Consider the following 44498-nt stretch of genomic DNA (forward strand, 5'->3'; position numbering starts at 1 on the left):
CAATATCTCATTCATCGCCTGCGCCGCCTGAAACGACTGACCGATGCGCCAGGCCTTTTCCCGCAGCGCCTCGGCGCGCGGCGCGTCGAATACCTCTGCCGTCGTTTCCGCCCACAGGTCCAGCCAGCGGTCAAAATGCTGACGTTTCAGCGGTAAGGCCAGATGCTTCGGCAGGGGCCGGCCCTTGAAGACCGGCATGTCCGGTCGCGGGCCGTTCATCACCATACTCCAGAAGGCGGTCAGCATGTCGAAATGCGCGGGCCAGTCATCAACGGCGGCTTCAAACACCGGCCCCAGCAGGGCATCGGCACGCGCCCGTTCATAGAATTGTTCGACCAGACGGCGAAGCTCTGCGGGGGAATAGGTCGGATCGCTCATGCTTATCTATTAACAGGCCTTAACCGCACTCCGTCACCAATTGCTAAGCCCTGCGCGCTAGTGTCGTGAATTTGAAGTTCGCTTCAGTCTGATATCGAAAGCCGGGCGAACTTCAAATTCAAAAACGATATGAGATACAATAAGTTGCTAATGTCCTGATGAATCGGAAATTCGCCAGTGAGCGGTATCAAGCGCATGCGAATTTCAGATTCAGGACACCAGGGTCGAGGGTCAGCGCGTTTCCCGTAAAGGTTCGAGCCCCTTCGCGCCATGTGACAAATTCGCCCGCGTACAGTTTGCCTCAGAGGAACCGGTATGGCCAAGGCTGTTTTTCATCGTCATCAACGCGTCTATGTCGAACCCGTTGGCACCTGGGCGACGATCGAACAGGTAAAGCCGGTGTGGGTCGCGGGGTTCGAGGAACCGATCCGGGTCACCTATGACTGCGGGTTGGGCCGGGACTTTCGCGCCGAAGAACTGACCGCGGAAACCGAGATCGAGGCGGCACCCGGCGACGCGCCGGGCCACACGCCGTGGCGGCTGATGCGGGCGCGCAACCGCGTGCAACCGGTCGAAGACTGCGCCCACCATCCTTATCCGGGCACCTATCCAGTCATCGTCACCGATCCTAATGACTGGGGCGGGTGGCGCGTGCCGGGGGCGGAATATGACCGCGATCCGGCCCTGATCGAGATGCAGGCGCGCCTGATCACCGCCGCGCCGCGCTTTTTCCGTCTGGCGCGCGAACTGAGCGACTATGTCAAGAGCGAAGGCACCACCCTGCCGGAGCCGCTGGTGCGTCTGGCCCGCCGTTTCGAGCAACTGCGCCGCGTGATCGAAACCCCGCCGCCCGAAGCGCAAGCCCGCCCGGCAGAGGCGCAGGCCGAGCCGGAGGTCGGGGCCGCTGCGGCAGAATAGGAAACGCATGGGCGGCATACCCAATTTTAGGTACGTCGGCATTGGCTTTTTGCAAGACTATGCAAAGATGGACGGCTAAGCTGCTGTCACCTTTGTTCCTGTTTTGCGAGACGCCGCGCGCATGTACCGTACCGATATCGCCCGTCCCATCCGTCTGACCGATTATCGCGCACCTGATTTCGTTATCCCCGAAACGCGGCTGGCGTTTGATCTTCACCCGACGCAGACACAGGTCAAAGCCACCTATCGCATAGAACGGCGCGGGGCGGCGGATGCACCGCTGGTCCTGCTGGGCGAACGGCTGATCCTCAAGACGCTGCGGCTCGATGGGGTCGAGGTGGCGCCGGAGGCCTATGCGCTCACGCCGGAATGTCTGACCCTCAGCGGGGTGCCCGATCGCTTCACGCTTGAGATAGATGTCGAGATCAATCCTCAGGACAACAAGATGCTGGAAGGGCTATACATGTCCTCCGGCCGTTACTGCACGCAGTGCGAGGCCGAGGGCTTTCGCAAGATCGTCTATTTCCCCGACCGGCCGGACGTGCTGTCAAAATATACAGTGCGGCTGCGGGCACCGAAGGCCGGTTTCCCGCGCCTTCTGTCCAACGGCAATCTGATCGACAGTGGCGAGGAGGGTACGTTTCACTACGCCGTCTGGGAAGACCCCTTCCCCAAGCCGGCCTATCTGTTCGCCTTGGTTGCCGGCGAACTGGACGTTCTCGAAGACCGCTTCGTTACGATGTCGGGCCGCACGGTGGACCTCAAGATATTCGTCGATCCGGGCATGAGTGCGCGCGCCGCCTATGCCATGGACGCGCTGAAGCGCTCGATGCGGTGGGACGAAGAGACCTACGGCCGCGAATACGATCTCCACCTGTTTATGATCGTGGCCGTGCGCGATTTCAATTTCGGGGCGATGGAGAACAAGGGGCTCAATATCTTTAACGCCTCGCTGCTGCTGGCCGATGCGCAAACGGCGACCGATCTCGATTATGAGCGGATCGAAAGCGTCGTGGCCCACGAATATTTCCACAACTGGTCAGGCAACCGTGTCACCTGCCGCGACTGGTTCCAGTTGTGCCTGAAGGAAGGCCTCACCGTTTTCCGCGATCAGAGCTTCTCCGGCGATCAGCGCGGCCACGCCGTGCAGCGCATCAAGGACGTCAAGATGCTGCGCGCACGGCAGTTCCCGGAAGATGCCGGGCCACTGGCCCACCCGGTGCGTCCGGCCGCCTATCTGAAAATCGACAACTTCTATACCGCCACCATCTATGAGAAGGGGGCGGAAATCGTCGGCATGTTGAAGACGGTCGTCGGCGCGGAGACCTACCGCCGCGCGCTCGACCACTATTTCGAAACGCATGACGGAACGGCGGCGACGCTGGAAGACTTCCTGAGCAGCTTCGAAGCGGTGACGGGGCAGGACTTTTCGCCGTGGCTGAAATGGTATGTCCAGGCCGGCACACCCGTGCTCAGCCTTTCCGCGACCTATGATGGCGACACGCAACGCCTTACGCTGACGGTGAGCCAGATGACGCCGCCCACTCCGGCGCAGGCGCATAAGGCGCCGGTGCCGATCCCGGTGCGGCTGGGCCTGTTGTCCGGGGCCGGGGCCCCGCTGTCTTTCCGCTTCGCGGGCGAAACGGTGCCGGAGGCCCTCTTTGTGCTTACAGAGGCCCGGGCGCAATGGGTGCTCGAAGACGTGACCGAAGCGCCGGTTATTTCGGCCCTGCGGGGCTTCTCTGCCCCGGTCAAGCTCACACTGACCGAGCCCGAAGCGCACCGGTTTGCGCGCTTCCGCGGCGACCCCGACCCGTTCAACCGCTGGGAGGCGGCGCAAAGCCTGGCCAAGGCCCTGATCCTTGATCCGCACGGGGCCGCCGCCGACTATGCCGAGGCGCTGCGCGCCACCCTGACGGACCCGACGCTCGATGCGGCGTTCAAGGCGCTGATGACCGGCCTGCCGACCGAGATGGACCTCGCCCAGAGCCTGACGCCGGTCGATCCGGCCTTCATCCATACCCGGCGTAAGGCGTTCAAGGCGGAACTGGCGGCGGCGCTGAAAACCGATGCCGAAGCCCTCTATGCGGCCCTGCCCGCCGAAACGACCTTCAGCCCGGATGCCGCCTCGGCGGGCCGCCGCGCCCTGCGCAACGCCCTGCTTGACCTGATCGTTGCCGCTCCGGACAGTGACGCGGATAGGAGCGAAGCGACTAGCGACCAAGCGGGAGCGCAGGCTGTACGCCGCCCGGAGGGCGAAGCCCCTCTCGAACGAGATGCGGCGAAGCCCCTGAGCGCAAAACAAAAAATCGCCAAAGCGCACTACCACGACGCCCGCAATATGACCGACATGATGGCTGGTCTGTCGGCCCTGTCGCAGATCCACGGCGCCGCGTATCAGGACGCGCTGGAGGACTTCTATGCGCGCTTTAAGTCCGAACCGCTGGTGCTCGACAAATGGTTCGCCGTGCAGGCCGCCTGCCCTCACCCCGAAACCCTTTCGCGGGTGCGTCGCCTGATCACGCATCCGGATTTCGACCGCAAGGTGCCCAATCGCTGGCGCGCCGTGGCGCAGGCCTTCGCCGCCAATAATCCGGCCATTTTCCACGACGCCTCCGGCGAAGGCTATGCCTTTATCGCCGAGGAAATCCTCAGCGTCGATCGCTTTAATCCGATGACCGCAGCCCGCCTGATCGAAGCCTTTGGCGGTTTCAAACGCTATGCCGAGCCCCACAGGGGGCTGATGCAGGCGGTACTGGAACGGATTTTAGGCACCGAAGGCCTGTCGAAAAATGTCGCTGAACTGGCCGGGAAGGCGCTGGCCGGTTAGCGCAAACATTCGCTTAACCTATTGACAAACTTTGACGATTAAAACCGTCCACAGGGGCCGCCCGCAACGGCCTCCGATCCGGTATGTGCGTAAGGGAGGCGAGAGTGGCGGGACTTGAGCGCGTCAGGTTCATGGTGGTGGATGACAACACGCACATGATCCACATTGTGAAAACGATTCTGCGCGGGTTCGGGGCCACCCATGTGTTCGAAGCGCGCGATGCGGGCGATGCCTTTCAGCGCCTGCGCAATGACGCCATCGACATCGTTATCGTGGACTTCATGATGGAAGTGCTCGACGGGGTCGAATTCGTCCATATGGTGCGCAACTCCTCCGACAGCCCCAACCGCTACGTCCCCATCATCATGCTGACGGCGCACTCAGAGCGCTCGCGGGTCATGGCGGCGCGCGATGCCGGGGTCAATGAATTCTGCGCCAAGCCGGTGACGGCACTGGAACTGTACCGCAAGGTGGCCGCCGTCATCGACAAGCCGCGCCCCTTTATCAAGACCGCCAACTATTTCGGACCCGACCGCCGCCGTCGTCAGGACGCCAAGTATCAGGGACCGGAACGCCGCGAAGGGTGGAGCGAGGACCACAAGCCCCCGGCGAAGGAGGCCGCGCCGCCGGCGGAAGAAAAAGCTGCCGGTTAGAGCGGTATGACGTCTGTGGGCCTCATTGCGCGCACGCCGCCACTGAGGCGGCTGCAAAAAGCGGCGTTTTTTGCCCACAGCGCAATCGCAGTCCTGCCGCTTTCCGTCCCGCAAGACTCTCGACAAAGGGTTAACGCCCCGTTTACCTTTTCAGTTGTACCCGAATCAAATCCGGTCTTCGCCCCTTCCACCCCTCACGCAGCCCCTACCCGGATCGCCCGACGCGCATGAAGCTTTTTTCGTCACAGTCCGACAGCGGTGGGGCCCAAACCGGCCTCCGCTTCCGGCTGGGCGCTGGAAATGAGCGGTCGCTGAAGTCGAGCCTGCTGACGCAGGTCAGCCCGCGTATGCCCTTGTGGATGCGCGTGGGCGGCCTCAGCCTCGCCCTGGGGCTGATGCTGTTTGCCGGTGTCTCTTCGGCGCGCCTGCAAAACGATTTTTCGTCCGGACGCGCGGCGCGCGATGCTGCCGCCTACGCGCAGGCCCGCCTGAACGCGCTTCGGGCTGACAAGACCGTGTCGGTGGCGCGCGCGGCCATGGAGGGGGCCCTGTCCACCTATGATGCCCGCCCCGAAGCGGCCGAGGCCGCCGTGCAGCGCGGGCTTGAGGCGTCGGGCGGTGCCGTAGCCTCGCTGGCCCTCATTGATGCCGAAGGCCGCATTATCGCCCGCGCCGGTCAGGACGAGGCCAGCCTGCTGACCGAGGCGGCACGCTCTGAAAACAAGGGCTTTGTCGCCCTGGCCCTCGGGTCGCGCCTGACGCGCACGGCGCGCTCCTATCTGGTGCGGACCCCGGCCCCCGGACGCGTCCGGGCCGTGGCGCGCCTCAACAACCCCCTGCGGGCGGCTGAGAATACGCGCGACAATCAGGTGCTGCTGATCAACGCCGCCGGTGACATCATCGGGGCTTCGGACGACAGCCTGACCGGGAAAAACATCCGCATCGCCCTGACCGTGACGCCGGAACAGATCCGCGACAATGCCAATGATGCGCGCCTGACCGAAGGCACGCTGGAGGAAAAGGGCTTTGTGCGTATTGCGGCGGCGCGCGAAGGTGAAAACGGCCTGACCACCCTCTACCTTGTGCCCTCCGATGGGGCGGCCAGTTTTAACTGGCTGGCGACGGCGACGCTGTTTATCGGGCCACTGATCATCGGCGCGCTGTTCGGTCTGCTGCTGATCGTGCAGAGCCGGCGCAATTCCGAAGCGGCCCGTCAGTATGAGGCCAAGGAGACCCGCTACCGGCTGGCCGTCGAAGCGGCACGCTGCGGCATCTGGGAATGGGATCTCGAAAGCGATCAGGTCTTTATGTCCGAAGTCACGGGCGTCATGTTCGGCTGGGGCGGCAGCGGCGTGGCCAGCACCAGCGAAGTCCTGCTGCGCATCGCGCCCGAACACCGCGACACGGTGCGCAAGGCGCTGGTCAATGCGCAGGGGCACGGTGCGCTCGACGTCTCTTTCCGTGTGCCTGGCGAGAACGGACGCGCCATCTGGGTCGATGCGCGGGGTCAGGCGACCGGACCGCGCGGCCTGACCGGCTTTACCCGCCTGTCCGGCGTGGCGCTGGACGTTTCCGAAGAACGCGCCGCCCAGTCGCGGGCCCAGCGCGCCGAAGCGCGCCTGACCGGGGCGATCAACTCGGTCTCCGACGCCTTTGTGCTGTGGGACCGTCGCGGTAAGCTGGTCATCTGGAACGCCGTCTTCGGCAAGACCTTCAATATCGACCCGCGTTTCCTCAAGGTTGGTACGTCGCGCGAACTGATCGAAAAGGTCATGGCCATCGCCATCCGCCGTCAGGAAGCCATGGCCGACGGGCGTGACGGCGTGATCGAGGCCGAGCTGAATGACGGGCGCTGGATTCAGATTTCCGAGAGCCGCACCCTTGAAGGCGGCACGGTCGTTACCGGGGCCGACATCACCGCCATCAAGATTCAGGAGGAGATGAGCCGGCGCAACGAGGAACAGCTTCAGGCCATGGTGGACAAGCTGGAGCAGAGCCGCCGCATCCAGACCGATCTCGCCAAAAAGTACGAAATGGCCAAGATCCGCGCCGAACAGGCCAATCACGCCAAGTCGGAATTCCTGGCCAATATGAGCCACGAACTGCGCACGCCGCTCAACGCCATCAATGGCTTCTCGGAGATCATGGCGGGAGAGATGTTCGGACCGCTGGGTCATGCGCGGTATAAGGAATATGCCGCCGACATCCACAGCTCAGGCCAGCACCTTCTGGCCCTGATCAACGACATTCTCGACATGTCGAAGATCGAAGCGGGCAAGATGACGCTGAAGTTTGAACCGGTTTCGGTCGAAGAGGTGGTGGACGATACGCTGCGCCTTGTGCGGCAGCGCGCGGAAAAGGCGGGCCTCAAAATGCGCGTACACCTGCCGCAACTGCCCGACATTCAGGCCGATTATCGCGCCCTGAAACAGGTTCTGCTCAACATCCTGACCAATGCCATCAAGTTTACGCCGTCGGGCGGCACCATCACCGTGTCCGCTGTTCCGACCGAAAGTTTCATGCACCTCTATGTCGCCGATACCGGCATCGGCATCGCCGAAAAGGATATGGAGCGCCTTGCCCGTCCGTTCGAACAGATCGAAAACCAGTTCTCGCGCACCAAGGAAGGCACCGGCCTCGGCCTTGCCCTCACCAAGTCGCTGATCGAAATGCACTCGGGACGTCTGGAGGTCGATTCCACCGTCGGTCAGGGTACCACGGTCAGCATCATCCTGCCCCTGACCCAGACCACCTCCGGGGCCAGCGCCGACGACACGCCGGACAGCCCCGATACGGCCGGCCGCATTGCGGCGGCGTGAGATGACTGAACCCCGCACCCGAAGCCTGAGACTGTGAGCGACCGGCGCACCCTGTGGGGCGTGGGCTGCGGCGTGATCGCCGGGGCTCTATGGGGCCTTGTGTTTCTGACCCCCGAACTGGCGGCGGGCTTCACGCCGCTGCAACTGTCCGCCGGACGCTACCTCGCCTATGGCCTGATCGCCGCCGTCCTGATCGCTCCGCGCTGGAACCGCGTGCGCACGCTGATCGACATGAAGGGCTGGCGCGCCCTGATCCGCCTCAGCCTGCTCGGCAATATCCTCTACTATATCTGTCTGGCGCAGGCCGTGCAGTCGGGCGGCGTGGCCATGACCACCCTGATCATCGGCCTCCTGCCCGTCAGCGTCGCCGTGCTGGGCCGTCACGACCACGGCTCGGTGCCCTTGCGGCGGCTGGCCCTGCCGCTGGCACTCGGTGTGGCCGGCATTGCCTGCACCGTCTGGGGCAGTATCGGCGGCACCTCCGGCTCGTTGTTTGGCATTGTCTGCGCCTTCGGCGCGCTGATCGCCTGGACGCTCTACGCCGTGGACAACAGCCGCTGGCTGAGTCGTCTCGACACGATCTCATCGCAGGACTGGAGCCTGCTGACCGGCCTTGTCACCGGGGCACTGGCGCTCGTTCTGGCCATGCCCGCCTTTCTCCTGTCGCCGGGCATACATTCGGGCGTTCAGTGGTGGGGCTTTGCCGGGCTGATGGCTGCGGTGGCGCTCCTGTGTTCGGTGATCGGCAATGCCTTCTGGAACCGCGCCAGCCGCCTGCTGCCCATGACACTGGTGGGGCAGATGATCCTGTTCGAGACGCTGTTTGCCCTGCTCTATGGCTTCCTGTGGGAAGGCCGCTGGCCCTACCTCAGCGAAGTCGTCGCCATGGGGCTTCTGTGCGCCAGCGTGCTGACCTGCGCCGCCGCTCACCGACCACGCACGCCACAAGCGTCAGCGTGAGGCCGAAGCCGCCGCCGCCTTCGCCTTTTCTTCCGCCTTACGCACATCCGACAAGGCCTTGGACCGCGCGCGGAACGGCGTCTTGATCAGCGGTTCCGCGACCTTGGCGCGTTCCTCGGGCGGCAACTGGATCAGCAGCGAGATGATCGCCGTTTCGATCTTGTCCTTGGCCGAGGCCTCGGCGCGGCGCGCCTTGGTGATTTCCGCCTGAATGGCGACCGGGTCGGGCTTCGGTTGCAGCATCAGCTCTGCTGCCGATTTGCGGAAGGCGCGGCTCTGGTCCATATCGCTCTCGCCGGCCAGCGCCGCATCGGTCAGGATCTGACGCGCGACTTCCTGGTTGGCGGGGCTCAACCCTTCGATCATGTGCAGCAGGGCCGGTGCCGACCGATCCGGCTTCGGCCGCAAATGCTTGGACGCAATAACGCCGACGCCGATCAGCGAGCCCAGCAAAAACACATTGAAGGCGATCGACACGGCCAGCCAGCTGCGGGCCGATATCCGCTTTTTCGGCGGGACAGGCAGGGCAGCTTCCGGCATTACCAGTTATCCACCTCGGCTAAGCTGGCGGAGGCCAGCACGGCCTCGGCCCGCGCTTCGGACAGGGTCATCAGGCCGATATTGAGACCGAACACGATCCCGGCGGCACAGGCTGCCGCTAAGCCAATACCTCCGGCCAGCCAGCGCCGGCGCGGGCGCACAATGGCCGGTGCCGGACGCGTCGCCACCCCCGCCGGCATCATGCGCGCCAGAACCTCCCATTGCAGCGCGACGGAGGGCTCAACCTCATCCGCCGAAGACAGCCAGTTATCGAGCGTGCGCGCTTCGGCCAGCACGCGGCGGGCGATTTCGGGGTGTTGCTGCCTGAACAGCAGGGCGGCGGCGCGCTCGTCCGTCGGCCAGCGTTGGGGGTCGGCCCCATAGGCCTCGACGATCGCTTCGAAGCGTTCGGATGTAATCTGACTGTGCATCATAACGCTCCTTTCCTAAATCTTGTTGCCTTGAATGACTTTTAACACCGGCCGGCCGCTGGCTGCTGATCCGCCGATCAGGTCGCCGCGCGCCTCGCTCAGCTTCGCCTTGAGCTGCCGCCGACCGCGCGACAGCAGGCTTTCCAGCGCCTCGACCGACACCTCCATCAGGGCCGCCGCTTCGATATTGGACAGTTCCTGATAGTAGCAGAGGACGATGGCCACCCGCTGCCGTTCGGGCAGGGTCGCCAGGGCGGCTTCGACCGTCTGGCTCATCTGCTGCTGATCCAGCCGCCGCGTCGGGTTGGCCGAAGGGTCGGCCAGCTCGATCTCGGTATGATCGACCGTATCTCGCCGCCGCCGTAACCGGTCATAGCACAGATTGACCGCCACCTTGTGCAGCCAGGTATCGACGCGCGCCCGACCCGGCACCCACAGCGGCGCCTGCTTCCACAGGCGCAGCAGGGCCTCCTGCGCCACGTCCTCGGCCTCGGCGGCGTCATTGAGCAGACGCCGCGCCAGAGACAGGATGCGCGGCAGTTTGCGCGCCACGAGGGATTGTGTGGCGGCAGCGTCTCCGCGCGCCACGGCCTCAATCTGCGCCTCATCCGGGTCTAGGCCTGTGGTCATGGCCTGTCCTGTCCCCTGTTCTTTCGGGCGACGATAGTCCGCCTCAGGCGTCACATTACTCATAAGCGGGGCCTTTACGCAACAAGGGTTTGGGCAACCGTTTGCGGCCATCTGACCGATCCGTTTGTCACAGGCTTTTACGCGGTGAGACCGACAATCCGTCGTTAGCGTTCGTCGCGCGGCGCGACCACGGTTTCAAACGCATTGCGGGCGCGTTTGCGCAGGTCTTTCAGCTTCTTTTCCAGCGTATCGAGACGGCGCGTATGCACCGCACGCGCCAGCTTGCGCTGAAACGCTTCCGGTTCTTTCGACGGGTCATCATTGGCGTCGAGCGAAACGCGCATCACCTGCGCCAGACTTTGCTGCACGCGCCAGGCGGCACTCAGCGCTTCGATGTCTTCGGCCTTCGCCAGACCGGCGCGCTGCATGGCCTGAAGCGCGGCAATCGTGCCGACGCGCAGCGGCCCGCCATTGGCGGCGTGCACCAGTTGCAGATACTGCGCGGCGAATTCGCAATCGACCTGCCCCCCGACGGCCAGCTTGAAATCCCAGAAATTTTTGGCCGGGCGTTCCTTCTCCATCAGGGCGCGCATATTGAGCACGTCCAGCGCCGTTCGCGCCTCAGACCGCGTGGCGCGCAGGATGGTTTCAAGCTTCAGCCGCACAAGGTCGGCAAAATCCTCGGACGTCGCCCACACCACGCGGGCACGCGTCAGGGCCTGAAACTCCCAGGTATCGGCGTCCTTGGTGTAGTAGTTTTCAAACGCCGCCAGCGACACCGCCACCGGCCCCTTGGCCCCGGTGGGGCGCAGCTTCATGTCGATTTCGTACAGCGTACCTTCGTGGGTCGGGGCCGACAGGGCGGCGATCAGGCGCTGCGTGAAGCGGCCAAAGAAGGTTTCTGCCCCCCAGCCCTTGATCGAGGACATTTCCGACGGATCGTCCGGCAGATAGACCGTCATCAGGTCGAGATCGGAGCGCGCCGTCATCTCCTGCCCGCCCAGCTTGCCCAGCGCCAGTATGGCCACCTGACCCGACAGATGGCCGCCCAGCCGCCGCACCTCCTCCAGCGCCAGCGGCGACAGATGGGTGATGCAGGCATCGGCCAGACGCGCATAGGCCGCGCCCGCCGCCTCGGTCGTCAGGCGGCCGTTGAGAATCTGCATCCCGATGCGGAACTGCTGCTCGCGGCAGATGCGGCGCAGGGCGTTCATCACGTTTTCCAGCGCGTTTTCCGGGTCGGGCGGCACGCGTTCGACCTCTGCCTGAATCAGACGATCCAGTTCCTCGCCCAGCGGGTCGAAGAAGCCGGCGTCCAGCATGGCGTCGAAAATGGTCGGGTGCCGCGACAGGAACTGCGCCAGACGCGGGCTGAAGCCCATGATTTCAACAATCGCCTTGAACAGCTTGGGGTTGGCGAGGAACAGCGACTGAATCTGCACCCCGGCACTGAGGCCCGAAAAGAAGACGGCAAAGCGCGTGAAGGCGATGTCCGGCGCGCCGGTTTCGTTCAGCGCTTCCAGCAGGCGCGGCACCAGTCGGGTAAACAGTTCGCGGCCGCGTGGCGTGCGCGTCGCCGGGATGCGCCCGTGGTGCCAGCCGCGGATGGTGGCCGAAATCTGCTCCGGGTGCTCAAAGCCCATGCGGGCCAGCGTCTTCAGCGTTTCCGGATCGTCCTCGACCCCGGTGAAGACCAGACTGCCGAACGACGAGGACAGGTCCTCGGAATCGGAGAACAGCTCGCCATAGTGGCCATTGACCAGCCGCAGGGTGCGCGACACCGCCAGATCGAAGCGGCTGAGGTTGGAAAAGCCGCACATTGCGGCGACGCGCATCCGCTCGTCCTCGGCTTCGGGCAGGGTGTGGGTCTGCTCGTCGGCGATCATCTGCACACGGTGTTCCCAGTCGCGCAGGCGCACATAGGCCTGTTTCAGTTCCTTGGCCACTGCCGGGGCCAGATGCCCGGCACGACGCAGGGCATCGAGCGCGTCCAGCGTGCGGCGTGAGCGCAGCGACGGGTCGCGCCCGCCGAGGATCAGTTGCTGCGTCTGAACGAAAAACTCGATTTCGCGGATACCGCCGACGCCCAGCTTGAGATTGGCCCCGGCGGGGTCGAGGCGTTCATCGACCTTATAGGTGTGTATCTGGCGCTTGATCGACTGAATATCGGCAATGGCCGGATAGTCGAGGCTGCGCCGCCAGATGAAGGGCGACAGGGCCTGCATGAAGGCCTTGGCCTCGATCATGTCCCCGGCAATGGGCCGCGCCTTGATGAAGGCCGCGCGTTCCCAGTTCTGGCCCACCGTCTCGTAATAGTTCAGCGCGAAGGGCACGCTGACCACGGTCGGCGTCGAGGACGGGTCCGGGCGCAGACGCAGATCGACGCGGAAGACGTAGCCGTCGCCGGTGCGCTCACTGAGGATGTTCGACACGCGGCGCGCCAGCCGATCGACAAAGACCTGAGCCTCCACGCCCTCTTTCAACGGCAGCGCGTCCAGTTCGGCAAAGAAGGTGATGTCGATATCCGACGAATAGTTCAGTTCGCCCGCCCCGTGCTTGCCCATGGCCAGCACGAACAGGCCCGGCATGATGCCGCGCTCACCCTTGATGTCATAGTCGATCAGACGGCCGCGGTCGCGTTCTTCGCGCACGGCCAGCGCGATCCCGGCATGGGTCACAGCGTCGGCAAAGCGCGTCAGGGCGGCGGTGACGTGATCGAGCTTCCACACATCGCCCAGATCGGCCAGCGCCGTCAGCAGGTGGGTATCGGCCTTCAGGTGGCGCAGCACGCGCTTGGCGGCCTCGACGTCGAGGGTTTCGACGGTATCGGCCTGATCGGCCAGGGCTTCGGTAGCCAGCAGGATGGCCTTCAGCCGCGCTTCGGGTGGCGACATCAGGGTTTCGCGCAGACGTTGCGGTTCGCGCCGCATCAGCCCGGCCAGATAGGGCGAGGCCCCAAGCACCGGCATCAGGGCCGGACCGGCGCGTTGCAGCAGGTCGGGCCAGCCTTCGGCCTCGGCCACTTCGGCAATCGCCTCATAGGCGTACAGCGCCGCGCCGTCGTTCAGCACCGGCCCGCAGGGATGCAGTCGATCCACCAGCGAGGAAAAGAGAATATCCGCCATATGTCTGTGTTAGGTGAATCGCATCGCAGACACAAGGGTGGCCTTGGGTTTCCCGCTTTACGACTGGGCTTGTCTTAGGGTGCGCGGGCCACCCCTGCGCGCCGGGCTGCGTCTTTTACTGTGAACGCCTTTGTTTCACGAAAGAAGGAAAGGTTAAAAAATAAGAAATCAAGTCAAATACAGTCGCGGTTTTTGAATTAACCCGTTATAAAGCCAGAGCCGTTATTACCGCCTTATCTGCAACCGCCGGAAGTATCGCGTCCATGTCCTTTGCTCAATCGCTTCTGATGCCGAAGAAAATCCTCATCGCCGGATGGGTGATGATCTGCACGCTATGGCTGGCCATTGCCGTCGAGCGGTTCACGGAGATTGAGACCCTGCCCTTCGTCAAGACGGTCTTCGTCTATCTGTTGCTCGACTATATGTGGGCGACCTTCTACCGTCAGTGGCGCGGCGGAAAGGCCTGAGGCCTGATCCTGGAGCGCTTTGCGAAACATGTGCGAGGGTTTTGGCTTCGCCGAACGCCGCTTCGGAATCAAATGCGCGACAAAACAACCCGGTAAAGCGGAACTTCGATTCAAGCCGAACGAAATCCGCTCTAGGGTCCAAACCCAATCAGGTTTCGGACGTGACGCGACGTGACTTTTGTGTCCGGACAGGAGATTGGCGCGCCGTGGAGTGACCTCCACAAGCGACAACCGACGCCTCCGGGCGCAAAAATCACCGCGCCCCGAAGGGGTATGGCGCAGATCGCCCCGTTTGACGTCGCAAAATCTTGAAAGGGGTCACCCTTCCTGCGATTTGGCTCCTGAAACGGAACCATCTGCGCTCATATCACGCCGCAAATCCTCATTGGGTTTGGACCCTAAGGTTTCAGACCGTCGATAAAGGCCGCAAGATTGGCGGCGTGTCCGCGACCTTCAAACACGGACCACGGCGTGTCCGGCACGATCCCCCGGCCTTCGGGCACCTCGCCCTGCGGGTTGGTATAAAGTTCGCCCGACAGGGAAAACCGCCACCCTTCGCCCAGCGGCTTTTCGATCTGGTCCGACAGCGCGCCGCGCGTGGTACTCCCCACAAGCCGTACCTGAGGCAGGGCCCGCATGGCCAGGGCGAAGATTTCCCCGGCACTGACCGTAATGTCGCTCGTCACCACATAGACCGGACCGGTATAGCGCACCCGTGACGACGGCTGGATCACCACCGAGGTGGAGGTCGTTGTCTGCCCCTCACGCCAGGGGCGTTTCTGATAGGCAAGACGCGGCTGATCGTAAAAGCGCGCAGCAATGGTCCGGCTGACGGAATCGTAGCCGCCGCGATTATTGGACACATCGACCACGACGGCCCGCGTCCCCTGAAAAGCCGTCAGGGCTTCGTCCAGAATAGCCTCAAGCGCCTGTGTGTCGGACGGATCGGCCTTGGCATCAAACGCCCCCATGGTGACAATATTCAGATAGCCGACGCCATCGCGCACGCCCCAGAAAAGGCGGTTATTTCCCACATGATGCCCCTGCCCGCGCAACAAACCGGACAGTATCCCGTCGCGATAGGCGGCCAGCCACGTCTTTTGCGCGGCCGCGTCACCTACAGCCGTCAGAGTGGGGGCCTCACCCGCCGCCAGTTCGATTTCCACGCCCCCGATCACGCCGTGCAGTTCGCTATGCGGGTCATTGAGCCTGATGAAGATGCGGCTGAGTGCGCCCCACAGCGCGTCATCCGTGTCGATGACCGGATAGGCCTGCCGCACCTCGGCCAGCAGGGCCTCAGGGTCGATGTGCCGCGCCGCGAAACCCGCATAGTGCTGACGCAGGGTCGCAACCGCGAAATCAAACCGTTGGGCGGGCGTCAGCTTTTGATGGCACGCCGCAGGCACACCGGACGCTCCCTCGAACAGATAGGGTGTACCGCCCGGCACCTCGGCAAACACCGCCTCGGCCACGGGCCCTTCGACGGGCGACCACACAGCAAAGCCCTCGGCCTGTGCTTCGGCGTCGCGGGCGTCGGGCAGGCACAGCCCCCCGGCCTCGTGATAGAGGCTGAGCCCGTCGCGACGAATCTCGGCCAGCAGGCCATAGTCGGGGGATCGCCACACGCCGGTGACATCGGCGAGATAGCCGGCGGCGTCGCGCGTCGGACGCTCCTGCGCCTCAGCAATGACCGGCACCCAGATCAGACAGGCCAGACCCAGAGCTACGCGCATATTCCCTCTCCCCTAACCCACTGGCGGCAGGACCAGCGCCGTGCGCAGACCCGGCCCCTGATCGCCATAGACACCGGGGCCCTCGTCGATGCTCAGGCGGCCCTTGTGCGCCACAGCCACGGCCTCGACCATCGACAGACCGAGCCCCACACCCGGCAGCGAGCGCGAATTTTCCAGACGCACGAAACGCTGGGTGATGCGCGCGCGGTCGGCTTCGGGCACGCCCTGCCCCGTATCGGTGACGGAAAACTCGATCTCACGCCGCGAATTGTGCCGCAGCCGCAGGGTGATGCCGCCCGTCTGGGTATATTTGATGGCGTTATCGAGCAGGTTGGCCATGGCCTGCGCCAGAAAATCGCGATTGCCATAGGCCTTCACGCCCGGCTCAATTTCGGCGGTAAATTCCAGCCCCTTATCCTCCGCCAGAATTTCAAACAACTCACGCATGTCCTCGGCGAGCGCCGACGCGTCAAACAGCTTCTGATCGGGGGCCTGACCCGCGGCCTGAAGGCGCGAGATGGAAAACACCGTCTGGAAGGTGCGCAATAGCTGATCGGTTTCGGCCAGCGCCCGCTCGATCACCTCCGGGGCTTGCGACGGGTCCTTCTCGACATCGTAAAGCGACACTTCGAGCTTGGAACGCAGGCGCGACAAGGGGGTTCTCAGATCGTGGGCAATGGCGTCGCCGGCGTATTTGAGATTGCCCATGGTCTTTTCCATGCGGTCCAGCGTCTCATTGACCCGCTCGGCCAGGGCGTCAAATTCATCCCCCGAATTGCGCAGTTTCGCCCGCGCCTTGAGGTCGCCTTCCTTGACCAGATCGAAAACCTGCATCAGGCCCTGCACCGACCGCGACACCTCGTTATTGATGATCATACCGGCAAACAGACCCAGCACGATCACCAGCACCCCGCCGCCCCACAGGGCCTTGAAGCCCATGTCGAAGCCCTTTTCCGACCACGAGGTGTCCATGCCGACATAGAGGTACAGGCCGGGTTTCAGGGTCAGCACCTGACCGCGATAGGCATAGGATTTGCGCTTGCCCGACGGATCGGTGAGGCGGTAATTGATCTGAAACGGCCGTTCGTTTGCGCCGACAATCCGGGCTTTTTCCCGGATGTGGTCGAAAACCTGCGGCGACACCTCGGTGGTGGCGCGCCGGTTTTCAGCCAGGATATCACCGTCACCGCGATAGGCGATCTTGACGAAAAACCATTCGGTAATGTCCTCCTCACTGAGCGTCTCCAGCACCGCCGCCTCGCCCTGCTCGCGGTACACCTCCGCCAGATAGTCGATGCGCGACTTGACCTGCGCATCGGACACCGCCTTGGTCTCGGCCGAAGACGCGATGTAGATATAGGCGAAGATCAGCACCGCCACGAAGGAATAGACGGTAATGAACATCAGGGTCAGACGGAACGGCGTCTGCCTGAACATGGTGGCTTTCAGCGAAAAGCGCGTAAGATTGGGGAGCGCGAACACGACCTGATTTTACGGCTTGAGCTGATAACCTTCGCCGCGCACCGTATGCAGCATCGGGCGGTCGAAGCCCTTGTCCAGCTTGGCGCGCAGGCGGGAAATATGCACGTCGATGACATTGGTCTGCGGGTCGAAATGATAGGCCCACACCTTTTCCAGCAACATGGTGCGCGTCACGCTCTGCCCCACGTGGCGCATCAGGAACTCCAGAAGCTGAAACTCGCGCGGTTGCAGGTCAATCTCGGACGTGCCGCGCTTAACCACGCGGGTGATCAGGTTCATTTCGAGGTCGCCGACGCGCAGAGTGGTTTCCACGGCACCCGTGTCCTTGCGCCGCAGAAGCGCCTCAAGCCGCGCCACCAGTTCAACCAGCGCATAGGGCTTGACCAGATAGTCATCGGCCCCGGCCTTCAGGCCATAGACGCGGTCTTCGAGTTCGCCCAGCGCGCTCAGGAACAGCACCGGCACGTCGATCCCTTCGGAGCGTGCGATTTCCAGCATCGACACCCCGTCAAGACCTGGCATCATGCGGTCGAGCACCACCACGTCGAACTCACCGTCGCGCAGCGCCTTCAGTCCCGCCTCACCGTCGTGCGTAACCACAGAGTCGAAGCCCTGTTCGGACAGGCCCTTCTGCATGGTCAGGGCCGCTTCGACATCGTCCTCGACTATCAATACCTTGGTCATGTGCTGAATGCCCCGCGCAACCGTGTGATTGTCCCTGTTTTACCCCCTCGCCGGGCGGTGGCTGCGCCACCTTGGCCGCCGCCTCGATGGCGGCTTGAGCGGAATGATTACAGAAATCATTTCTCTTTAGTAAAGCGCGCCGCTGGTCCTGTGAAGGGGCCGCGGTGTTAAAAAGCTGTCATGTAGGGGCGGCACAGGGAGGCCCAATTTCCGACTTTATTGCAGCGCACAAATCGGATAAATACCTCTGGCAAGGTCATGGCAAACGCGCTTATTATCAGACAAAAGCGCCCGAGCTTTGGCCCACGCCCACACAAGAACAGAACGCGGATTTCGCTTCAGTCTGAACGGAGCCGGCGCTCTACACAGGGGAGACCGACCGATGACCAAACCCCATTCACCCTTTGAGCAGGGCCTGAAGATGATGGGCACGCAGCAGCAACTGGCGGCGCGCAGTCTGGTCAATCTCATCGGCATGATTTCGGCCTCCTCCCACCGTTATGCGCAGGAAACCACGGCGTTTACGCGCGATGCCCTGTCGCTGATGCAGCAGGCCGCCCAGACCCGCGATCCGGCCGAACTGCGCGAGCTTCAGAGCCAGTGGGCGAAAACCTGCGTCAAATACGGGCAGAACCAGACCCGCGCCACCATGAATTTTGTCGAACAATGCGGCCTTCAGGCGCTCAACGCCTCGGTGCCGCCGACAGACGACCTCCCCCCCGCAGAGTCCCAACCCGAATAGGAGTTTCCCATGCTGACAGGCAAAACCGCGCTCGTAACCGGCTCCACGTCGGGCATCGGACTGGCCATCGCGCGCAAGCTGGCCTCAAAGGGGGCGAAGGTGATGCTGAACGGTATGGGTGACCCGACCGAAATCGAAAACCTGCGCGCCGGTATGGCGTCGGAATTCGGCGTTGAGGTGGCTTTTAACGGGGCTGACCTGACAAAGGTCGAGGCCATCGAGGCGCTTATTGCGGACACGACGCAAAAGCTGGGTGCGCTCGATATTCTGGTCAACAATGCCGGTATTCAGCACGTGTCGCCCATCGAAGACTTTCCGGTCGATAAGTGGAACATGATCATCGCGCTCAACCTGTCGGCGGCGTTCCACACCACGCGCCTCAGCTTCAAGGGCATGAAGGATCGCGGCTGGGGGCGGATCATCAATATCGCCTCGGCGCACGCCCTTGTCGCCTCGCCGTTCAAGGCGGCCTATGTGGCGGCCAAGCATGGCATTGCCGGCCTGACCAAGACGATCGCCCTCGAAGGGGCCGAACACGGCATCACCTGCAACGCCATCTGCCCCGGCTATGTGCTGACGCCGCTGGTCGAAAAGCAGATCCCGGACACCGCCAAGGCGCGCGGCCTGACCGAGGAACAGGTGATCAAGGACGTGCTGCTGGCGGCCCAGCCGACCAAAAAATTCGTCGAAACCGACGACATCGCCGAACTGGTCCTCTTCCTGTCTTCGGACGCCGCCAGGTCGATCACCGGCGCGCTGCAATCCATCGACGGCGGCTGGACGGCGGCCTGAAAGCGCCCTCCCTCCCGGCACTTTTACCGGGAGGGAGGGTTGTGGTGGTGGACTGAACTTGCCCCTTGCCCTTGAGCGTGTGGCAAGTGCTAGCAAATGTCAAAATCAGATCACTAGGCCAGTGTAGCGTCCAGCGTGATCGGCACTGCGGCCAGCGCTTTTGAGATCGGGCAATTGGCCTTGGCGCCAGCGGCCAGTTCCTGAAACTGCTCGGCCGACACACCCGGCACCTGAGCCTTCAGTTTCAGTGTGATGGCGGTGATGGAAAAGCCCGCTTCGGAGGGCGTAACCTCAACCACGGCTTCGGTTTCCAGCAACTCCGCCGTGAACCCGGCCTTGGCCAGGGCGAAGGACAGGGCCATGGTAAAACACCCCGAATGGGCTGCCGCGATCAGCTCTTCCGGATTGGTCCCGGCCTTACCCTCTTCGTCGCCGAAGCGGGTCTTGAAGCTGTAGGGCTGGGCCGTAAAGGCACCGCTCTGGGTGGTGAGCGTGCCGGTGCCGGTCATACCGTCGCCGCGCCACTGGGCTGTCGCCGTGCGTTTCATCCGAAGTCTCCATCGAGAGCCTCATGCCGAAAAGTGTGAAGGGGTTTTCGGAAACACATGAGGCGTTGCAAAAATAAGGCGGCCCCAACGCGGCCAGTACGGGAACGATTGGTAAACCGGGATGTGTAAACGGGCAATCCTGTTGCGTATCTCTTCTTACCCAACGCGATAGAAAGCCTCGTTTGCCGGTCGGGGTGCGCGCCTGTTACAGGTGAGACGAGGTTTATATCCGGGTATTGAGACATGTGCGAACTTCTGGGCATGAGCGCCAATGTGCCCACCGACATCCGCTTTTCCTTTACGGCCCTGGCCAAACGCGGCGGGGCCACCGGCCCGCACGCCGATGGCTGGGGCATCAGCTTCTATGAGCAGAAGGGCTGCCGCAATTTTCACGACCCGAACCCGTCGGCGACGTCCGAGCTGGCGGCGCTGGTGCGTGACTACCCTATCAAGTCCAAGACGGTCATCGCCCACGTGCGCAAGGCCAATCGCGGCCGCGTGGCGCTGGAAAACACCCATCCCTTTACCCGCGAACTGTGGGGCCGGGCGTGGACCTTTGCCCACAATGGACAGCTCAAAGGCGTCAAAGCCCTGCCGCTGAGCTTTTTCCGTCCGATCGGCACCACCGATTCCGAGCACGCCTTTTGCTGGATTCTGGATCAGTTGGTGCGCAAATATATGGACTATCCGCCGGCCCGCGTTCTGGACAAAGAAGTCAAGCGACTGTTTGCCGAGTTGCGCAAGATGGGCGTTTTCAACGCTTTACTGACCGACGGGCGGTCGCTTTACGCCAGTTGCACGAAAAAGCTGACCTATATCCAGCGCCGCGCCCCCTTCGGTCGTGCGACCCTGATCGACGCCGAAATGCAGGTCGATTTCGCGCAGGAAACCACACCCGATGACAAGGTCATCATCATCGCCACCCAGCCCCTCACCCACGATGAGGTATGGACGACGGTCGAACCGGGATCATCGCTGATTTTCCGCGCGGGCGAGGTGGTTTAATCTCCTCCCTGCGCCTTGGCGTGGGGAGGTGGATTTTGGAGCGTAGCGACAAAAGACGGAGGGGGAGAAGCCTCGGAGTCATCCCCCTCCGTCATCGCCATAAATGGCGCTGACACCTCCCTATTGCTGCGCAACAGGGAGGAGGAAAGAAACGATTATGACCACAGCCATTCAAGTACATCAGACCGGCGGGCCGGAGGTTCTCAGCGTAGAACAGATCGAGGTCGGCGATCCGGGGCCCGGTGAGGCGCGGGTGCGTCACACCGCCATCGGCGTCAACTTCATCGACACCTATTTCCGCTCCGGTCTGTACAAGACCGCCCTGCCCTTTGTGCCGGGCAATGAAGGGGCGGGCATTGTCGAAGCCGTGGGCGAAGGCGTCGATTTCGTGAAACCCGGTAACCGGGTGGTCTATTCGGCGACCCCCGGCGGCTATGCGCAGACGCGCCTGATCGCTGCCGACAAGCTGATCCCGGTTCCCGACGGCATTAGCGATGAGGTTGCGGCGGCGGCCTTTCTCAAAGGCCTGACGGCGCAATATCTGCTGCGGCGGACCTTCCGCGTCGGGCCGGAGCATACGGTCCTTATCCATGCCGCGGCCGGGGGCGTCGGGCTGATCGCCGGGCAGTGGGCCAAAGCCCTGGGCGCTACGGTCATCGGCACGGCCGGTTCTGAGTCGAAGATCGAACTGGCGCGGCAGAACGGTTATGATCATTTAATCAATTATCGCGCGGAGGACTTTGTTGCCCGCGTTCTGGAAATCACCGACGGCCGCAAGGTCGATGTGGTGTACGACTCGGTGGGCAAGGACACGTTTGACGGATCGCTGGAGGTGCTGAAACCGCTGGGCCTCATGGTGTCGTTCGGCCAGTCGTCAGGCGCGGTGCCGCCCGTCGATATTTCGGTGCTGAATGCCAAGGGTTCGCTGTTTCTCACCCGGCCCTCGGTTTTTGGCTATAACCGTGATCGGGCAACGCTTCTGGAATCGGCGCAGGACCTGTTCGACGTCATCCTGAGTGGTAAGGTCCGTATACGGATTGATCAACGATTTGCCCTCACCGAGGCACGCGCGGCTCATGAAGCTCTGGAGAGCCGCGCCACCACCGGCAGCACGCTTTTAATCCCGTGACTGCCTTTTTTGTTTGGTCTCTCTATGGGCCTTTGCCACCTTGGCCGTCGCCTCAACAGGGTTAGAGCGGATCACGCGGGGCGACGGACGCCGGGACTTTTTCGCGCAGCGGTTCGCTGGCTGAGCGCGGGCCGTCGCCGCGCGAGGCGGAACGCGCCTCCGGAAAATCCGGAATGTCGAGATCGGCCTGACCGTGGTCGCCCGGGTCGGCGCGTTCACCGGTAACCAGAGCCTGAAGGAAGGCGATACCGGCGGCAACCAGACCGGGACTGTCCCAGAATTCCGCGTCGCTCGCTTCGAAACGCAGCAGGCGCAGATTGGGATCGTCCTTGCCATCGGGGAACCACGCCTTGTCTGCGGCCGACCACAGTTCCTCAATGATCGCCGGGTCGCGGCTGATCGTGACCGTGCCATTCATAGCGACATAGTTGTGGCCCTTCGAATCGGAAAAAGTCAGAAGCGCTGCCGGATTGGCTTCGATTTCAGCCATCTTGCCTGTATCGGCCCCGGTGAAGAACCACAGCACGCCGTCAAAAGCCTTGTCTTCCGGGTGGCGGATTTGCGGCATCATGGGCCGCGCGTGCAGCAGGCCCGTCGCTGTGTGAGTCGCCAGCATGGCCACCCTGGTGTCTTTGATCAGGGACCAGATGCGTTCGCGGGCCTCAGGGCCATACAGGGTCGTCATGCGTTTACCTCTTGGGTTGGCTAGAGCCTCATGCCGAAAAGTGAACACCGCTTTTCGGAAAGACATGAGGCGCTACAAAAATTAGAGCAACACGGCAGCTCAACTGATCCGACGAATGCTCTAGCACCCCGCCGCCTCTGTCTATTTGCGGTGTCGCTGCGTAAAATAGCCATAGGAAGGGCGCCCCGGCGGATATAGTGTTGCCGCAAAGGAGACCCTCCATGGCCCATGCGCGCGCTCATATTGGTACCACTGACTTTCTCACCACCATCGACACCGGCGGACGCCGCCTGAACGCCGATGAGCCCGAAGCGCTGGGGGGCGGCAATGCCGGGTTTGCCCCCTACGATTTGCTGCTGGCGTCGCTGGCGGCCTGCACCTGCATCACGCTGCGTATGTATGCGGCGCGCAAGGGCTGGCCGCTGGAGGCGATTGACGTCGAATTGCACCACACAAAGGACGACAAGCGCTCGAAGATTACGCGCGTTTTAACGCTGACGGGCGCGCTGGATGACGCTCAGAGGGCGCGACTGGCCGAGGTGGTCGAACGCACACCGGTCACCCTGACGCTCAAGGAAGGGGCGGACATAGCCACCACCTTTAATTAAATGGCCAGCGATAATTGCTGCGGCTCGGCCTGCGCCTCCGAGCCACCCAGCGACGACAGGGTGACGCCCAGAAGACGGATACCCTTGGCGATCGGGAAGACGCTTTCGAGCAGGCTACCCGACAGGCGCGCCAATTCGTCCTTGTTGAGGACGGTGGCGGCCGCCGTATAGCTGCGGGTGATCTGCTGGAAGTCGGTATATTTGACCTTCAGCGTCACGGTACGCCCGCGCGTGCCGTGCTGATCGCAGTAGCGCCACACCTTGTCCACGATGGGGGAAAGCGCCGCACGCGCCGCCTCCAGCGAGAAGATATCCTGAAAGAAGGTGTTTTCCGCCCCCACCGACTTGCGCACCCGGTCGGGCTGCACGCGGCGATGGTCGATGCCGCGCGCGATATTGTAGTAATAGTCGCCTGACACGCCGAAATGCTTTTGCAGAAAGGCCAGGTCCTGCGCCTTGAGATCGGCCCCGGTCAGGATGCCCAGACGGTTCATCTTCTCTTCGGTCGCCGGGCCGATGCCGTGAAAACGCCCCACCATCAGGGTTTCGACAAACTCAGGCCCCATGCGCGGCGTGATGACGTAGAGCCCGTCCGGCTTGCGATAGTCCGAGGCCATCTTGGCCAGAAACTTGTTATAGGACACGCCTGCGGAGGCCGTCAGCCCGGTCGCCAGCTTGATCCGCGCCCGGATTTCCTGCGCGATAAGGGTCGCCGAGGCGATGGCCTTATGATTGTGTGTGACATCGAGATAGGCCTCATCGAGCGACAGCGGTTCCACCAGTTCCGTATAGTCCTCGAAAATCTCGCGGATCTGTTTCGATACGGCCTTATAGGCGTCGAAGCGCGGCTTGACGAAGATCAGGTCCGGGCATTTGCGCCGCGCCGTCACCGACGGCATGGCCGAACGGATGCCGTATTTGCGCGCCTCGTAAGAGGCCGCCGCCACGACGCCGCGTTCCAGACCGCCCACGGCCACCGGCTTACCGCGCAGTTCGGGATTATCGCGTTGTTCCACTGAGGCGTAAAAGGCATCCATATCCACATGGATGATCTTGCGCAGGGGTTCGATGTTCTCGTTTTCCATGGTGCGGTTCCGCAGCGAATTTTTGTTCTGTCGCGCAATTTTTCCGAAAAGTGGTTTCCACTTTATCGGATTGCGCTTTAGAACGTAATGCGAACATAGCACAAAAAGAGAACAAATCAAGCGGCTCTAAATTTAGCGTTCCGCGTCTAAAAGCGCCGCCTTGCGCTCCACGCCCCAGCGATAACCCGACAGGCTGCCGTCGGTACGCACTACGCGGTGACAGGGGATGGCCACAGCGATCTTGTTGGCGGCACAGGCCGAGGCCACGGCGCGCACGGCGGCGGGCAGGCCCACCCGCTCAGCCAGATCGCTGTAAGAGACGCGCGTGCCGGCGGGCAGGGCCTGAAGCGCGGCCCATACCTTCTGCTGGAACAGGGTGCCGCGAATATCGAGCGGCAGGTCGAGCGCGGTTTGCGGTGCTTCGATCAGCCCGGCGACACGCGCCATGGTCTCTTCAAACGCCGCGTCGCCACCGACCAGTTCAGCCTTGGGGAAGGTGTCCTGAAGATCGCGCACCAGCCCTTCCGGCTCGTCGCCCAGAAATACAGCACAGACCCCCTTTTCACTGCGCGCCACCAGCAGCGCCCCCAGACGCGACTGCCCCACGGCGAAGCGGATCACCTCGGCCACGCCGCCTTTACGGAAAGTGCGTGGTGACATGCCCAACGCATGGGCTGTATCGGCGTAGAAGCGGCTGGGGGCATTGAAACCGGCCTCATAGATCGCCTCGGTCACGCTGCCGCTGGCTTTTAGCGCGGCGCGCATCCGGCCGCTACGATGGGCGCGGGCATAGGCCTTGGGCGTCAGACCCGTGGCGGCCTTGAACATCCGGTGAAAATGAAAGGGGCTTAAGCCAGCGCGCTGCGCCAGTGCGTCCAGCGTCGGCTCGACCTCGGCGGTTTCGATCTCGCGGCAGGCCTCGGCCACCCACTGCGCCTGACGCGCGCGCGGGCTGACCTCATCCGGTGTGCAGCGCTTGCAGGGGCGAAACCCGGCGGCTTGCGCCTCGGCCCCGCTGGTGAAAAAGCGCACATTCTCCGGCTTCGGTCGGCGCGACGGGCAGGTGCAGCGGCAATAGACGCCCGTGGTCTTCACCGCATAGACAAAATCGCCGTCTTGCGTCGCATCGCGGGTGGTCAGGGCCCGCCAGCGCGGGTCTTCGGTCAGGGCAAAGGCAGCGGTCATGGATGGTTCCTCACTCACCGGATACCTCCATTGTGACGCCAACGGCCCGTCGGCGCTTCCCGCGCCTTGCGGTTAAATTCGGGCGGTGACGATCAGTTATCACCCGAAAGGACGTAGGAGGCGACGGTGACGTATTTGCGGCCCGCCTCCTGCGCGTGCTGCACGCAATCGGACAGGGCTTCCAGCTTGCGCAGGGTCGCCAGCTTGATCAGCATGGGCAGATTGAGCCCGGCAATCACCTCGGCCTTGGTCTGTTCCATGACGGAGATGGCTAGGTTCGACGGGGTACCGCCGAACATGTCGGTCAGCAGAATCACACCGTCGCCGCTGTCATTGGCAAAGGTCGCCTTGAGGATATCCTGACGGCGCTGAGCCACGTCGTCTTCGGGCCCGATACAGATGGCCGTCACCTGATCCTGCGGTCCCACAACGTGTTCCATGGCGGATACGAACTCTTCCGCCAGACCGCCGTGGGTCACGATCACCAGTCCGATCATATAGACGTCATCCCTACACGTGACCGCCCGATTGTCCCGGAAGGGGAGTCCGGGGAGCGGCACAAGAGCCCGATTATAGACCCAATTCACTGCACTGCAAAAAGGTCTTTCGATTTAGGACGAAAATGCGACGGTGCCAAGGCCGATCCGCGGGATCACGACAGAAGACGCAGCCGGGTGAGCAGTTTGGCCACAGTGGAAGCTTCCCTTGGGTTGAGCCTCAGCGTGGGTAATTCATGACCCAATAGGGGGGTCAGCTCGGCTTCGGGCAGGCGCTCCGGCGGCGATAATTGACAGTGTACACAAAGACTTACGCGCGTGAGGGTGCGGCGGGGCTGGGGCGTGATGCCGATGCCGCGCACCTCCATGCGTCCGGCAATCGTGTCCGGGGCGCTGGCGAAAATGTGATCGCCCGAGGCCCACAGGACGGAGTAGTCATCGCTGACCAGTTGAAAACCGGCCTCAAGGGCGCGCAGGGCCAGATCGCTCTTGCCGATGCCCGATGGCCCCATCAGCAGCACGCCCCGCCACTGTCGGCGGACAGGCACGGTCAGCGACGTGGCGTGAAGGATGATTCGGGACAACTACGGGCTCCGGATAATCATCCCTCCCCAGTTTACTAGGGAGGGATAGGTATGGGTTACTGATACACGTTCGGCAGGGTGATGGTAAAGCGGGCACCGGCGACGCTGCCGTCGCTGTTCAGACGGTTCTCGGCCCAGATAAGGCCGCCCTGCGCCTCGATAATCTGACGCGAGATCGACAGGCCCAGACCCGAATTACGCCCGAAGTCCGTCCCCTTGGGCCGCGAGGTGTAGAAGCGCTGGAAGATGGTCTCCAGATTTTCCGCCGGGATACCGGGGCCGTCGTCTTCGATAACAATCTGCAACGGCCGCTTCGGGTCGGCATCGGAATAGGCGACGCAGACGCGCACCGTGCCGCCGGCGGGAGAGAAGGAGCGCGCATTGTCGATGACATTGCGGAAGACCTGCCCCAACGGCCCTTCGCGGCCCATCACCTTTGAGGCCGCCGGGGTCAGTTGCCGGTCAAGGCTAACTGCTGCCCCGTCGGGCATGTGCTGATAGAGCGAGACAATGTCTTCGAGCAGCGCCCCCACATCGACGGGTTTGGGCACATCCCTTGCCAGTTCGGCATCAAGCCGTGAGGCATTGGAGATATCGGTAATCAGCCGGTCGGCACGGCGCACATCCTGCTGGATGACCGCCATCAGGCGCGCCTTGGCCGCATCGTCCTTGACGAGGCTGAGGGTCTCCAACGCGCTGCGGATCGAGGTCAGCGGGTTCTTGATTTCGTGCGACACGTCGGCGGCGAAGCGGTCGATGTCGTCCATGCGCTTTTGCAGCGCCTCGGTCATGGATTGCAGCGAACGGGCCAGACTGCCCACCTCGTCGTGACGCGATTCGAGGTCCGGCAGGGAGAAGGTGCGTGCCTTTTGCATCCGGACCGCATCGGCCGCATCCGACAGACGATGGATCGGCCGGCTGACCAGCCAGTGCAGCAGCAGAGACGAGAAAAGGCTGACGCCCAGCGCCACAAGAATAAAGGGCAACATGGCCCAGCGCTGCGCGGCCACGATCTTGTCCACATCCCCGGCCTCAATGGTCAGAACGCCCAGTATGGCCTTGACCCGCTTGAGCGGCACGGAGACGGAAACGACCTTTTCGCCCTTTTCGTTATAGCGCACGGAGGCGACGGCTTCACCGCTCAGGGCCTGTCTGACCTCGGCCTCCAGTGCCTCGTGCGCCAGTTCCTGCTTGCGGTTACGGGCCTTGCGCCGCTCCGGGTCCGGGCCAGAGGTCTCGATCGGCGGCAGATTACGCACATCCACCTGTTCAGACACCGAATAGGAGTCGGTGATCAGGTGCCCTTTGGCGTCAAACAGACGCGCGCGTTGTTCGGCCGGGACAAAGCGCCCCAGAACCAGGACGGCGTATTGCGGCTCCAGATAAGGCTCGGGATCGCCGGCGGTGGCGACTTCGGCAATAATTTCGCCCATCGTCTCCGCTTGCGCCATCAGCGACTCCTTGCGGTTGTCGATGAGGCCCTGACGGAACTCGTTGAGCACCAGCGCACCGACGACCAGAATCAGCAGCCCGGCCAGATTCAGCAGCAGGATCAGCCGCCCCAAACGCGCCCGGAAAAAGCCGATGCGTGCGAAGAGGGGCAGAAAAAGGCGAGTTTGAGGTTCGGTGCCGGGCATCAGGCGCGTCCCTCTCCACCGCATCCGGCGCGATTCACGTCGAGCGGTATGCCTCCCCAGCCAACCGGGGAGGTCTGAGGGAGGCGGCCAGACACCATGATTTACACTTCGCGGTAGCGATAGCCTACGCCATAAAGGGTTTCGATGGAGTCAAACTCCGGATCGACCAAACGGAACTTCTTGCGCATCCGCTTGATATGGCTGTCGATGGTGCGGTCATCGACATAGACCTGATCGTCATAAGCCGCATCCATCAGGTTGTCGCGGCTTTTGACAAAACCCGGACGTTGCGCCAGAGCGTGCAGCAGCAGAAACTCGGTCACGGTCAGGCGGACCGGCTTGCTATCCCAGGTGCACTCGTGACGTGCGGCGTCCATGACCAGCTTGCCGCGCTTTAGCGATTTGGCATTCAGAGCTTCCTGCGTTTCGGGCGGCTCGCCCTGATCGACAACGCCGGCGCGGCGCAGGACGGCCTTGACCCGCTCAAGCAGCAGGCGCTGCGAGAAGGGCTTGTGCATATAGTCGTCGGCACCGAGGTTGAAACCCAGCACCTCGTCGATTTCATCGTCCTTCGAGGTCAGGATGATGACCGGCAGGTTGGAATTCATACGCAGGCGGCGCAGAACCTCCATACCATCCATGCGCGGCATTTTGACGTCGAGAATGGCGAGATCGGGCGGATCCTTTTCAAGCGCAGCCAGACCGGCCGCACCGTCATGATAGGCCTGCACCGTGTGTCCCCCGCTTTCCAGCGCCAGCGAAACGCTGGTGACAATGTTTTCGTCATCATCGACAAGGGTAATTCTGGCCATGAGCCCTCCGGTTCTCTGTCGTCTGGCGTAAACCTATAACGCCATTTACGCCAAACACTCAATTATTGACCAAATATAGGCCGCTCCGGGGTCATAATCAGGCCCCACAGCGCCTTCAACGTTAATTTAACAGGATTCGTCCACAATTCGACGCGAATGGCAGCATTTGTGACAAGCGGGTCATAAAGAGCCAATATTGACGAAACGTGTCGGGGCTTCATGGCCGGTCAAATTCACTACGAAGTTTTCTCGCGCAAAACGCCGCAATCGGGCTGGGTATTGCAGAACGCGCTCAATGACCGCGACTCCGCCATCGCTCAGGCGCGTGAGCTTCTGACCGCCCGCCGGGCCGCCGCCATTAAGGTTACCAAGGAAGTCTTTTCTGACGATACCGGCGAATTCCGCTCCTACACCTTGCTGACTGAGGGTCTGCCCGAGACTAAGAGCAAGCCCAAGGTGGTCAGCCCTACCGAACCAGTCTGCACCTCGCCGCAGGACCTTTACAGCCGCCACGCCCGCGAAACCATTGCCCGCGTGCTCGAAGACTGGTTGCGTCGTCAGGGTGCGACCGTGTTTGAGCTTCTGCACAGCCCAGTCCTGTGCGAACGGCTCGACGTTTCGACCAACGACCTGACCCACGCCATCCAGAAGATCGCCATTCCAGAGTCCGAAGAGACCGGGGCGTCGATCCATGAGATCATGCGCCGCTGGAACAACCTGTCGGACAAGGCTATCAACCGTGTCATCGGTGACGGACGCAAAAAGGTCTTCGGCGAGATCGACCTCACGGGCGACATCGCGGCTCAGGTGGCGCGCCTCGGGCAATCCCCGGAACGCGGCTATGCCTTTGGCGGCGCTGTGGCCCGACTGACGATCACAGATCGCAATGCCGGTCGCAAGCTGATGCCGCTGACGCGCATCGCAACGGCTATCGCTGGCAAGCCAGAGTTGAAATGGGCGCTCGACGTCATTGAGACGCCTCTGGTCGAACTTTTTGCACGCAAGGGCGGGCTGGCCGAAATTCTGGGGAGCGACATTACGCTCGGCCAGGGTCTGGCCTTTCTGACCCACATGGTCAGTGGCGAAGCCATTGAACGTCTGAGCGCGGTGGATAGCGCCATTGGACGCGCCCTGCCCGCTCCGCCGGCGCACCTCGAAGAGTTTGCCCGCCTGATCCGGCAGGGCCATTTCCGCGATCTGCGGCTTCAGGCCTTCCGCAATGTGCTGAGTGAACTGCGCGGCGTGAAGCGGCTGATGCCTGAAAACCCGGTCGGCGAAATCGACCTCCTGCGCGCCATGGCGCTGGCGCTCACTGCGGGCAGCCAGCAGCAGGTCGAGCGCGAGGATATTTCCGACGCTTTCATCGAACGCTCCAAGATGCTGGTGTCCAGCGCCTTTGTCGAAGGCCTGACCCGCGGGGCGCCCCACTGCCTCGAAGAGATTGAGCGCATCCTGTGGCTGTGTGAGAACGTCGTCGGCGCGGCCAACAAGAAGCAGGCGGCGCGCTGGCTGATGTCGTCGCTTACGGCGCACCGTTTCGAAACCGATCTGCGCGACCCCAAGCGGCCGGCGGGGCAACGGCTTCAGCTTCTTGCCCTGCTGCAACGACGCGTTAGCAAGGCCAGCCTTGGCGAAACCGATACCGAAGCCGCCCATGCGCGGCTGGGGCAGATCGGGGCGCAGATCGCCGGCGATATTCAGCTTATTCCCCATATCCTCAAAGGCTCCAAAACCCCGATCCAGCGCATTACCGCCCTGCTCAGCTTCGCCACCGGTCAGGCCGGGCCGCAGGGCGCGCTCAGCGAACTGGCCAAGGCCGAGGTGATGAAGCAGTTGCGCGCCCCGGATGTGCGCGCCAGCCTGATGGGGGATCCCGCTGCCCTGGGGCAGTTGAAGCCCATGCTGGTGCAGGCGGGACTGGCGGCCTGATAGCGGCGGCCCGCGGCGCTGAACACGTTTGGCCCTGGCCATGAACCCGCTCTTGCGACCATAAAGGCCCGGCGCGACAAAGAAAAAGCCCGGCGACACCGCCGGGCTCTTCCATTTGAGGGTTGAACCGCCTTACGCCGCGCGCACCTGCGTCAGGAAGCTGTTGACCTGCGCCCGCAGTTTCTCCGCCTGTTGCGCCAGTTCGGAGGAGGCATTGAGCACCTGAGACGCGCCCATGCCGGTTTCTTCGGCCATGCGGGCCACGCCGGTGATGTTTTGCGTGACTTCGCTGGTACCGATGGAGGCCTGATTGACGGCCTGCACGATTTCGCTTGTCGCCGCCCCCTGCTGTTCCACCGCCGCCGCGATGGTCGCCGAGGAGTCGTTGATGATGCGGATGGTTTGCGAGATATTTTCGATGGCACGCACCGCCTGCTCGGTGGTCGCCTGAATACCGGCGATCTGCTGGTTGATCTCGGTTGTGGCGCGCGCCGTCTGGGTGGCCAGAGTCTTCACCTCAGCAGCGACGACCGCGAAGCCCTTGCCCGCTTCACCGGCGCGTGCCGATTCGATAGTGGCGTTGAGCGCCAGCAGATTGGTCTGCGAGGCGATGCCGGAGATCATATCCACAATGCCGGTGATGCGGCCGGCAGCTTCGGACAGTTCGTTGACGATGGCAGATGTGGCCTCGGCTTCACCCACCGCCTCGCGCGCCTTGACGAGCGAATGCTGAACCTGACGGCTGATTTCAGACACCGAAGCGCCCAGCTCCTCGGCCGAACCGGCGACCGAGGTGACGTTTGTGCCGGCTTCTTCGGCCGCGGCCGATACCGATTGCGCCTGCGCTGAGGATTCCTGCGCTGACGCGGTCAGTTGTGCCGCCGTGGCCTGCATTTCCGTGGCGGCCGAAGAGACCATATCGACCACGCCGCCGATTGCCCCTTCAAAATCCGCCGCCAGCTCACGCATGGCCTGCTTGCGCTGATATTCGGAGTCTTCGCGCGCCTTCACGGCCTCGGCCTCAAGCGCCAGATTGCGGATCATGCCGTGGCGGAAGACCTCAACGGCGGAGGCCATCTGACCGATTTCGTTGCGTTCCCCCAGATTGGGCACCTTCACATCGGTCTGACCGCCGGACAGGGCGCGCATAACATCCGACATATGGGCAATGGGCACCGAGACGCTGCGGATCATCAGGAAGCCGATAATGGAAGCGAAGATGGCCGTGCCCGCCAGTGCGATCAGGATCAGCGTCGCGGCCGACTTGCCCGTGGCGATCCCCTGAGCGGCGGCCTTGTTACCTTCCTCGACCTGATAGGCGCGGTCCGCACGGATGGCGTCGCGCAGGGTGCGGGCCTGGGTCTGCATATCGTTCATGAAGAAGGTTTGCGCCGCCACCATATCGCCCGCAGCCACCAGGTCCATATAGCGCTGGCTGTTGGTGCGATAGCCGTCCATCGTGCCATAGATCTTGTCGGCAAGCGCCTGCTCGTCGCTATTGGCTACCATGGCCTTGTAGCGTTCGAGCGTCGCGTCCATCTCCTTCGACGCCTTGGCAATATTCTCGATGATTTCCGGGCGCCCGGCCTCATCGACAATGAGCAGTTGCGACTGGCGCAGCCGCATCAGTTCAAAGGTTTGCGAGGCGTCCCCCAGCGTATTGGCCGTCGGCAGCCAGTTGGACCCCAGATCGTCCACAGACCGATTGACGGCGTTTAACTGGTTGATGCTGAAAAGACCCAGCCCGACCGTTCCGAACAGGATGAGCGCGAACGCGGCGATGATACGCGCACGAATGGTAAAATTTTTAAACATTGAGCACACGGAAATAGGGGAGGAACATCAAGAGCGGATGCTTCCCAATTTTCCGCATTAATGCTGAACAGAGCGTTAACTATAGTACAAATGCGGGTTTAAAAACGAAACTTCAAAATCCGTTTCGTAAATATTGAAACGCTCTACTGACGAAAGTTCAGCTCAAGCAGAACATTATTGGGATCGGTGACAAATATCTGTCGCAAACAAATACGCGGAATATCATTGGTGGCGTAGTAAAGACCCTTGTCTTTCAGTTTTTGAATCGTCTCTTCATAGCCGTCGCATTCAAAGGCGATATGATGGATCGCCCCGGTCGGATGACCGGGAACCACCTCGCGCGGTATGGTGTTATCGGTGCCAAAACGGTTGAGGTGAATTACGGCGCGGTCACCGGAGTCGTAAAGCCAAATGCGGTCCGCCGGATCGCGCTCTGGCGCCGCGCGCGCCTCCAGATTCAGCAGTTCAGCATAGAAGGCGATGGTGCCCGCCATGTCCTGGGTTTGAATATTGAAATGATCGAGGCGTTTTACAATGGTCATGGCCCCAGCTTATCCAGCTAAGCGCAGAGGGGCAAATGCCGATTGCACATCATCAGGGGGCGGACCTATAAAAGGCCTTTGGTCACGGAGAGCCCCTCATGAAACGCACGCTGGTCGGTCTCGGCCTGATGGCCGGCTTCGCCGCTAGTGGCGCTGTGGCACAGGTTTCCGGGGGTTTAGACGGTGCGCGGATTTCGCAGGATGTGCAGGTCTTGGCCTCCGATGCCTTTGAAGGGCGCGCCCCCGGAACGGCTGGCGAAGCCAAAACCATCGCCTGGCTGAGCGAGCGCTTCAAAGCGCTGGGCCTTGAGCCTGGCGGTGAAAACGACACCTATCTTCAGACCGTGCCACTGACCCATACGCGCCTGTCGCCACCTTCGCTGCTGAGCCTGCGCACGGCGGCAGGTGTGCAGCCCCTCATCCACGAACAGGACATCTATCTGGCCACAGCCCGCCCGGTCGAGCGCCTGTCGGTCAAGGACCGGCCTCTGGTCTTTGTCGGCTATGGCGTGAAGGCCCCGGAGCGTCAGCGCGACGATTTCAAGGGCGTGGACCTCAAAGGCAAGATCGCCGTCTTCCTGATCAATGATCCGGATTTCGAAGCCGCCGCCGGTGAGCCGGTGGCCGGGCGTTTCGGTGGCCGGGCCATGACCTGGTACGGGCGCTGGGTCTATAAGTATGAGATTGCCGCGCGTCTGGGGGCCGCCGGTGCCCTGATCATCCACGAAACGCCGGGCGCGGGCTATGGCTGGAGCACGGTCACCGCCCCGCATTCCGAAGTCTTCGACGTGGTGCGCCAACCCGATGCGCTTCAGGCCGTGCCGTTTCAGGGTTGGCTGAGCGGCGCGGCGGCCGAGGACCTGTTCCGCAAGGCCGGGCTGGACCTCAAGGCGCTGCGCGTGGCGGCGCGTCGGGATGATTTCAAGCCGGTCGCCATCGGGGATGCGCGCCTGTCGATCGAGGCCGCGGTCAAGAGCGATCAGGTGCAGAGCCACAACGTCATCGCCCGCCTGCCCGGCAAGACCCGTCCGGACGAGTCGATCCTGTACGGCGCGCACTGGGACGCCTATGGCATAGGTCCGGCGGACGCGCAGGGCCGCACCATCCGCCCCGGTGCCAATGATGACGGCTTAGGGACCGCTGCCGTGCTGGAAATCGCCCGTCAGTTTGTGCAGGGACCAAGGCCTGACCGCAGCGTCGTCTTTGCGCTATGGACCGCCGAAGAACGCGGGCTGCTGGGCTCGGAAACCTATGCCAATCGCCCGACCTATCCGCTGGAAACCACGGTGGCCAATATCACGCTGGACGTGCTGCAAACGGCGGGCAAGGCAAAGGATATGGTGCTGATCGGCATGGGGCAGAACGATCTGGAAGACCGTCTGGCGACGCTGGCGGCGGCTCAGGGGCGCACCCTGACGCCCGATTCCGCCCCCGAACGCGGCCTGTTCTATCGCGCCGACCACTTTTCGGTGGCCAAGCGGGGTGTGCCGACCCTGCTGATCATGGGTCTGGGCGGCGGGGCTGATCTGATCGAAGGTGGACGCCCCGCCGGAGAGCGCTGGGTCGCCGACTATACGGCCAACTGCTATCACAAGACCTGCGATGCGTGGAGCGCCGACTGGGACCTCAGCGGCGCGGTCGAAGATATCGACCTCGCCTACCGGCTGGGGCGTGATCTGGCCCATACCCGCGACTGGCCGCAATGGAAGGCCGGTTCGGAATTCCGCCCCGTGCGCGACAAGAGCGCCGGGGTGCGGAAGTAGTTAGCCGGATAAGGCGTCAGTGCGCCTCGTCCCAGTTGTCCGCTGCCTTGGCCTCGACCTCCAGCGGCACGGAGATATCGAGCGCCGGGAGGGCTGCGTGTTTCATCACCCTGACGATCACCGCTTTGGCGGCCTCGACCTCGGCTTCGGGGGCTTCGAAGATCAGTTCGTCGTGCACCTGAAGCAGCATGGTGGTGGTCAGGCCCGCCGCTTCGAGCGCGCCCGGCATACGGATCATGGCGCGGCGGATGATGTCGGCGGCGGTGCCCTGAATAGGCGCATTGATCGCCGCGCGTTCGGCAAAGGCACGCTGGCCCGCTGACTTGGCGTGGATGTCGGGGATGTGGATGCGGCGGCCGAAGATGGTTTCGACATAGCCCGTCGCCTTCACCTGTTCCTTGGCGGCGTCCATATAGGCCTTGATGCCGGGGAAGCGCTCGAAATAGGTCTTGATGTAGCGACCGGCCTCCTGATTGTCGATGCCGAGCTGATTGCCCAGACCAAAGGCCGAAATGCCGTAGATAATGCCGAAATTGATGGCCTTGGCGCGGCGCCGCACTTCGGACGGCATGCCTTCGACCGGGACGCCGAACATTTCAGACGCCGTCAGGGCGTGGATGTCGATGCCGTCCTGAAACGCTTTTTTAAGCTGGCCGATGTCACCGATATGGGCCAGCAGGCGCAGTTCAATCTGGGAGTAGTCAGCCGAGATCAGCTTGTGGCCCGGACGCGCCACGAAGGCGGTGCGGATCTTGCGCCCTTCCAGCGTGCGGATGGGGATATTTTGCAGGTTGGGTTCGTTGGACGACAGGCGGCCCGTCGTGGTCGAAGCCAGTTGATAGGAGGTATGGATGCGGTGGGTCTGCGGATCGGCATATTCGACCAGAGCGTCCGTATAGGTACCTTTCAGCTTGGCCATCTGACGATAATCGAGCAGCAGGCGCGCCAGACGTTGCGCCTGATCGTGCGTGCCCTTATCGGCGATCTCTTCCAGCACCTTGACGTCGGTCGCCCACTGACCCGTCGCGGTCTTCTTGCCGCCGGGCAGGGCCATTTCATCGAAGAAGATGGCCCCCAGTTGCTGCGGTGAATTGAGGTTGAACGGATGGCCGGCCACGGTGTGCGCCTCGGCCTCGATCTCGCCCATACGCACGCCAAAGTCCTGCGACAGAATGCGCAGCACCTGCGGGTCGATGCGCACGCCCGCCAGTTCCATGTCCGACAGAACCGTCGGCATGGCGCGTTCCAGCGTCTCATAGACGGTCAGAAGCCGCTTTTGCGCCAGTTGCGGCTTAAGCACGTGCCACAGACGCAGCGTGATGTCGGCGTCTTCGGCGGCGTATTCGGTGGCGGGTTTCAGATCGACGAATTTGAACGATTTGGCGCTCTTGCCCGTGCCGGCGACCTGCTTGAACGGGATGGGCGTGTGGCCCAGATGCAGTTCCGACAGCTCATCCATGCCGTGCCCGTGCAGGCCGCCTTCGAGCACGTAGGAAATCAGCAGGGTGTCGTCATAGGGCGCGACGCGGATGCCGTAACGCGCAAAGACCGACAGGTCGTATTTGATATTCTGCCCCACCTTCAGCACCGTCGGGTCTTCGAGCAGCGGCTTCAGTTCGGCCAGAGCCTCGACCAGGGCGATCTGTTTCAACTCATCCCCGGACAGGGCCAGGCCACCATCGTCCGACTGGTGCGCCAGCGGGATATAGACGCCCGACCCAGGCGCGCAGCTCAGAGAAACGCCGACCAGACCCGACGCCGTGGCCGACAGCGAGTCGGTTTCCGTATCGACGGCAAACACCCCCGCCGCGCGGCATTGCGCCAGATAGGCCTTCAGCGCCTCTATGTCCTGAACACACTGATAGGCGCCATAATCGACCGGTGTCAGCAGCGCTTCGGGGGTGGCCGGGCGCGGCGCGCTCACCTGAGCCGTGGTGCCGAACAGGGGCTTGGACACGGGTGCCTTGAGGTCGCGCGGGGTGGCCTGCGCCGTTTCGAGCGTCGCCAGCGACCCGCCGACGCGACGCGCCAGAGAGGTGAACTCCATCTCGGCGAGAAACGCCCCCAGTTCGGCGGCGTTCGGGTCTTTCAGGGCAAATTCCTCGATGGGGCACGGCGGCGGCACATCGCAACGCAGGCGCACCAGCTCACGCGACATCAGTATCTGATCGCGGAAGTCGGTCAGGGCCTCTCGGCGTTTCGGCTGTTTGATCTCATGCGCGCGTTCAAGCAGCGCATCGAGCGAGCCGTATTCGAGGATAAGCTGAGCTGCGGTCTTGATGCCGATGCCGGGCGCACCGGGGACATTGTCGGTCGAATCGCCGATCAGGGCCTGCGCATCAACGACCAGCTCAGGCGGCACGCCGAACTTTTCGATCACCTGCTCGCGCCCGACATGCGTGCCCTTGACCGGATCGAGCATGGAGACGTGATCGTTGACCAGTTGCATCAGGTCCTTGTCGGACGAGATGATGGTGACTTCGAACCCCTGCTGCACGGCCAGATGGGCATAGGTACAGATCAGGTCATCGGCTTCAAAGCCCAGAAGCTCGACATTGTGGATGCCAAAGGCCTTCGTCGCCTGACGGATCAGGGGGAATTGCGGTATCAGATCTTCGGGGGGCGGCGGACGGTGCGCCTTATACTGATCATAGAGGTCGTTGCGGAAGGTGTGCGCCCCGGCGTCGAAAATCACCGCCAGATGCGACGGCGCATCGTCGCCGCGGTTCTCTTTGATGAGCTTATACAACATGTTGCAAAAGCCCGACACGGCCCCAACCGGCAGGCCATCGGACTTGCGCGTCAGGGGCGGCAGGCCGTGATAGGCGCGGAAGATATAGCCGGAACCGTCGATCAGGACGAGGCGTTTGGGGGACATGAGGGCTCGCTTCAAGAGGGGTGTGCAGGCTTCATAAAGCCATCCGCGCACGATGCCAATTCAAACCGTCAAATTGCGACAGCAGGCCAATGTTGCGCGACGCACAACAATTGCTTTGCTCTCATATACGTTGTGTGATAGACAACACCATGATTGAAAGCTTCGCTAATCGTCAGACCCATCAATTGTTTGAGGGCATCGCCGTCAAGCGCATGGATGGCAGTTTGCAAAAACAGGCACTTCGACGGTTGATCTACCTTCACGCCGCCATAAGCCTGGATGATCTGCGCGTTCCGCCGTCAAACCGGCTGGAAGCCCTGCAAGGCGACCGCAAAGGCTTCTATTCGATCCGCGTCAATGACCAATGGCGCATTGTCTTCAAATGGCAGGACGGCAAGGCCTATGAAGTCGAATTCGTGGACTATCACTGAAACAGCACAAGGCCTCTGGAAAGCACAGAAAATGACGGACTATATCGACATCGACCCGCCGGGCGTCCTGCTGAAGGAAGACTTTCTGGACGATCTGGGCATCCGCCCCGGCACGCTGGCGGCGGCCATAAAGGTGGACCGCGCGGCCATCAAAGCCATTATCGAAGGCCGCCGCGCCATCACGGCAGAAATGGCGCTGCGCCTGGGCCTGTTCCTCGGCACCAGCCCGGAGTTCTGGCTCAACCTGCAAAAGGACTACGATCTGCGCAAGGCGAAGCGCGAACGACTCGACGAGTTAAAAGCCCAGATCGAACCGCTCAAGGTGGCGTGATCACCAGCTCCCCGTATTGGGCATGCTGGCCCACGGTTCCTGCGGGGCCTTGGGTGCCCCTTTTTGTAGCAGTTCGACGCTGATGCCGTCCGGAGAGCGCACAAAGGCCATATTGCCATCGCGCGGCGGGCGGTTGATCACCACGCCCATATCCATCAGGTGCTGACAGGCAGCATAGATGTCATCGACCTCATAGGCCAGGTGCCCGAAATTGCGCCCGCCCGCATAGTCTTCGACCTTACCGTTTTCGTCGGGCCAGTTATAGGTCAGCTCGACATGCGGCGCGGCGCGGTCGCCACCATTAACGGTCGCCGTGGCCGAATCGAGCGGTGCCGCCAGAAAGACCAGCGTAAAGCGGCCCTTTTCGCTCACCGTGCGGCGCACTTCGAACAGACCCAGACCGCGACAGTAGAAATCGAGCGCCGCGTCCAGATCTTTCACACGAACCATGGTGTGAAGGTATCTCATCAGAGCACTTTCCAAAAAGTGGGACGCACTTTTTGGATGAAAAAGTGCGCTAAACAAAAAACGAAAGCGCCGATCGGATGCCCTCAGATCGGCTGGCTTTAGTGATCGCCTTCGAGGCGCGGTGCCGGGCTTTGGTACTCGTGCGCGTGGTCCTTGTGCACGAACTTGCGGTCGCAATAGCCGCACTCGACCTCACCATTGGCCCCAAGTTCCAGATAGACCAGCGGGTGACCCAGCGCGCCACCGCCGCCATTGCAGGCGACCTTGTGACCATCGACATAGATGACTTCGGGAGGAGGAACGGTGCTCATAGATATAAGGCCCAGCTAACTCAGGGAGATGAGGCCAAGCCTTACTGAAAGCCGCGCCGCGCGTCAAATGAACAAAGCCCCTCCGCCGAGGTTCAGCGAAGGGGCAGGTGGAAAAGGCGTCATTTCTGTCAGGGGTGACGCCCTTACTCGTAGCCGTGGGCCGCCTCATTGATGGTCAGGGTCGGCATACGGGTGAAATCGACCTCGACCGGCTGCGCCAGCCTGAGCTGATAGGTCCGCAGGACGTGTTCAAGGCGACGACGGGTTTCCTGCGTGGCGGCCGCATCCGCATTGAGGTTCAGCGGCGCGAGGCAGAAGTCGATAATAGCATCAGGACGGGTGTAAGCGTTCATACGGCACTCTCCTTTACTCTGCGGGTTTTACTCTGGGGGTTTTACTCTGGGGGTTTTACTCTGGGGGTTTTACTCTGCGGGCTCAGCCTGAAACTGAGCGGTTTCGGTCGAGTCCTTCAACGCGGTAGTCGAGGACTGACCATTGGTGATGGTCATGGCGATCTTGTCGAAATAGCCGGTGCCGACCTCGCGCTGGTGACGGGTAGCGGTATAGCCCGCCGCCTCATTGGCAAATTCGCGCTGCTGAAGCTCGGAATAGGCCGCCATGCCGCGGTCGCGGTAACCGGAGGCCAGCTCGAACATGCCGTTATTCAGCGAGTGGAAGCCGGCCAGGGTCACGAACTGGAACTTGTAGCCCATAGCCCCTAACTCACGCTGGAATTTGGCGATCGTCGCCTCGTCCAGCTTGGCCTTCCAATTGAAGGAGGGCGAGCAGTTATAGGCCAAGAGCTTGCCCGGATGGACCTTGTGCACGGCCTCGGCAAAGCGACGCGCGTCGTCCAGGTCCGGGTGCGAGGTTTCCCACCACAGCAGGTCGGCATATTTGGCATAGGCCAGACCGCGCGCGATGCAGTGATCGAGCCCCGTCCCGGCCTTAAGGCGGAAGAAGCCTTCCGGCGTGCGGCTGTCGCGGTCGATGAACGGGTGGTCGCGCTCGTCAATGTCCGAGGTGATCAGTTGCGCCGACTCCGCATCGGTGCGCGCCACGGTGAGGGTGGGCACGCCCATCACATCGGCCGCCAGACGCGCCGCGATCAGGTTGCGCTCATGCGCCTGGGTCGGGATCAGCACCTTGCCGCCGAGGTGGCCGCACTTCTTTTCCGAAGCCAGTTGATCCTCGAAATGCACGCCCGATGCCCCGGCCTCGATAAAGGCCTTCATGATCTCAAAACTGTTGAGCGGCCCGCCGAAACCGGCCTCGGCATCGGCGACGATGGGCGCGAACCAGTCGCGCTTGGCGCCACCTTCGGAGTGCTCGATCTGATCGGCGCGCTGAAGCGTGCGGTTGATGCGGCGGCACAGTTCCGGGGCGGCATTGGCCGGGTACAGCGACTGATCCGGATACATGGCCGAAGCGGTGTTGGCATCCGCCGCCACCTGCCAGCCGGAGAGGTAGATGGCCTTGAGCCCGGCGCGCACCATCTGCATGGCCTGATTGCCGGTGACGGCCCCCAGCGCATTGATAAAGGGCTCCTCGCGCAGGAGTCGCCACAGGCGATTGGCCCCGCGCTCGGCCAGCGTATTGTGCACAAGGACCGAACCCCGCAGCTTTTCGACCTCCTGCGGCGTGTACGGACGGGTAATGCCGTCGAAGCGCCCCTTGGGGGCATTGGGCACCAGTTGCTCGAAAGTGGTCATGACAGGGTCTCCGTATCCCGGCGCTCAGGTCGGGGGGTGGTGGGATTGAGGCTTTCGCGGTGGGCCATCAGGGCGGCCTGACGCGACAGGACGGCCGCCGCGCCGAACGAGGACGCATAGACGGCCACAAGGTCGAACGGGCTCAGGAACGGTGTAAAGTTGGGTGAATTTGTCATAATACGTCTCCTTTCCGGCGGCTTGGCCGCGCTGTTGATGGGACGATTAAGCGCCAAAAATCAGAGAAAGGGAGGGTTTGGCGGGTAAATACCGCGTCATTTGGCAAAAGGCGACCTTGTTCGCTTTGTAAATTTATGACTAAATGACCGAAACATCACCCTTGCTAAGGCCGTTATGAACATGCGCGACATCATTCAAAAGGAATGGGGCTGGCTTGGCTTCGAAGTCGATCAGGTGCTGGAGGTGAACGCCTTCGGAAATGTTCTGTTTAGCTCTATGGATGGCCAGCGCTGGAGAATATGCCCCGAAGACCTTTTGTGCGAACCTATTGCCAGTGGGGAGGCAGATTACAGGCTGTTGTTACAGGACGCGGATTTTCAGTTGGATTGGAAAATGGGATGCTTGGTCGAAATGGCACGCGACACCATTGGCGATCTGCATGAGGGCTACAGCTACTGTCTTAAGCTCTGGACACCTCTGGGCGGCGAATATGTAGCGGACAATATAGCTCAAGCCCCCACTGATGAGGTGATTGCTTCTGCGGGCCATGTCGCTTTTCAGATTAAAGCTGTACCGAATGGCGGGCAGATTCAGTTGAAGGTCGTGGACTAAGCCATGTCCGAACTTGATCGCAAACTCTTCCTGGGCGGCCGCCTCAAACGTCTGCGGCACGACCTGAACCTGACCCAGACGCGCATGGCCGAAGACCTTGGCGTGTCGCCCTCCTATCTCAACCATCTGGAGCGCAATCAGCGCCCGGTGACGGCGCAGGTGCTGCTGAAGCTGGCCTCGACCTATGATCTCGATATGCGCAGCTTCACCTCGGAGGCCGATCCGTCGGGTGAGGCCGATCTGGCCGAGGTGCTGAGCGATCCGCTGTTCAAGGACCTGCACGCACCGCGCCGCGAAATCGCCGATCTGGTCGCCGCCTCTCCCACGGTGGCCGAGGCCATGCTGCGGCTGTACCGCGCCTATAAAGAACGCAAGGTGCGTGAGGTGATCGACCTCAGCTCGGCAGAAATCCTCAATGAACACTCGCCCGCCGACTGGACGCGCGATCAGGTGCAGGCGGCCAATAACCACTTCCCGGACTTCGATGAACGCGGCGAGGCTTTGTTCGAGGCGCTGGGCGGTGATCCGCACACGCTCGAAGCCGCCGCCGAACACCGACTGCAAAGTGAATTTGGCATCGGGGTGCGCTTCATGCCGGCCTCGGTCATGCTGATCTATCAGCGGCGCTACGATCCGCACCGGCGGCGGCTGATGCTGTCGGAGACGCTGGCCCCCTCCTCGCGCGTCTTTGCCATCGTCTATCAACTGGCCCTGTCGCTATACGGCGCGGAGCTGAATGCGCGTGTCGAACGCGCCAAGGCCCCGGACCTCGCCTCGGCGCGCCTGTTCAAGATTGCGTTGCTCAACTATCTGACGGCGGCGACCCTGATGCCCTATGGCCGCTTTCACGACGCCGCCGAAGCCTGTGGCTACGATCTGGAGCTGCTGCGTGCCCCCTTCGGCGTCAGTTTTGAACAGGCGGCGCACCGCCTGACCACCCTGTCGCAGCCCGGCCGCCGCGGCGTACCCTTTTTCATGATGCGGATAGATTCCGCCGGCAATGTTTCCAAACGCTTTGCGGCGGGCAAGTTTCCCTTTTCGCGCTTTGGCGGGGCCTGCCCGCGCTGGAACCTGCATCAGGCCTTTCAGTCGCCGGGCCGCATCCTCACCCAGGTGATCGAAACCCCCGCAAGCCCGAGCGGCGAGCGGTCGCGCTATTTCACGCTGGCGCGCACGCTCGACCGGGGCCTGCGCGGCTGGGACGGCGGGGCCTATAGCGAGCAGGCGCTGGGGCTGGGCTGTGAGCTGAAATACGCCGACAAGCTGGTCTATGCGAAGGGGCTCGACCTCAGCAACCCGGCGGCTGTCGAAACCGGCCCCATGTGCCGGCTGTGCGAACGCCCCAACTGCCGCGAACGCGCCGCCCCGCCGGTGACCAAGACCCTATCCGTCGATGAGTGGATCAAGTCGGCCACGGCGTTTCCGTTTGCAGGGTAATCCTACCTCCCCGGCGTGCCGGGGAGGTGTAAGACAGGCGTTACAACCGCACCACCTTCGCGATGTGGGCCAGCGGCTCAGTGGTTTTGAGGGGGTTTCTGAGCGGGTGGACGAAGGGGCGGGCGTCGATTTCGAACACGTCGCCGGCTTGCGTCTTCACGCCATCAGCAAAGCTCGCCGTCGCCGTCCCGAAGCAGTGCACATGCACATCGCCCGGCACCCGGAACAGCTCGTACTTGAAGTGGTGGTGTTCAAGGTTCTCAAACGTGTGGGACATGTTGTCCTCACCCGAGATAAACGGCTTCTCCCAGATCACTTCATTGCCGCGCACGATCTTCGACGTGCCTTCGACGTGGCTCGGCAGCTCTCCGGTCAGGAGCTCGACACCGAGGCTTGCCGGGCGCAGCTTGGAGTGGGCCAGCCACAGATAGTTCTGCTTCTCAGTCACGTGGTCTGAGAACTCATTGGCCAGCGCAAAGCCGATGCGATAGGGCTGTGCATCCTCGCCAATGACGTAGATGCCCGCCATTTCCGGCTCCTCGCCGCCGTCCTCGGCAAAGCCCGGCGACACCAGCTCGGCCCCCGGCCCGACCAACGCATAGCCATTGCCCTTATAGAACCATTCCGGCTGCGCCCCCGCCGTGCCCGAGGCCGGCTTGCCGCCCTTCACGCCCATCAGGAACATGCGCATCGAATCGGTCAGGTTTTCTTCGCCACCCGCCTCTTTGGCCTTGGCGTGCATCTTGTCGCGGCCCTCGGCCGAGCCCAGGTGCGTCAGGCCCGTCCCGGTCAGGTGCAGGTGGGCCGGGTCCGGATGGTCGATCGGGGCCAGCACGCGGCCTTCGGACAGGGCCAGCGCAATGTCCACCCCCTCACCCAGCCCCTGCTGCGCCACCTGATCGGCAATCGAGCGTTTGGCGGCAATGGCGGCCCTGGCCAGCTCATAGGTCGTGGTCACGCCCAGAATAATCTTCGCCGAACCGTCATCTTCGGCGGCGGCCACACCACGCGTTCCGTGGGCATCGACAAACTGGATCAGGCGAAGGGTCATGCGGTCGCTCCCGATAGATCAAGCGCATCCCCCGGAAGTGTCTGGCGGTTTGGGGCAGGATGCGCGGCCATTAAGTCTTTAA

The 44498-nt window shown here is 62.6% G+C and carries 42 protein-coding genes (1 of these 42 only partly in view); 17 read left to right on the plus strand and 25 right to left on the minus strand.

Annotated features, from left to right (window positions below):
• On the minus strand, positions 1 to 378 hold the 5' portion of the coding sequence (locus tag PQU94_RS16315) for a group III truncated hemoglobin (RefSeq protein WP_272742495.1). The gene continues 6 nt to the left of window position 1, outside the view; only the first 378 of its 384 coding nucleotides appear in the window; it begins with the start codon at positions 376 to 378; the stop codon falls past the left edge of the window.
• A 315-nt stretch (positions 379 to 693) separates the two neighbouring features.
• On the opposite strand from PQU94_RS16315, the gene PQU94_RS16320 reads away from it, so the two are divergent.
• The 5 genes from PQU94_RS16320 to PQU94_RS16340 all read left to right on the plus strand — a co-directional run bounded on the left by PQU94_RS16320 (position 694) and on the right by PQU94_RS16340 (position 8558).
• A complete protein-coding gene (locus PQU94_RS16320) occupies positions 694 to 1296 on the plus strand; it encodes a hypothetical protein (protein ID WP_272742496.1) in 603 nt (200 codons plus the stop codon).
• Positions 1297 to 1417: 121 nt separating this feature from the next.
• Positions 1418 to 4126 carry an aminopeptidase N gene (pepN, locus tag PQU94_RS16325; protein ID WP_272742497.1) on the plus strand — a complete coding sequence of 903 codons (2709 nt, stop codon included), beginning with the start codon at positions 1418 to 1420 and terminating at the stop codon, positions 4124 to 4126.
• Between the two features lie 104 nt (positions 4127 to 4230).
• On the plus strand, positions 4231 to 4779 hold the full coding sequence (locus PQU94_RS16330) for a response regulator (protein ID WP_272742498.1): 549 nt from the start codon (positions 4231 to 4233) through the stop codon (positions 4777 to 4779).
• 227 nt (positions 4780 to 5006) lie between these two features.
• A complete protein-coding gene (locus PQU94_RS16335) occupies positions 5007 to 7598 on the plus strand; it encodes a PAS domain-containing sensor histidine kinase (RefSeq protein ID WP_272742499.1) in 2592 nt (863 codons plus the stop codon).
• A gap of 33 nt (positions 7599 to 7631) precedes the next feature.
• Complete coding sequence (locus tag PQU94_RS16340) at positions 7632 to 8558, plus strand: DMT family transporter (protein ID WP_272742500.1); 927 nt, start codon at positions 7632 to 7634, stop codon at positions 8556 to 8558.
• Here PQU94_RS16340 and PQU94_RS16345 read toward each other — a convergent pair.
• The 4 genes from PQU94_RS16345 to PQU94_RS16360 form a co-directional block, all read right to left on the minus strand.
• Positions 8550 to 9098, minus strand: a complete 549-nt coding sequence (locus tag PQU94_RS16345; RefSeq protein WP_272742501.1) for a periplasmic heavy metal sensor — start codon at positions 9096 to 9098, stop codon at positions 8550 to 8552. The two genes, PQU94_RS16340 and PQU94_RS16345, sit on opposite strands and share 9 nt — an antisense overlap.
• Entirely contained in the window at positions 9098 to 9529 is a 432-nt protein-coding gene (locus tag PQU94_RS16350) for a FecR family protein (RefSeq protein WP_272742502.1), read from the minus strand. The genes PQU94_RS16345 and PQU94_RS16350 overlap by 1 nt, the downstream gene beginning before the upstream one ends.
• 15 nt (positions 9530 to 9544) lie before the next feature.
• Entirely contained in the window at positions 9545 to 10159 is a 615-nt protein-coding gene (locus PQU94_RS16355) for an RNA polymerase sigma factor (RefSeq protein ID WP_272742536.1), read from the minus strand.
• Positions 10160 to 10323: 164 nt separating this feature from the next.
• Entirely contained in the window at positions 10324 to 13284 is a 2961-nt protein-coding gene (locus PQU94_RS16360; RefSeq protein ID WP_272742503.1) for a bifunctional [glutamine synthetase] adenylyltransferase/[glutamine synthetase]-adenylyl-L-tyrosine phosphorylase, read from the minus strand.
• 263 nt (positions 13285 to 13547) lie between these two features.
• On the opposite strand from PQU94_RS16360, the gene PQU94_RS16365 reads away from it, so the two are divergent.
• Complete coding sequence (locus PQU94_RS16365) at positions 13548 to 13751, plus strand: hypothetical protein (protein ID WP_272742504.1); 204 nt, start codon at positions 13548 to 13550, stop codon at positions 13749 to 13751.
• 398 nt (positions 13752 to 14149) lie between these two features.
• Here the strand turns inward: PQU94_RS16365 and PQU94_RS16370 are convergent, their stop codons facing one another.
• Genes PQU94_RS16370 through PQU94_RS16380 form a run of 3 tightly spaced genes read right to left on the minus strand, consistent with a single transcriptional unit; the run spans position 14150 to position 17650 of the window.
• Positions 14150 to 15484, minus strand: coding sequence for a S41 family peptidase (locus PQU94_RS16370; protein ID WP_272742505.1), 1335 nt, complete (start codon positions 15482 to 15484; stop codon positions 14150 to 14152).
• A gap of 12 nt (positions 15485 to 15496) precedes the next feature.
• The gene (locus tag PQU94_RS16375) at positions 15497 to 16966 is read right to left on the minus strand and encodes a sensor histidine kinase (RefSeq protein WP_272742506.1); all 1470 of its coding nucleotides are present in this window, start codon (positions 16964 to 16966) and stop codon (positions 15497 to 15499) included.
• 9 nt (positions 16967 to 16975) lie between these two features.
• Complete coding sequence (locus PQU94_RS16380; protein ID WP_272742507.1) at positions 16976 to 17650, minus strand: response regulator transcription factor; 675 nt, start codon at positions 17648 to 17650, stop codon at positions 16976 to 16978.
• A gap of 382 nt (positions 17651 to 18032) precedes the next feature.
• Between PQU94_RS16380 and PQU94_RS16385 the strand changes: the two genes are divergently transcribed.
• Positions 18033 to 18392, plus strand: a complete 360-nt coding sequence (locus PQU94_RS16385) for a phasin (RefSeq protein ID WP_272742508.1) — start codon at positions 18033 to 18035, stop codon at positions 18390 to 18392.
• Positions 18393 to 18401: 9 nt separating this feature from the next.
• Positions 18402 to 19184, plus strand: coding sequence for a 3-hydroxybutyrate dehydrogenase (locus PQU94_RS16390; protein WP_272742509.1), 783 nt, complete (start codon positions 18402 to 18404; stop codon positions 19182 to 19184).
• A gap of 113 nt (positions 19185 to 19297) precedes the next feature.
• Here the strand turns inward: PQU94_RS16390 and PQU94_RS16395 are convergent, their stop codons facing one another.
• Complete coding sequence (locus tag PQU94_RS16395) at positions 19298 to 19732, minus strand: OsmC family peroxiredoxin (RefSeq protein ID WP_272742510.1); 435 nt, start codon at positions 19730 to 19732, stop codon at positions 19298 to 19300.
• A 243-nt stretch (positions 19733 to 19975) separates the two neighbouring features.
• Between PQU94_RS16395 and PQU94_RS16400 the strand changes: the two genes are divergently transcribed.
• Both PQU94_RS16400 and PQU94_RS16405 read left to right on the plus strand, forming a co-directional pair.
• Positions 19976 to 20737 carry a class II glutamine amidotransferase gene (locus PQU94_RS16400; RefSeq protein ID WP_272742511.1) on the plus strand — a complete coding sequence of 254 codons (762 nt, stop codon included), beginning with the start codon at positions 19976 to 19978 and terminating at the stop codon, positions 20735 to 20737.
• Positions 20738 to 20894: 157 nt separating this feature from the next.
• Positions 20895 to 21866: a quinone oxidoreductase family protein gene (locus PQU94_RS16405; protein WP_272742512.1), complete on the plus strand. Its 972-nt coding sequence runs from the start codon at positions 20895 to 20897 to the stop codon at positions 21864 to 21866.
• Positions 21867 to 21927: 61 nt separating this feature from the next.
• Here PQU94_RS16405 and PQU94_RS16410 read toward each other — a convergent pair whose 3' ends face one another.
• Complete coding sequence (locus PQU94_RS16410; protein ID WP_272742513.1) at positions 21928 to 22551, minus strand: pyridoxamine 5'-phosphate oxidase family protein; 624 nt, start codon at positions 22549 to 22551, stop codon at positions 21928 to 21930.
• A 221-nt stretch (positions 22552 to 22772) separates the two neighbouring features.
• On the opposite strand from PQU94_RS16410, the gene PQU94_RS16415 reads away from it, so the two are divergent.
• Positions 22773 to 23159, plus strand: coding sequence for an OsmC family protein (locus PQU94_RS16415; RefSeq protein WP_272742514.1), 387 nt, complete (start codon positions 22773 to 22775; stop codon positions 23157 to 23159).
• Here the strand turns inward: PQU94_RS16415 and dinB are convergent.
• From dinB to chvI, 6 genes are all read right to left on the minus strand, one after another.
• A complete protein-coding gene (gene dinB / locus PQU94_RS16420; RefSeq protein WP_272742515.1) occupies positions 23156 to 24244 on the minus strand; it encodes a DNA polymerase IV in 1089 nt (362 codons plus the stop codon). The two genes, PQU94_RS16415 and dinB, sit on opposite strands and share 4 nt — an antisense overlap.
• Positions 24245 to 24376: 132 nt before the next feature.
• Entirely contained in the window at positions 24377 to 25429 is a 1053-nt protein-coding gene (ada, locus tag PQU94_RS16425; protein ID WP_272742516.1) for a bifunctional DNA-binding transcriptional regulator/O6-methylguanine-DNA methyltransferase Ada, read from the minus strand.
• 92 nt (positions 25430 to 25521) lie between these two features.
• On the minus strand, positions 25522 to 25926 hold the full coding sequence (locus PQU94_RS16430; RefSeq protein WP_272742517.1) for a PTS sugar transporter subunit IIA: 405 nt from the start codon (positions 25924 to 25926) through the stop codon (positions 25522 to 25524).
• Positions 25927 to 26081: 155 nt separating this feature from the next.
• On the minus strand, positions 26082 to 26510 hold the full coding sequence (locus PQU94_RS16435) for an HPr kinase/phosphorylase (protein WP_272742518.1): 429 nt from the start codon (positions 26508 to 26510) through the stop codon (positions 26082 to 26084).
• Between the two features lie 56 nt (positions 26511 to 26566).
• Positions 26567 to 28147, minus strand: a complete 1581-nt coding sequence (gene chvG, locus PQU94_RS16440) for a two-component sensor histidine kinase ChvG (RefSeq protein ID WP_272742519.1) — start codon at positions 28145 to 28147, stop codon at positions 26567 to 26569.
• A 101-nt stretch (positions 28148 to 28248) separates the two neighbouring features.
• Positions 28249 to 28959 carry a two-component response regulator ChvI gene (gene chvI / locus PQU94_RS16445; RefSeq protein WP_272742520.1) on the minus strand — a complete coding sequence of 237 codons (711 nt, stop codon included), beginning with the start codon at positions 28957 to 28959 and terminating at the stop codon, positions 28249 to 28251.
• A gap of 219 nt (positions 28960 to 29178) precedes the next feature.
• Here chvI and PQU94_RS16450 point away from each other — a divergent pair, with 219 nt between their 5' ends.
• Positions 29179 to 30888 carry a hypothetical protein gene (locus PQU94_RS16450; protein WP_272742521.1) on the plus strand — a complete coding sequence of 570 codons (1710 nt, stop codon included), beginning with the start codon at positions 29179 to 29181 and terminating at the stop codon, positions 30886 to 30888.
• A 132-nt stretch (positions 30889 to 31020) separates the two neighbouring features.
• On the opposite strand, the gene PQU94_RS16455 is transcribed toward PQU94_RS16450, so the two are convergent.
• On the minus strand, positions 31021 to 32703 hold the full coding sequence (locus PQU94_RS16455) for a methyl-accepting chemotaxis protein (protein ID WP_272742522.1): 1683 nt from the start codon (positions 32701 to 32703) through the stop codon (positions 31021 to 31023).
• Positions 32704 to 32846: 143 nt separating this feature from the next.
• Positions 32847 to 33245 (minus strand): VOC family protein, encoded by a 399-nt coding sequence (locus PQU94_RS16460; protein WP_272742523.1) that lies wholly within the window; start codon positions 33243 to 33245, stop codon positions 32847 to 32849.
• 98 nt (positions 33246 to 33343) lie between these two features.
• On the opposite strand from PQU94_RS16460, the gene PQU94_RS16465 reads away from it, so the two are divergent.
• Positions 33344 to 35008, plus strand: coding sequence for a M28 family peptidase (locus PQU94_RS16465; RefSeq protein ID WP_272742524.1), 1665 nt, complete (start codon positions 33344 to 33346; stop codon positions 35006 to 35008).
• Positions 35009 to 35024: 16 nt separating this feature from the next.
• Here the strand turns inward: PQU94_RS16465 and polA are convergent, their stop codons facing one another.
• On the minus strand, positions 35025 to 37886 hold the full coding sequence (gene polA, locus PQU94_RS16470; RefSeq protein WP_272742525.1) for a DNA polymerase I: 2862 nt from the start codon (positions 37884 to 37886) through the stop codon (positions 35025 to 35027).
• Positions 37887 to 38035: 149 nt separating this feature from the next.
• Here polA and PQU94_RS16475 point away from each other — a divergent pair, with 149 nt between their 5' ends.
• Together PQU94_RS16475 and PQU94_RS16480 are read left to right on the plus strand one after the other, a co-directional pair.
• The gene (locus PQU94_RS16475; RefSeq protein WP_272742526.1) at positions 38036 to 38317 is read left to right on the plus strand and encodes a type II toxin-antitoxin system RelE/ParE family toxin; all 282 of its coding nucleotides are present in this window, start codon (positions 38036 to 38038) and stop codon (positions 38315 to 38317) included.
• Positions 38318 to 38348: 31 nt separating this feature from the next.
• Positions 38349 to 38648 carry a HigA family addiction module antitoxin gene (locus PQU94_RS16480; RefSeq protein WP_272742527.1) on the plus strand — a complete coding sequence of 100 codons (300 nt, stop codon included), beginning with the start codon at positions 38349 to 38351 and terminating at the stop codon, positions 38646 to 38648.
• On the opposite strand, the gene PQU94_RS16485 is transcribed toward PQU94_RS16480, so the two are convergent.
• The 5 genes from PQU94_RS16485 to PQU94_RS16505 form a co-directional block, all read right to left on the minus strand.
• The gene (locus tag PQU94_RS16485; protein WP_272742528.1) at positions 38649 to 39116 is read right to left on the minus strand and encodes a VOC family protein; all 468 of its coding nucleotides are present in this window, start codon (positions 39114 to 39116) and stop codon (positions 38649 to 38651) included. It lies immediately after the preceding gene.
• Between the two features lie 98 nt (positions 39117 to 39214).
• Complete coding sequence (locus PQU94_RS16490) at positions 39215 to 39427, minus strand: zinc-finger domain-containing protein (protein WP_272742529.1); 213 nt, start codon at positions 39425 to 39427, stop codon at positions 39215 to 39217.
• 143 nt (positions 39428 to 39570) lie between these two features.
• On the minus strand, positions 39571 to 39780 hold the full coding sequence (locus PQU94_RS16495) for a hypothetical protein (RefSeq protein WP_272742530.1): 210 nt from the start codon (positions 39778 to 39780) through the stop codon (positions 39571 to 39573).
• 69 nt (positions 39781 to 39849) lie between these two features.
• Positions 39850 to 41139: an isocitrate lyase gene (gene aceA / locus PQU94_RS16500; protein WP_272742531.1), complete on the minus strand. Its 1290-nt coding sequence runs from the start codon at positions 41137 to 41139 to the stop codon at positions 39850 to 39852.
• Positions 41136 to 41315 carry a hypothetical protein gene (locus PQU94_RS16505; RefSeq protein WP_272742532.1) on the minus strand — a complete coding sequence of 60 codons (180 nt, stop codon included), beginning with the start codon at positions 41313 to 41315 and terminating at the stop codon, positions 41136 to 41138. The genes aceA and PQU94_RS16505 overlap by 4 nt, the downstream gene beginning before the upstream one ends.
• A 181-nt stretch (positions 41316 to 41496) precedes the next feature.
• Here PQU94_RS16505 and PQU94_RS16510 point away from each other — a divergent pair, with 181 nt between their 5' ends.
• Positions 41497 to 41928 (plus strand): T6SS immunity protein Tdi1 domain-containing protein, encoded by a 432-nt coding sequence (locus PQU94_RS16510; protein ID WP_272742533.1) that lies wholly within the window; start codon positions 41497 to 41499, stop codon positions 41926 to 41928.
• 3 nt (positions 41929 to 41931) lie between these two features.
• Complete coding sequence (locus tag PQU94_RS16515; RefSeq protein WP_272742534.1) at positions 41932 to 43365, plus strand: helix-turn-helix domain-containing protein; 1434 nt, start codon at positions 41932 to 41934, stop codon at positions 43363 to 43365.
• A gap of 40 nt (positions 43366 to 43405) precedes the next feature.
• Here the strand turns inward: PQU94_RS16515 and araD1 are convergent, their stop codons facing one another.
• Complete coding sequence (gene araD1 / locus PQU94_RS16520; protein WP_272742535.1) at positions 43406 to 44416, minus strand: AraD1 family protein; 1011 nt, start codon at positions 44414 to 44416, stop codon at positions 43406 to 43408.
• Between the last annotated feature and the right edge of the window lie 82 nt (positions 44417 to 44498).

The organism is Asticcacaulis currens (assembly GCF_028550395.1).
In the GTDB taxonomy this organism is placed as follows: domain Bacteria; phylum Pseudomonadota; class Alphaproteobacteria; order Caulobacterales; family Caulobacteraceae; genus Asticcacaulis; species Asticcacaulis currens.

What these genes read in the sequence shown, in the direction of transcription:
- PQU94_RS16320 (WP_272742496.1), top strand. Translation starts at nt 694, where the DNA reads ATGGCCAAGGCTGTTTTTCATCGTCATCAACGCGTCTATGTCGAACCC.
- pepN (WP_272742497.1), top strand. Translation starts at nt 1,418, where the DNA reads ATGTACCGTACCGATATCGCCCGTCCCATCCGTCTGACCGATTATCGC.
- PQU94_RS16335 (WP_272742499.1), top strand. Translation starts at nt 5,007, where the DNA reads ATGAAGCTTTTTTCGTCACAGTCCGACAGCGGTGGGGCCCAAACCGGC.
- PQU94_RS16345 (WP_272742501.1), bottom strand. Translation starts at nt 9,098, where the DNA reads ATGCCGGAAGCTGCCCTGCCTGTCCCGCCGAAAAAGCGGATATCGGCC.
- PQU94_RS16350 (WP_272742502.1), bottom strand. Translation starts at nt 9,529, where the DNA reads ATGCACAGTCAGATTACATCCGAACGCTTCGAAGCGATCGTCGAGGCC.
- PQU94_RS16355 (WP_272742536.1), bottom strand. Translation starts at nt 10,159, where the DNA reads ATGACCACAGGCCTAGACCCGGATGAGGCGCAGATTGAGGCCGTGGCG.
- PQU94_RS16360 (WP_272742503.1), bottom strand. Translation starts at nt 13,284, where the DNA reads ATGGCGGATATTCTCTTTTCCTCGCTGGTGGATCGACTGCATCCCTGC.
- PQU94_RS16365 (WP_272742504.1), top strand. Translation starts at nt 13,548, where the DNA reads ATGTCCTTTGCTCAATCGCTTCTGATGCCGAAGAAAATCCTCATCGCC.
- PQU94_RS16370 (WP_272742505.1), bottom strand. Translation starts at nt 15,484, where the DNA reads ATGCGCGTAGCTCTGGGTCTGGCCTGTCTGATCTGGGTGCCGGTCATT.
- PQU94_RS16380 (WP_272742507.1), bottom strand. Translation starts at nt 17,650, where the DNA reads ATGACCAAGGTATTGATAGTCGAGGACGATGTCGAAGCGGCCCTGACC.
- PQU94_RS16385 (WP_272742508.1), top strand. Translation starts at nt 18,033, where the DNA reads ATGACCAAACCCCATTCACCCTTTGAGCAGGGCCTGAAGATGATGGGC.
- PQU94_RS16390 (WP_272742509.1), top strand. Translation starts at nt 18,402, where the DNA reads ATGCTGACAGGCAAAACCGCGCTCGTAACCGGCTCCACGTCGGGCATC.
- PQU94_RS16395 (WP_272742510.1), bottom strand. Translation starts at nt 19,732, where the DNA reads ATGAAACGCACGGCGACAGCCCAGTGGCGCGGCGACGGTATGACCGGC.
- PQU94_RS16400 (WP_272742511.1), top strand. Translation starts at nt 19,976, where the DNA reads ATGTGCGAACTTCTGGGCATGAGCGCCAATGTGCCCACCGACATCCGC.
- PQU94_RS16405 (WP_272742512.1), top strand. Translation starts at nt 20,895, where the DNA reads ATGACCACAGCCATTCAAGTACATCAGACCGGCGGGCCGGAGGTTCTC.
- PQU94_RS16410 (WP_272742513.1), bottom strand. Translation starts at nt 22,551, where the DNA reads ATGACGACCCTGTATGGCCCTGAGGCCCGCGAACGCATCTGGTCCCTG.
- PQU94_RS16415 (WP_272742514.1), top strand. Translation starts at nt 22,773, where the DNA reads ATGGCCCATGCGCGCGCTCATATTGGTACCACTGACTTTCTCACCACC.
- dinB (WP_272742515.1), bottom strand. Translation starts at nt 24,244, where the DNA reads ATGGAAAACGAGAACATCGAACCCCTGCGCAAGATCATCCATGTGGAT.
- ada (WP_272742516.1), bottom strand. Translation starts at nt 25,429, where the DNA reads ATGACCGCTGCCTTTGCCCTGACCGAAGACCCGCGCTGGCGGGCCCTG.
- PQU94_RS16430 (WP_272742517.1), bottom strand. Translation starts at nt 25,926, where the DNA reads ATGATCGGACTGGTGATCGTGACCCACGGCGGTCTGGCGGAAGAGTTC.
- chvG (WP_272742519.1), bottom strand. Translation starts at nt 28,147, where the DNA reads ATGCCCGGCACCGAACCTCAAACTCGCCTTTTTCTGCCCCTCTTCGCA.
- chvI (WP_272742520.1), bottom strand. Translation starts at nt 28,959, where the DNA reads ATGGCCAGAATTACCCTTGTCGATGATGACGAAAACATTGTCACCAGC.
- PQU94_RS16450 (WP_272742521.1), top strand. Translation starts at nt 29,179, where the DNA reads ATGGCCGGTCAAATTCACTACGAAGTTTTCTCGCGCAAAACGCCGCAA.
- PQU94_RS16455 (WP_272742522.1), bottom strand. Translation starts at nt 32,703, where the DNA reads ATGTTTAAAAATTTTACCATTCGTGCGCGTATCATCGCCGCGTTCGCG.
- PQU94_RS16460 (WP_272742523.1), bottom strand. Translation starts at nt 33,245, where the DNA reads ATGACCATTGTAAAACGCCTCGATCATTTCAATATTCAAACCCAGGAC.
- PQU94_RS16465 (WP_272742524.1), top strand. Translation starts at nt 33,344, where the DNA reads ATGAAACGCACGCTGGTCGGTCTCGGCCTGATGGCCGGCTTCGCCGCT.
- polA (WP_272742525.1), bottom strand. Translation starts at nt 37,886, where the DNA reads ATGTCCCCCAAACGCCTCGTCCTGATCGACGGTTCCGGCTATATCTTC.
- PQU94_RS16475 (WP_272742526.1), top strand. Translation starts at nt 38,036, where the DNA reads ATGATTGAAAGCTTCGCTAATCGTCAGACCCATCAATTGTTTGAGGGC.
- PQU94_RS16480 (WP_272742527.1), top strand. Translation starts at nt 38,349, where the DNA reads ATGACGGACTATATCGACATCGACCCGCCGGGCGTCCTGCTGAAGGAA.
- PQU94_RS16485 (WP_272742528.1), bottom strand. Translation starts at nt 39,116, where the DNA reads ATGAGATACCTTCACACCATGGTTCGTGTGAAAGATCTGGACGCGGCG.
- PQU94_RS16490 (WP_272742529.1), bottom strand. Translation starts at nt 39,427, where the DNA reads ATGAGCACCGTTCCTCCTCCCGAAGTCATCTATGTCGATGGTCACAAG.
- PQU94_RS16495 (WP_272742530.1), bottom strand. Translation starts at nt 39,780, where the DNA reads ATGAACGCTTACACCCGTCCTGATGCTATTATCGACTTCTGCCTCGCG.
- aceA (WP_272742531.1), bottom strand. Translation starts at nt 41,139, where the DNA reads ATGACCACTTTCGAGCAACTGGTGCCCAATGCCCCCAAGGGGCGCTTC.
- PQU94_RS16505 (WP_272742532.1), bottom strand. Translation starts at nt 41,315, where the DNA reads ATGACAAATTCACCCAACTTTACACCGTTCCTGAGCCCGTTCGACCTT.
- PQU94_RS16510 (WP_272742533.1), top strand. Translation starts at nt 41,497, where the DNA reads ATGCGCGACATCATTCAAAAGGAATGGGGCTGGCTTGGCTTCGAAGTC.
- PQU94_RS16515 (WP_272742534.1), top strand. Translation starts at nt 41,932, where the DNA reads ATGTCCGAACTTGATCGCAAACTCTTCCTGGGCGGCCGCCTCAAACGT.
- araD1 (WP_272742535.1), bottom strand. Translation starts at nt 44,416, where the DNA reads ATGACCCTTCGCCTGATCCAGTTTGTCGATGCCCACGGAACGCGTGGT.